This window comes from Acinetobacter sp. BY419 (assembly GCF_019038395.1).
Classification (GTDB): domain Bacteria; phylum Pseudomonadota; class Gammaproteobacteria; order Pseudomonadales; family Moraxellaceae; genus Acinetobacter.
The window spans coordinates 1-57,671 of sequence record NZ_JAGFXZ010000002.1; the positions used below are offsets into that span (position 1 = coordinate 1).

A 57,671-nucleotide genomic window follows, 5' to 3' on the forward strand; every position below is an offset into this window, starting at 1 on the left:
AAACGTTCAAGATCCTTGCTGAGCGTTATCGAAATAGAGGCAAAAGACTCGGTTTGAGATTCAATTTAATTGCTGGTATCTATAACCTGGAACTGAGTAAAAAATGATTTATGAAAGAAGTCTAATACATTCACAAACTAAAATTTATTTACAGGAAGAAAAATGGTTTGAGAGGCTGATTGAACTCACTAATAAAAAACTAACTCAATCGACAGGCTTATTGGAAAAGCATAAGATTCAGGATGAATTTTTGCCTAAGTTGATTGAAATTAAGGAAGAAGCATATAAAGGTTAGTCTTCTCTCTAATAAAAAAAGCCCCTACATCGTAGAGGCTTTTTCTTATCTCAGATTTTATATCTTAAGACACTTTATCACCCGGTTTAGCACCCGATTCAGGTGAAATCACCCAAACACCATCGCCATTACTCGCAGCGAGTACCATACCGTTTGAGATCCCAAAACGCATCTTTCGTGGTGCAAGGTTAGCCACCATCACCACCAATTTTCCTTTTAAGTCTTCAGGTTGGTAGAACTCACGAATACCGCTAAACACATTACGCGGTTCAGCTTCACCGACATTTAAAGTGAGTTGTAAAAGCTTGTCAGAACCTTCAACATGAGCGGCTTCTAAAACTTCAGCCACACGTAAGTCAACTTTCATAAAGTCTTCGATGCCGATAATTTCAGCTTCGCCAACTTTAGGTTCAGCTTTCTTCTCTTTGGCTTTTTCTTTTTTCTTTTCAACTTTTACAGGTTCAGCCGCAGCAGCTAAAGAATCTTTAGATGCATCCACCATTGCCGCAACAGCTTTCGGATCTACACGTTGCATCAACGGTTGGAACAATGCAATTTCATGACTGACAAGAATCGTTTCACGAGAAGCGAAGTCGAAAGAAGCCAATTGCAAGAAATCTTGAACTTGCCCAGCCAATGTTGGCAATACAGGTGCTAAATACACTGCCAATTGACGGAACAAGTTGATGCCCAGAGAACAAACGTCATGTACCTGCTGTTCCTGACCTTCCTGCTTCGCCAGTGCCCAAGGTTTTTTCTCGTCGATGTACTGGTTGGCTTTATCTGCAAGCGCCATGATTTCACGAATAGCAGCAGAGAATTCACGTGCTTCATACGCTTGTGCTATGGATGAACCAGCATCAATAAAGCTTTGCACCAGTTCAGGCTCGGCACAAGTTGCACTTAGCTTGTTATCGAATTTGGTGTTGATGAATTTTGCACAGCGGCTGGCAATATTCACGACTTTACCGACGAGGTCTGAGTTTACTTTCTGAACGAAATCATCAAGGTTTAAGTCAGAATCTTCAACTTTGTCAGAAAGTTTAGATGCAAAATAATAACGCAGATATTCAGGGTTTAAATGCTCTAAATAGGTTTCGGCTTTAATGAAGGTGCCGCGAGATTTTGACATCTTTTGACCATTCACTGTCAAGAAACCATTTACGAATAAACCTGATGGCGTACGGTAGTTTGCACCTTCAAGCATTGCCGGCCAGAACAAGGCATGGAAATAGACAATGTCTTTACCAATGAAGTGATAGACCTCATTTTCAGAGTCTTTTTTCCAGTAGTCGTCAAAATTTAATTCAGGACGTTTGGTTTTGATGTAGTTTTCAAAACTCGACATATAACCAATCGGTGCATCAACCCAAACATAGAAATATTTGTTTGGTGCATCCGGAATTCCAAAACCGAAATATGGTGCATCACGTGAGATGTCCCAGTCGTTCAGGCCATTTTCAAACCATTCATCCAGTTTGTTGGCAATCGATACTGGCAGACGACCTTCATCACGGGTCCATTTTTGCAGGTATTCACCAAAATTCGGCAATTTAAAGAAGTAATGATCAGATGATTTTTCAACTGGTGTGGCGCCACTTAAAGTTGAATGTGGATTCAACAGCTCTGTTGCATTATAGGTTGCACCGCAGACTTCACATGAATCGCCGTACTGATCTTCTGCCTTGCATTTAGGGCAGGTGCCTTTAATGAAACGGTCTGACAGGAACATGCCTTTTTCAGGATCAAAAAGCTGGGTCACCGGACGCACTGCAATATTGCCAGCGTCACGGTTTTTTACATAGATTTCAGAGGCACGGGCACGGTTGGTATCACTATGCGTAGAATCATAATGGTCGAAATGCACCCCAAAACCGTCAAAATCACGAATATGCTCTTTTTGCACATTGGCAATTTGCGCTTCAGGAGAAATGCCATTCGCTTCGGCACGCAGCATGATTGCGGTTCCGTGAGCATCATCCGCACAGACATAAGTCACCTCATGACCCATCGCGCGCATCGCACGTACCCAAATATCTGCTTGGATATAGCCAAGTAAGTGACCCATATGAATCGGGCCATTGGCGTAGGGAAGGGCGTTAGTGACTAAGATATTACGCACGGATCTGACTCTCTCATTCGTATATTATGCAAGGTGCATGATTTTACCTGAGATAAGAAAAAGTTGCATAAGGCTTTTGGTGAATTCTTCAAAAATGCTCAAAGTTTCATCGTTCATGCTTTTGAATTTGATAAGCTGTTTATATATCAATGAAAAATAACAACGATTAAATAATGCTAAAATTTTTAAAAATGATGCTGAAAGTATTTACTTATATTGTCATCATACCCTGTGCGGTCGTCATTTTTTGCTTAATAATTTCATTAAAGATACAAGATGATAGGTTATATCAAGCAAGATGGGATGAGTCATTTAGGGCTGATCGTGAACAGTTCCCAAACTTGGAGCAACCTATTTTTTATTTCAGCCGCCGTCATGGTGGTGATTGGGGAGTTTGGGTGGTCGTCTATCCACTGAATGCAAAAACCAAACAAGAGTTTTTAAATCAATGGCAGAAGAGTGAAGCGAAAACTGTTGAGCATATTGAATGTATTCAACCGACGGTAAAGAAACGTTGGAAAACATGGCATTCCAATATTCATTATGTTGTTTCGGATCCATGGTTTAAGTTGCCTAGACAAGAAAGAGTTCGAGATTCATTCATTGTTTTTGGTTCAGAAAAACAGATTAAAACTGTTGAACAGGCATGTCAGGAACCCATGTTTAAAAAGATTGAGAAAGCCAAACCTTACTATAATAATTATTGGGCAATCGCTGAAAAACAAAAGTTATTGTTGAGCGTAAATGGTTTTTATTAAAACCAGGAATGATTGAGTTTAGTTAAATCGTTAAAACATCCGACTTAGCACTACGAGCCTAGCAAGAATCGTGGATAATAGTGCGCTATTGCATTTATTAAAAGAGTAAGCCGTCCATGATTGATTATGACGACTATGAAGATGACCAGCCTGTCACGCGCATTAAGCAAAATGTGGCAAGCCAAAAAAAATTAGGTAGTCAGATTTTAAGAGATGCAGAAGCTTATCTTGAAGGCATCTCGGCAGATGAACATACACTTTTAATCAAAACCTTATCGAGTTTAGTCGCGCAAGATGCTTACTTTCAAGTGCTTGCAGATCAGCTGGATCAACCGATTGGCGCGAAGTTTGCCAATGATGCTTTAAACCTTATACATTTTTGGCCGGCCATTCACCAACTTGAAGATGTTGAGCCATGCAATTTGCTCGATATGATCAACAGTGAATATTTCCAAACGGAAATGCTCAAAGCCTTTGATGCCTTAGAGATTGATGAAAATATCAAAGCAAAGCGCCGTTTGGTGTTGCTTGAAAGCTTGAAAATGTACAAGCTTGGCTTCTATAGCGGTTGTATTCCAAATGTCTACGCGCAGCTTGAAGGTATTTTGACTGATATTCTGATTAAAACAGGCTACTTAAAACAAAATGGAACCAAGTTTGTCGATGTCTATAAAATTGTTCCGGGTTTAAAAGGCAATGAAATTAAAAGCCTGTGGCATAAGTCCAAAATTGCCATTGAACTGAATCCGTATTTTGCTGAACTTGCCGCCTATAAAATGGATTCAAGCTCGAATGTGACCATGACCCGTCATAACATGCTACATGGCACAGATGTAGACAATTTCAATCAAGCACGCAGCTTCATTCTGTTTATATGGTTGTTCTCTGCGGTCAGTTTTATGAGTACTTTGCGTGCTTAATCTGAAGTAATGTCTCTTGATACATTTGTATCCGATAAATATCTGATGTGGATTGGTAACAAGCCACTCTTTAGCTTTGAAAATTACGCTATGACAGCATGAATTAGCAAGCTTAAGAAAATGTGATGACAGGATTACAAAGGAATGCTTTGCCTGAAACTCATCGAATAAATTTAGCTGAATGTGCAAAAGACAACCCGGCCACCTCAGTCCATTATTTTCCATCTGAAATATTGCATTGACGGGCGTCATGCTACATATTGCAAACAATAGCAACAACATGTACAGGCTTTGTTGCAGTTTGCTTACTATGCTCAAATCGCGCGATGCTTTGTGCTAAAAAATGTTTGATTGTTTATATGATATGCCTAAGGAGGGTACCTCATGACTCAGCAGAACCAAAGCAATGCATCAAAGCAAAATCAAGATAAAGAACAACATGCACGCGAATTGAATGATCAGGTCGCAAAAGAGCAAAAGCAAAACGAAATCGATAAAAAGCACAATCAGGAACATAAGAGCGGGCAAACCGCCAAGACCAATTCCGATGAGAAGTCTGATACTCAGCATAACGTCAAAGATGCCAATGCTGAGCAAAAAGACGGTTCTAAAGAGAGTGATTCAGATCACAAAACTGAAAGCTTCAAGATAGATGACCTGAAAGCGAAGGCAATTGCGATTGGTGAAGAGCTGTTGCAAAAAGGTGAAAAGCTTCTGAATGAGCTCAAACATGGTAAATCTGACGGCCAGCAAAACGATGAGCAAGGTTCAGATCAGGCGAAAAAGGCCAAAGCGGATCAGACATCTGAACATAAATCATCTAACAAGTCAGACCAACATAATACTAAAGACGGTCAGACTGATCAGCAGGCGGGTATGGCAAACTTAAAAGATGAAGCCATGCACAAGTTTGAAGATACCAGACAGAAAATCACGGAATTAGTGAGTGAAGCCTCTGCTAAATTCGCTGATCTGAAACAGATGGCGACTGATACCATGAATAAAATGAAGGATAATCAATCTAAGGAGAGTGATTCTGATCAGCAGCAGGATGCTAAAGATAAAGATTCAGAGAGCAATTCCCAGTCCAAAAAGGATGAATCTAAACCAGATCAGGATAAAAATACAAAGGATCAACAGGACAAGTCTGGAAACAATAAAAATCAGAAATAATCTGTGATCAGAGCCACTTTAATCACAGAGGGTTAAAGTGGCTTGCTACACCTAAAATCAATAAAAAATTATTCTCGCCTCAAAAACAATCTGTTCTGTTTTCTCACTTATTCATTTTTCATTATTTCTATCACTAGGATTTCATAAAATATTTCATAAAACCAAGTAAAATGGTTGGAAATTGAAGATATCTCTTTCATCTTCTCCAACACAGTGCTTAACCTTAGCCCAAAACCCCGTTAAACTAAGCTATTCAGATGTTGATCTACATTTTTGGAGTAACCTATGTCGTGGCTTTCTTCGCTTAAATCGGTTTTTTCGCCTTCCAAGGAGGTGAACGAAGAAGCTGTGCAGAACGTACTGCAAAACTATATCTTGCCAAATTCCAGCAATGCCTTGAAAGATCGCATTACTCAGGTCAATGTACAGGGTGAGATTCTGCAAATCACCCTGAATACCTATCCTGAAGAAAAACAACAGCTGCAACAGATCCATGACGAATTGGCAGAAGCTTTGCAAAAATGTGGGATTCAAGAGCTGAACATGCATGTAATTCAGCAAAAAACTGGGCCTAAAAGTAATAAATCGGGTGGCTGTGGGCATAACCATGCCGAAGGTGAAAGCTATTCAAGCCAGCCTAAAGCAGAAGCGAAACCAGATCTTCCTCCTGTAGTGGATGCATCGGCTCAACCGATAAAAGCAGAAGAAGCTGATCCGAATAATCCACCGATTCAAAAAGCTGCACCACAACAGCGGGATGTTCCGAAACATCCGCGTATTCAATATGTGATTCTGGTGTCATCTGGCAAAGGGGGGGTGGGTAAATCGACTACTACCGTGAATTTGGCCTTGGCGCTAAAGAAATTGGGCTTGCGAGTAGGCGTTCTGGATGCCGATATTTACGGTCCAAGTATTCCGACCATGCTCGGTAATGCCGGCAAAACGCCAATGATCGAAGCAGAGCAGTTTGTGCCCATCGAAGCCTATGGAATGGCGGTGTTATCGATTGGACATTTAACTGGAGATCACAATACCCCGGTCGCTTGGCGCGGTCCCAAAGCCACCGGTGCATTAATGCAGTTGTTCAATCAGACCCTATGGCCAGATCTTGATGTTCTGATGATTGATATGCCGCCTGGCACGGGTGATATCCAGTTAACTCTGGCGCAGCGTATTCCGGTAACGGGCGCAGTAATTGTGACAACCCCACAAAACGTGGCCTTGCTGGATGCGACCAAAGGCATCGAATTGTTTAACCGCGTGCAGATTCCGATCATGGGCGTGATTGAAAACATGTCGACTCATATCTGCTCAAATTGCGGTTTTGAGGAACAGATTTTTGGTACAGGCGGGGGAGATAAGCTGTCTGAGCAATATCAAATTCCGTTATTGGGCCGCTTACCTTTGGACGCTAAAATTCGTGAAAATGCGGATGCCGGTAAACCATCGGTGATTGCCGGAGATGCTGCGGCAGAAAGCTATATGCTGATTGCAGAGAAAATCGCCGCACAGTTACCGAAAGCAGAAAAAGATCATAGCCGAATTTTTTGATTTAATAGACAATTCAAACATTTTAGCCTTAGTTAAATACTAAGGCTTTTTTGATTTCTCAGTTTAAATCCCACTCGATTTAATTTGTTGAAATTGACTGAAATGACTGTCGCGTATTTATTCTGGTTTTTTTACTAAATTATTGAATTTATTTGGATAAAATAGATTTAAATTGAGGTTATATGTTCTCTTACAATTATTTTTTTGCAGCATTGACCGAACTATTCTATGCTACGCGGATTAGAGCGAGGTCAAACTATGATTTCATGGTTTTTTATTGGTTTAGTGGCAACCATTCTTTTAACACCAGGCCCAACCAATACCTTATTGGCATCTTCCGGCATACAGGTCGGACTTAAAAAAACATTTCGTTTAATTCCTGCTGAAGCTTTTGGTTATCTGATTGCTATTAGTTTCTGGGGTATTCTGATCGGAAAAATTTCTGTTCATCTTCCGCTGTTACCTACCATTCTCAAGCTGTTTAGTGCTGGCTATATTCTATTTCTTGCCGTGAAATTATGGCGAACAGCAGAACTCAGTGAAAACTTTGAAAAGGTATCGATTCGCGCGCGCGAGTTATTTTTGGCCACCTTGCTTAATCCCAAAGCCCTTTTATTTGCCTCTGCCATTTTTCCTGTGATTGTGTGGAAAAGCAGTCAGCATTATGTGGCTCATATGCTTGTTTTCTTGCTTTTGCTGATTCCGATTGCATTCTTCTGGACTTTTCTAGGCTCAATCCTGGCCAGAAAAAACAGCCGCTGGCTCAATCAGAAAAACCTGCAAAAAACCGCATCACTGGTGTTAATGAGTTTTTCTATTCCTTTAAGTTATTCTGCACTTTTAAGTTTGTAAGCCGATCTCGATCAGTAATTTTTTGACAACTTTAGCTCAAAGCCCTTCACTTATTTTCATTAGTGTCAATTTCAGTTAAAGTACGTCGCAATAACTTGTTTTTAAGATTTTTGGATTATATCAATGGCAATTAAGTCTGATCGTTGGATTCGCGAAATGAGCGAAAAACACGGCATGATTGAACCGTATGCAGAAAACCAGGTACGTTTGGATGAAAATGGTCAAAAGCTGATTTCGTACGGCGTATCGAGCTACGGTTATGACGTGCGTTGTGCACGCGAATTTAAAGTATTCACCAATGTCCATTCTGCAATTGTCGATCCGAAGAACTTTGATGAACGCAGCTTTATTGATATTGAGTCGGATGTTTGTATTATTCCACCCAACTCTTTTGCTTTAGCGCGTACAGTCGAGTATTTCCGTATTCCGCGGAATGTGTTGACAGTTTGTCTGGGTAAATCCACTTATGCACGTTGCGGCATTATCGTAAACGTGACTCCGCTTGAGCCAGAGTGGGAAGGTCATGTGACTTTGGAATTTTCAAATACTACTACGCTTCCTGCGCGTATTTATGCAGGTGAAGGTGTGGCGCAAATGCTATTTTTTGAATCCGATGAAGTCTGTGAAACCTCGTATAAAGATCGTGGTGGAAAATATCAAGGTCAGCAAGGTGTGACCTTACCGAAGACCTAATTGCTTTAAGATATTGAATGACGGGACTTTATGTCCCGTTTATTTTTTTTGAGATTTTCATTCATCGGAAACTCTTGTTTTTCGCCCCATTGACTTTGGCATCTGTATTAAAAGTCAGCATAATAGATTCCGCATAACCACAAAAAAGATGTAATGCATCATAAAAAATTAAAGCTTGATGGCTGGGAAGCTGAAGCATAAAGATGCGGAGCATCAGATAAAAAGGAAAGAGCGAGATGACTCAGATCAAAGATATATTAAAATTTCGCAAAAGTTATTTGGCGATGACAATCGGTTTAAGCCTGTTGCCTTCTGCGCATGCGATGCAGGAATTATCAGATTCTTCTCTTTCTGACACCACGGGTGAAGGTGTTGCGCTTGTTTTAGACGATTTTAAAATGGTGTTTCAGGGTCCCAAGGACCTTTCTGCTGGTTCCAGTTATGCAAGAGGGATTGAAAATCCGGGACAAGCTGATACCGGTTTTATCCGGATTATTCCAACCGGGGAGAATTATGCTCAGTTGGGTGAGAGAGCTTATAATAAAGTCTATGATTTAGCATATACCAATGCGTATTTAGGCGCTCAAGCATCAACAGGTTACGCTACACTTTATAAAACCACCTATGATTCTATTTTTAACCCCAAATACAATGAGTTAGAAACCAGGTATACAAAGGATATTAAGGCGACAGAGGAAGCGAAACAACCTGAACTCCGTTCTCAACTTGCTCAAGCATATTATGATTCGCCACTGATGCAACAGTATTATGATCAGCGTTATACTGATTATTATAATGGAACTGGTGTACTCACTGGAAATGATAAGTTGGAAAGAGATGGTACTACAGTGTACTCAGTGACGGCTGGAGATATTCTTAAAGCTCGTAGTTCTGCGGAAAAAAATAGGACAGAAATGGTCGAGTTGCTCTACGGTAATCGGGGTGGCGAAACTATTCCTAATTCTAAATTCCTTAAAACAACGCAATTTGGTACGAGTGGAAGAACGAATGTTATCGACCCAACGGTGACTGCATATATACAGTCACAGATCACTCAGAAAACAGATGCAGGTAAATTGCAGGCGAAAGTTGAAGCAGATGCACTTGCAGCACCTGAGGCAGAAAAGAAAAGATTAGAGCTATATCAGTTACTTGTTAAAGAAGCGACCAAAATTGCCGAGGAAGAAGCGGCTAAAGCAAGCGTAGTAAAATTAAGAACCAAAGCAGATGTGTTTATTTATGGTCTGGCATTATCAAAAAGCGATGGTTCCTTAAGTACCCGATATAGTAATGAGGGTTTTAACTGGGGATCCGCCGATAATCCATGGTTATTTCGCGCAGGAACTGAAAATGTTAAACAGTTTAAGGATGTTGCCAAAGAAGTCGGCTATATCGCTCTAGAAGCTCCTCTTGCCAAGATTGCTCCAGATGAAAGTGATAATAATATTAAACTGGGGTTTTGGAGTGATATTTTTTCTCGTGAACTAAATTCATCGAATGTTGTCAATCCTATCACTGGAGCTCCAGTTTCTGGGTTAGATATAGATTATCGACTTAGGAATCAACTTGTTGCGAATGGCCTAAGTTTAAATGGCTCGCAAGTTCGTTTATTCCAAACCCTAGAATCTAATAATAAGGACTACAATCAAACTTTAGGTATGGCAAGTATTGTCCGCTTAAATACTAATGATAATCCTGAAAACTTAAGTAAAACAGATACTAATCTGGATTACAAAGGTATTCGTTTAAGTACTGCAGCGAAAACGAATGCACTTGATGGTGATGGGCCGACACCGGCCTTAAACGGGAGTGCTGCACCCGTATTTCATGATTCTGAAGGGTTATATTTATACAGCCCAAATATTAACTTGGTGCTCGGTAATATGTATCAACCTTTCGTTGTGGGCTCAGAGGGTAATAATATTATTTTAGAAGTGACGCGTATTCCCAATATTCCATCTATTTATAATGAAATCTATCAAAACTATGGCGCCGGGCTAGGAGGAGCTGAATTAAAAGGCTCTACCTGTAATGTCTATAGTTGTGGTACACCGATTAAAAATAATGCTACAGATACTACCGCCCTTTATCAAGGGCGTAATGCGACCCACAGCAGCATCTCTATAGGGACTACAGAGCGTATCTCAGGAACAAATTTGCTGCGCGCCAAGGATGGTGTCAATTCAACCGGAGTCGTATTTAAAAGTGTTGATGGCTCAAGTAAGAATTTTGGATCTGCTGTCATCGATGGCGTACTGATCCAGCATTTAAAAATTAAAACCACAGGTCTGTAAGGGAGTATGCAAATGTCTAAATTAGTGACCCTCTGTACATTGTTATGTGCTTCTATATTTAGTCATGCTGGGTTAGATGCGCTTAATCAGCAAGAGTTAACCGATACAGTCGGGCAGAGCGGGGCAGACCTGAGCTGGACGTTATCCTTAAACCATGTTTATGCCACAGATCTCACTAAAGATGCAATTTCTCGGCTTGATGGGAATGGTAATCCACTAGAAGTGTTTTATGTTTTAGATCCGGCAACTTGTGGGGCAACAAAACAATTTTGCCGCTTAGCAATAGCACCGAATAACCATGTCGATGCCAATGGAAATAAAAAGTGGTTAGTGTTTAAAGGCATGCAAGGCACAATTCAGATCGATAAATTTTCAATTGATGGTACAACCATTATTAATCATCGTAATGAACCTCAAACAGCGATGAAAATTAGATTTTATGATGATAAGCCTTTAAAGATCAGAAATCTGGGTTTCAACACAGTTTCGATTGAAACGGGTACAGGTGTGGGCGCCTTAGAAGGTTATGCCAATACAGGTGTTTATAGTACTTATACTGGGCGTACCTATAATGCTGACGGAACTTATACACCCTCGCCACAAGATGTCCCTTTGTTTGATAAAGGGACTGAAAAAGGCTTTATGGGCTTGAATGTTCATGGAAATTTGCATATGTCAGGCAATTTGAAAATATTTGGTTATAACTGTACAGGTGGGGCACAAAGTCGTTGCTAGTCATAACGTTAAGTACGGCATAAGGATATAAAAATGAAAAAAACAATAACGAGATTGACGCTGCTGTCTGTATGTATGTGCCTCATCCAACAAGGTTATGCACTTGAAGCCATTGATGAACACGACTTAAGTGAGGTCATGGGCCAAGATGGTATTGTTATTACGCATGAAATGTCTCGTACAACGATTCAGCAAGCCAATTGGTATGACCCAAATCCAGATCAGAATACTAAGATGGGTCTCGGCCTCCATAATATGAAAATTGATGGTATCGATGGGAAGTCGATTATTAGTAAGCTGGAACTTGATGTCGGTGCGACCGCCCAAGGGGCCGGGCTTCGGATTGCTGCCAGTGTCGATCCATTTAAATCTACTGCAGACTTAAACTTGGTTAAAAAAGAATGTGTTGGCACTACGTGTGTAGAAGCGAATCAAAGTTTGGGTTCCCTAGGTATTAGCACCTCCACCCCACTTAGCGTTTTATTGCAAACCAGTGCCGGCTTATTTAATAAGGATGCAGTTGCGAGTATCGACTTTCAGCTAAAAAATGCCACCATTAGCCATAAGTTGGGCGAAAACAGCCTGATTTTAAATGATTTTAACTTTAATTTTGCCGGTCAGGGCTATCTGTATATTGACCCGGATGAAGGCGTGGTGCTCACTACAAGAAATGGCAATCAAGATCATTATGTAGATTTAAAGCGTACTGAAGATACAACAGATATCGCAGCTGGCCGGGTTAATCCGACCAATCCTGGTGTCAATATTGACTTGCGCTATAACACACCGAATAACGAACGTAAAAATATTATGCGTTTAGGTGCTTCAGGTGCAGTTACCAATGCAAAAATTTCTATGAATGCTGATCAAACCCAGATTGGTAAATTTGATGTCAGTAATAAAGTAAATGGTGTAGTAGAACGTCAGGACAAAACTGCGGCAGGATATGAAAACTTGGTGGGAGAGGGTGGTTTGCATCTGGGACTATCTGCAGACTTTACCGCCGCTGATGATGCCGCTCGCCTCCCAAGTATGGCACCTACTACGCTTGAAATTGGTCATACTGGAAAAGGGAGTCATGCCGTCCAATTTTCAAATATTAGACCATTGACTACACGTAATGTCGATGACGCCTTGCATGGTAAGAATGCCTATATTGACTTCGGTGATATTTATATCAATACCATTACTGCTAAAAGTCTTGATTTTATCATTAATGAAAATATGCGAAAGACCTTAGGTGGGAGTGATGTGCTTAAACAGACGCTCAGTACTTCAGCGGCTGGGGATGACTTTGCACTTATTGCTATACGAGGCATGGACTTTCAGGCCATTGCTGCGAAGGCACGGTTTATTTCAGATAATTCGCTCAACGAGCTGGGTGGGGATGGGGGCTCATGGGGGATTGGTATTCCTATCTATAATTTAAATGCCAATGTTGCGTTATCTGGGACGACCTATGGACTAGACAATAAACAGGCAATTGCCTATAACATTATGGCATCGACTGAAGGTTATGGGGTTGATGAAAAAACCGGTTTGCCAAGTACAACTTCCATTATCTTGATTGATGGTCAGAAGGGGGTACATGACGAGGCAGTAAATTATTACGCCGGCTTTAGAAATATCGATGCTTTGATCAAGTCGGAAGGGATTATTGGCTATGAAGATGACGGTATTTATGTTCGTGCCGATAAGTTGCTGGTTGCTGCAAAAGCAGAACTTGCAATTGGTCAGTTGCCCGGATCTAAATATAACTGTACCAGTGCATCGGTCACTAAATGCGGGGCCTATGTGCCTCACGATAATTTTTCCAAACGTGACGATGTTCTGACTAATATCGCTTTTAAACTTGATGGAAATGGTGAGCTGCTGATTATTCCTGGGGTAGATCCAACCGCCAGTTCTCCAGATACCAACTTCTTGTCACTTGATGCAAACTTTAAATTTAGGCCACTCACATCAGAAGAAAGTGCAGATAAAGATAATTTAGGTAGCTATTTCAGTATTGCCAATGAAGATATTGATTCAACCGGGGCATTAAAGGTTTCTTCGATTAACTTTAACCGGATGGAAGGTCATTTGGGCGTTAAAGGAAAAGTTCGTGTCAGTGCCGATACAGTGACTTTGGATAATCAAGTCAAACTCAATTACGAAAATAATATTGCGACACCATTTAAAACCAATTTTGCCATGGCGACCAATGGCAATATGCAAAATATGGCAAGTATTGCACTGACTGGTGGAACTATTCGTAGCACGATGGGTATTACGCCACGCTAATAAGAATATAAGGACATTAAAATGAAAAAAATACTTTTGAATAGTCTGGTTGTGGCAATGTCTGCGATTACACAACAAAGTTTTGCAATGACCATCTTAAATGATGAGGAATTGTCTACTGTGGATGGTCAGGCACTTCTTTCGATGGAAGTACAGAAAGGTTATAACCAGGCAGATAATCTTGGTACTAACTATGATCAGTCTAATATTTCATTTTATAAATTAGGTTTAGAAGCCGAGATGGAGATCAATACCAATATTAAAAAGCTACAACTCGGTTGTGGAGGCATTAATGGTGCGACAGGCTGTGATATTGATATTGATCATATTGCCCTAAGTGGGCTGCCTGCGAATTCGAACTATACATCCGATGATCGTGCAGGCAGTTCGGCATTCATCACCAATCCATTTCTTCAATTTGCAATTAAAAATCCAAATCAGGCCTCTACGCGAGAAGTCTTGGGCTTTCGTCTAAGTGCTGAAAAAATTCAGGGTCTTATGACTTTAGGTACTGAAAATAGCAATACACCCAATGGTATTAACAGTTTTAGTGGTTATATGAAGACTAAGGCATCCTCAGGGGTTGCAAACACAGCTTCTCGTATTATGGATTATGCAGCTACAGGTCAAATGATTGAGGGGACGGTGCGAGGAAAAATAGGTACTTTAACACTACCTCTAGATTTACATTATAAATCAGATGATTATTCCTTTACTTTGCAGGAATCAAATGCACCATTCACTATTCCTGCCACCATTGTTTCAGGAACACGTATGAAGGAGGTGGTGTTAAAAGGAACGGGTACAGTAGATCGGATCGATTTTAATGGGCCATTAGAAGCACAGCTTTTAGGTGGTTTATTAAACTTGAACAAAGATGTTACCGGTTATTTGACGGGGCTGAAAACTGATATTACGGTAAATCAAAACCTTGGTCTAATTCACGCCTTGTATTTGAATAACCCTGCATCATTATCATTGCAATCACAAAAGATTTTATGGCCAGGTGCAGCTGTGGGAGCTAACCAAGGGTGGTGGCTGGCAATGGAGGATGAGGTGGATTTAGGCAGTATTTCTCCAACGGATAAAGTGCAAATTACCGATGCTGTATTAAAACAAACCATCGCCGGGATTAATTATGACTTAACAAATAACATCCGTAGTTGTGGTGGTATTATCAGTGGGTGTATTGCAGGCGGTTCTCTGGACGTAAGTGAAATTAAAAACCCCACCTTGATTGATTTTCCATTGAATAATTTAAAACTGGCAGGCCAGAACTTTAAACCTAACTGCTTCGGCGGACATAAATTCTGTTAAGTTAAAAGAATAAAAAATCCCGCATCTGGCGGGATCTTTTATTCTTAAACAGAATTATTTTGCAATTTTAGCCAATAACTCTTCTTTAGACAGATTTACTGATTCTGCATCACGGCGGCCTTTATATTCAAAGGTACCTGCATCCAGACCTTTTTCACCAATCACGATACGGTGAGGAATACCTGTAAGTTCAAGGTCAGAGAATTTAACACCTGGACGTTCGTTACGGTCATCAAGTAACACGTCAAAACCTGCAGCTTGTAATTCAGCATAAAGAGCTTCAGCAGCTTCTAATGTGCGTGGTGATTTATGGGCATTCATCGGCACAATGGCAACTTCAAACGGTGCAATCGCTACTGGCCAAATAATACCTTTTTCATCGAAGTTTTGCTCGATTGCAGAGGCAACCACACGCGTCACCCCAATACCATAACAACCCATCGTTACAGTAAACGGTTTACCATCTTCACCCAAGACTTTACAGCCCAAAGCTTCAGAGTATTTCTGACCTAATTGGAAGATATGACCGACTTCGATACCACGTTTGATTTGAAGGGTACCTTTACCATCTGGAGACGGATCACCTTCAACTACATTACGTAGGTCATACACTTCAGAATACTTCGCATCACGCTCCCAGTTTACACCTGTCGCGTGCTTGTCAGCTTCATTAGCACCCGCCACAAAGTCAGAAAGAACAGAAGCTGCACGGTCAACAATAACAGTTACGCCTTTTTCCATGAGACCTTGAGGACCGACAAAACCAGCAGTTAAGCCCAGAGCTTGCAGCTGTTCTTCAGTAGCAAATGTTAAAGGTGCAGCAATGAGAGGATGTTTTTCAGCTTTAATTTCATTCAGCTCATGATCACCGCGCAGGAATAAAGCAACGACAGGTGCCGCTTGATCTTCTTCCGTTACCACACCTTGCACCAATAATGCTTTTACTGAATGGGCAGGATCAGTTCCTAAGAAAGCAGATACATCAGCAATGGTTTTTTGGTTTGGTGTTTCTACCAGTTTAAGTTCTTGGGTTGGTGCCGCACGTTCACCGACAAGTACTGCTTCTGCCATTTCAATATTGGCTGCATAGTCAGATTCAGTCGAGAACGCGATATCATCTTCACCGCTTGAAGCCAGTACGTGGAATTCATGTGAACCTGAACCACCAATTGAACCGGTGTCTGCCTGTACTGGGCGGAAATCCAAACCAAGACGAGTAAAGATTTTGCAGTAGGCTGCATACATATCGTCGTAGGTTTGTTGCAGTGATTCCTGGTTAGCATGGAAAGAGTATGCATCTTTCATAATGAATTCACGTGAACGCATCACACCAAAACGTGGACGGATTTCGTCACGGAATTTAGTTTGTACCTGATAGAAGTTGGCAGGCAATTGTTTGTAGCTTTTTAATTCGTTACGTGCAAGATCAGTAATGACTTCTTCATGCGTTGGGCCCAAAACAAATGGGTTGCCATGGCGGTCATTGAAGCGTAAAAGTTCAGGACCATATTGTACATAACGACCTGATTCTTCCCACAAAGATGCTGGTTGAGTCACCGGCATATAGACTTGTAGCGAACCTACTTTATCCATTTCTTCGCGAACGATCGCTTCAACTTTATTTAATACGCGAACGCCCATCGGCAACCAGGTGTATAGTCCTGAAGCCAACTTACGAATCATACCGGCACGAAGCATGAGCTGATGGGAAATAACCTCAGCATCGTTCGGGGTTTCTCTTAACGTTGCAAATAAAAAGCGACTCGCGCGCATGGAAACTGTCCTAAAAAATTAAGCGTTAAAGCAGGGATTATACAATAAAAAATGAGGTGAGCATTTGGGAATGTCACCTCATTGTCTTGCATTAAATTATGCCATGATTTTACGTGCCTGACGCAGCATAAAATTCTTAAAGTCATCCAGGTAGGTAAAGATGACTGGCACGACCACCAAGGTCAGCAGGGTAGAGGTAATCACGCCACCAATCACCGCATGCGCCATCGGTGCACTTTGTTCGCCACCTTCCCCCAGCCCTAAGGACAAGGGCACCATGCCCATGACCATAGCGCTGGTGGTCATCAGAATGGGACGCAAACGGGTTTTGCCTGCTGCAATAATTGCATCATAACGTTCTTCCCCACGATCCATGGCTTTCTTGATAAAGTCGATGAGCAGAATGGCATTCTTGGTCACCAGTCCCATCAGCATGATAATCCCGATAATCGAGAACAGGTTCATGGTCGAGTTAAACAGGAACAAGGCCAGAAACACGCCAATCAGTGACAAGGGTAATGAAGCCATAATGGCCGCAGGATGAATAAAGCTGTTGAACTGCGAACCGAGCACAATATAGATAAATACAATCGACAAGGTAATGGCGGTCAAGGCATAACCTGCGGATTCTGCCATATCGGCATTCGCACCTTGAGTATCAAAGCTATAGCCTGGTGGCATATCAAATTCAGCTTGTAGTCGGCTGATATCAGCACCGATGTCACCTGCAGGCCGTCCTGAAGTATTCGCCTCGACCAGAACCTCGCGCGCCAGATCACGTCGGTTAATTTGCGAAGCGCCGAGTTTTTCTTCAAATTTGGCAACGCTTGAAAGCGGAACCAGAATCGGCTGGTTATTGGCACCGGTTTTATTCGAGGTGATATACATATTCTGCAAATCGCTTGGCAAGCTGCGCTGGTCTTCTGTCAAGCGCAGATTTACGTCATAGGTTTCACCTTTTTCATCCTGCCAGGTGGTGACATCATCGCCGGCAATCAGCGGGCGAACCACATTGGCAATTTGGTTGACCGACAAGCCTAAATCACTGGCCAGGACTCGATTAATCTGTACGCCGAGTGTCGGCTTGGGTTCTTTTAATGAAGTTTCAAGATCGACAATGCCATTAATCTTCGCCATCTCCGTCATAAAACGATCAGAAATTTTTTGCAGTTCATCCAGATCTGGTCCTTTAATTGAAATCATAATCGGCTTCTGACCACCTGAAACGGTTTCATCGGCGGAGGCAACCGAAGTGATGCTGATTCCGGCCACCGACTGCAGACGCTGGCGGAATTCATTATTCAGGTCATCCAGAGTCTTTTCACGTTCGGTACGTGGGGTCACGGTCACCCTTAAACTGACATGGTTTTTACCGCGGTCAGTTGCACCATTAATCACCCCATAGGTTGCTTTGACATCCGGATGCTGACGAATAATCTGATCAACCTGCTGTAGTTTGGCCTGTGAATATTCAAGGGATGAATCGACTGGTGTTTCAAACTTGATCCGGACTTCGCCTTTATCGGGAACTGGTACAAATTCGGTGCCAATCAGTTTGGACAAAGCCAAAGCGCCAAATAATGAAGCCACCGCAATCATTAAGGTAATAAATCTGAATCGCAATGCCAGTTTTAGTAATTTTTCATAGACATGGCTCAAGTTATCCAGTTTGCCGGAGATCCAGCTAAAGAAACGTTTAACCCGGCCTGGTTTTTTGTTTGGATCTTTTTTCTTTTCTGCCCAGTGTGCAGAGAGCATCGGGTCCAAAGTAAAGCTGACAAACATCGAGATCAGAACGGCTATACTCACCGTGACCCCAAACTGGTAGAAGAAACGGCCAATAATTCCGCCCATAAAAGCCACAGGCAGGAATACGGCGACAATGGTCAGCGTGGTGGCCAGTACGGCTAATCCAATTTCTTTGGTGCCATCGAGCGCTGCAGTCACATGATCTTTGCCCATATCGGCATGCCGGACAATATTCTCACGAACGACAATCGCATCATCGATCAACAAGCCAATACTCAAGGACAGCGCCAGCAAGGTCATCATATTGATGCTAAAGCCAAAAGCCCAGATAAAGGTCAAAGTCCCCAAAAGTGCGATCGGCAGGGTTAAACCGGTAATTACGGTTGAGCGGAAAGAACCCAGGAATAACAAAACAATCAGCACTGCAAGTACCGCACCTTCAATAATGGTACGGGCTACATCGCCAATGGTACCGCGGATACTTTTGGAGGAGTCTACGACCACTTGCAAAGTGGTGCCTGGAGGGAGCTGTGCCTCAATCGTTTCTAAAGCTTTGTAAGTCTTGTCGACCACTTCAATCACATTAGAATCCGAACTGCGCAGGATATCAATCGCCACTGCGGTTTTTCCATTCAGAAAAGCGGCAGATTCCAGCTCCGCCTGACTGTCTTGAATATCAGCCACTTGTCTGAGAAAAATCGGTACACCATTTTTATTGGCAATCACCAGATCGCCAAAGGCGAGGGGATGCAACACTTTGGAATTGATTTCAATCACCAGTTCCGAATTGCCGGATTTTAATGTACCCCCCGGGACTTCAATATTTTCAGCCTTTAAGGTGTTAATCACACTATCTACGCCGATACCCAAAGCTTGCAGTTTTTGTGGTTGCACCTGAATCCGGATCTGGCGCTGCGCATCGCCTAGCAAATTGACCGTTCCTACCCCGGGGACAGTGCGAAGTTGTGGCACAATCCGCTGATCCAGATAGGAACTAAGCGTTTTCACGTCCATATTGTCAGATTCAAAGACGATCGACATCACCGCATTCGCCGTCGGGTCATAACGTTCGACAATTGGCTCCTGAATTTCGTCACGAAATTTAGCAGTCACAGGAGCGATTTTATCCCGTACATCCTGAGCTGCCGTGGTCGAGCTAACATCCAGATTAAATTCAGCGGTGATGATTGACAGACCTTCACTGGACTGGGAAATGACCTGTTTCAAACCGGAAATGGTATTGATCTGATCTTCAAGTTTTTTGGTAATTTCCGATTCTACCGTTTCCGGAGAAGCGCCCGGATAATTGGTATAGATCACTACAAAAGGGAAATCGACATCAGGGAATTCTTCAACGCCCATCCGCTGCCAAGAAGCCAGCCCCAGCACCATCAAACAGAACATCATCATGATGGTGAAAACCGGATACTTCACACTAATTCGGGTAAACCACATATCAATATCCTGTGTGAATGGCTTTAGTTGTTGCGAAGGGTGACAGTTTTTTGCAGATCAGCTTCGCTAAACTTGACCCGGCTGATCTGATCGGTGCTCTCCAATCCTTGAACTACGGCAATGTTGTCGTTATAACGCTGCTCCAGTACCTGAACATTGACCTTGATAATTTTATTCTGGCGAATCACCCATACATAGGGTTTGTTCTGAATGTCCTGAATGGTATCTAGTGGAATCAGCTGTCCAGAAATCGATTGTGAACTCAGAATGTTGCCTTCAACAAAGGAGCCGATACTGAGAGAGGGAATCGTTTCATTGGGCGTGGCAAAGAATTCGATCTGGCGGCTGGCCTGATCCGCAATCGGAGAAATCCGGCTAATCACCGCGGTGAGTCGATTTGGATTGCCTTGAATGCTGTATTCGACTTGACTGCCTAGCCTTAAGCTTGACTGCAGGTCACTGGGAACCCGTGCCTGAATTTCTAGCCGTCTTGGATCCACGATTTCAAACAGGGTTTGTCCAATTGCCACGGTTTGGCCAGGTTCAACCTGGCGCTGGGTAATCACGCCACTGATCGGACTGGTCATGGTGCCATCACGATCTGCTTTTTCGGCAATATCGACATTGGCTTGCTGGGCGCGGACATTTTCCAGTTGTGCCTGATAATCGACCTGACTTTGTTCATATTCTACTTTTGAGATAAAGCCCTGATCAAGCAGGCGCTTTTTACGCTGCATCATGTTTCGAGCCTGATTGGCTTGAGCTTGGGCAGAAGCCAGATTGGCACGCGCCTGTGCCAGACGGGCTGCATTGTCCTGATTATTCAGGCGGACCAGCACTTGTCCCTTGGACACCGTTTGGCCTACCTGTGCATTTACGCTGGTGGCAGTAGCAGAGACCTGTGCCTGTATACTGCTTTGATTGACCGCACGAATGGTGCCGGTAAATACGGTTTTTTGAACTGAATTGCCAGATTTAACAACAACTAAATCTTGAGGAATAACTTCAATGGATTTGAGTATTTCGGCTTGCTGTACGGGTTCATTTTTATCACAAGCCACTAAAAACATATTTAAGCAAAGTACACTTATGATCAGTACAGAGCGCGAAGAAGGCATATTAAAATCATGAGAATGCAGTGCAGTTTGCATAAGAGTCCTTTTAGCGTGCTGTGGAGCAAAACCACGACCAGCTACTTGTATTTATTCAAGTGCTTTTAAACGGGCGATAATTTTGTCGTATTCTGCTTCCAGATTTCGATAGCGACTTTGTAAAGAATGAATATTTTCTTTTTGGGAAATGAGATTTTTCTGATTATTGTCGAGTGTGGTTTTCAGATATGCCGGTGGCGTTTTACCTTTACGTAAATATTCACGTTCCTGACGCACAAACATGACCCGATCTTTTTGCAGTTGTTTCATCTGTTCTTGCTGGAAATCGATCTGTTTTTTTAACTGGCTCAGGCTGTCGTTCTTTTTCTGTAAAGCAGTCTGGCTATTATTATAAGCACGCTTGAGTTTATGGTCTTCGGCAATCCGCTGTGCCTGTTGGGCACGTTGAGGGGCTTGTCTGATATCGGCTTCGGCGTTATAAGGGCGCGCACGCTTAATAACCTGCATATTTTGGTCAAGTGCCTCATAACCATAACGGATATGATTTGGCGTGACGTTGGTACTGATATTGGCCACACCCTTACTGTCATAATAGCGATACCAGGTGGCTTTTTGCGGGAGTTGATTGCCACTCGCACACGTTAAGCTCACCTGTAAGAGTAGCAGCACAGCAATAATGAATTGACCAGTCATTTTATTTTTATCAATGACAGCAAGTTTTTTTGAAAACTGACCCATCATTGGCTCCCCGAATTTAAAGTTGACTAAATTACTTATTTTAAAGTAATAATCTTGTTATATTAGACTTTTATTTATGAATTAAAAACTACCGTTAGTCAAAAAAAAATCAATAACGATAATAAAATGTGAAGCTGTTATTAAAAATCAGGTAATTTTGTCTACTTGTGTAGAAAATGTTCATTGATAATACAAGTGACTTTATGTTAAAAATGTTTATTGATCGTAATAAAATAATCCTATGAGCCTTATGGCATATAGTTTCTAAAATGGGAAGGGTTAAAACACAAATGGACGATAAATTCCAAAATCTAAAAGTTATGGTGATTGATGACTCAAAGACTATTCGTCGTACTGCGGAAACTCTTCTTCAACGCGAAGGTTATGAAGTCATTACTGCAGTAGACGGTTTTGAAGCTTTGTCAAAAATTGCCGAAGCAAATCCAGATATCGTTTTTGTAGATATTATGATGCCACGCCTAGATGGTTATCAAACCTGCGCATTAATTAAAAACTCTCAGAATTACCAGAATATTCCTGTAATTATGCTATCAAGTAAAGATGGCTTGTTTGATCAGGCCAAAGGTCGTGTCGTGGGTTCAGATGAATACCTGACCAAACCTTTTAGTAAAGATGAATTGCTGAACGCAATCCGTAACCATATTAGTGCTTAATATTTGATTTTTTTGGGGAATTGGCATGGCACGTATCCTAATTGTGGATGACTCACCGACAGAAACTTTTCGCTTTAGAGAGATTCTTTCTAAACACGGCTTTGAGGTGATTGAAGCAGCCAATGGGGCCGATGGCGTCACCATGGCACAGGCAGAATTGCCGGACCTGGTCCTGATGGATGTGGTTATGCCGGGCGTGAATGGATTTCAGGCTACCCGTCAGATTGCGCGTGGTGCGACCACCAAACACATTCCAATCGTGATTGTCAGTACCAAGGATCAGGCCACTGACCGTGTTTGGGGCAAGCGTCAAGGCGCAGCCGACTATCTAACAAAACCAGTCGATGAAAAACAATTAATAGATGTAATTAAGCAGCACCTCAATGCAGGATAAGCTCTATGGCAGCAAATGGATTTATCGAATTGCTTCGCATTGCGAAACGGGGGAATAAAAACTACGTTTCCGATGGCAATGAAGTTAACCGATGGTCGGGCATTGCTTTTGAGATGATGGGGCAGTATTTCGTTGCTCCGCTGGGGGAGGTGTCAGAAGTGATTTATCCCCCAAAATATACGCCGGTACCCAAAACGCAAGCATGGATATTGGGTCTGGCGAATATCCGGGGAAGACTGTTGTCGCTTTCTGATCTGACACAATACGTATCAGGGCAGAGCAGTCAATTTTCACCGACTCAAAAAGTATTATGCATCAACCATAATGACCAGTATGTGGGTTTGGTCGTAGATCAAGTTTTGGGTATACAACATTTCAATAAGAAAAGTTTCTTTTCGAAGAAATCTGAATTGGATAAAAACTTACAAGAATATTGTCAGGGATTTTTCCATCAGCACAACCAGCAGTGGCATGTGTTTTTATTCAGTCGTCTGTTGCAAAATCCAAAATTTATGAACGCATCTATAAAATTTATAAATTAAATGTCGCGCTCGAAAGTAATCAAGGCGTCAACCGGGGAGAGGCTGCATGGGCTTTAAACTTAAAAAGAAAAATACAGGTGAAAGCACTAGCCGCAAAGGCGGTAATGCTTTTTTAGCTAAGATTCAAACGCAAATAGATCAGTTATCACGTGCCTTTGGTGATAGTGAAAAGTCAAAACCGCTGATTTATTGGGCAGCAGGCTGTCTTTTGGCCGCACTGATCACTTTATTGGTTCTTTTTTATAGTGTGCCTCGTGCCAACGAACTCACTCAAAGTCTGGGTGATTTACGTCTCCTCTCGCAAACGATTTCGCGCCAGGCGACTGAAGCGACAGCTTCAGGGACTCCTGAGGCCATGAAGAATCTGTCTAACTCGCAAAAAGCTTTTGCCGAGAACCTTGAGACAGTTAAAAGTATTCACTCGAATAATAATGCATTACAAGCTGTTGATAAACAGTGGACAGAAGTATCGAGCAGCATTGATCTGATTACCTCGCAACAAAAGATCATTAACCAGTTATACGACACCAACATCGCGATTGGTGAAGCGATTCCGGGAATTCAGGCAGAATATAACTTGATGGTCGACCAGATGGCACGTCAAGAAATGCCAGCGAACCAGGTCGTTATTGCCAAAAACCAGGTGTTCATTGCAGAACGTATTTTACGTTCGATCAGCTTGGTGCTGACTGGTAGTGATGGCTCACGTGAATCTGCAGATGACTTCAGTGCAGATACCGAAACCTTCGGTTCTTATCTGAATGCACAGTTAAACGGGTCTGCGGAACTGGGCGTACAGCGTATTACTGATCCGACTCTGCGTGAATCACTTGAGGGAATTAAAGCTGAATATGATGATGTACTCGAATCAGCATCTGCGATTATTCTTAAGAACTCTACCCAGATCGTAAAGGTTCGTCAGGCCGCTGCATCTATTTTTTCCCAGTCTGATGTGCTCTTAGACAACCTGAATAAATTATCGGGTAACTCAGGTCTTAAAACGGTTGTTCCTGCAGCCTTGTTGATCGCATTCTTACTTGGTTTCTTATTTTTCGTATTTAAGTTGCTCTCTCTGCGTGGCGTATCGGATAAACAGCGTGTAGGCCGTTTACAAGAAGAATATGACCGTAACCAGAATGCAATTTTGCGTTTACTCGATGAGATTGCTGATCTTGCTGATGGTGACTTACGTTCATATGCAACCGTATCTGAAGACTTTACTGGTGCGATTGCCGACTCGATTAACTTTGCAATCGACCAGTTACGTGACCTGGTATCGCGTATTACTGAAACTTCGCAAGAGGTTGCACAATATACCGCGACCACACAAAGCATTACCAACCAGTTGGCCGAAGCATCTGAACATCAGGCACAAGAAATTGCTGGTGCTTCTGCAGCGATTAACGAAATGGCCCTATCGATTGACCAGGTATCTGCCAACGCCGATGAATCTGCTGTGGTAGCAGACCGTTCAGTACAGATTGCTGCAAACGGCGCAGATGTTGTACAACGCTCGATTGAAGGTATGGACACGATTCGTGAACAGATTCAGGAAACCTCAAAACGTATTAAACGTCTGGGTGAGTCTTCTCAGGAAATTGGTAACATCGTTGCCCTGATTAACGATATTGCCGACCAGACCAACATCCTGGCATTGAACGCAGCAATTCAGGCATCGATGGCCGGTGAAGCAGGGCGTGGTTTCGCGGTTGTAGCCGATGAAGTACAGCGTCTTGCGGAACGTTCTGCATCAGCAACCAAGCAGATCGAAGGCCTGGTAAAAACCATTCAGACGGATACTAACGAAGCCGTTATTTCGATGGAACAAACCACATCGGAAGTTGTACGTGGTGCGAACTTGTCTAAAGATGCCGGTGTGGCACTGGATGAGATTCAAAACGTATCGACCAATCTGGCGAAACTGATTGCGAACATTTCTGATGCTGCAAAACTGCAGTCTGCATCTGCGGGTCATATTGCGACCACGATGACTGTTGTACAGGAAATTACCTCGCAAACCACCAGTGCAACCTTCGATACAGCACGTTCGGTATCTGAACTGGCTAACATGGCTGATGCATTACGTGAGTCTGTATCTGACTTTAAACTACCAGAATAAAGTTAGACATGATGGGGAAATGTGTCTTGACTGCGGTTGAGACACATTCAAAAAATACAGATAAAGCCTCGACAAGATGTACTTAACCTTCATACGTTAGGTATCGCGTGACAGTCACAATTAAGTTTGAGCGCCCTTCTTGGCGGCATAACGTAAGAAGCATGAGCTATGAAAGAAATATTAAAAAATTTAGTTGAAACGACAACGCTTCCTGAAGATAGTTATCTTGACCAAGATGCAGAAATTCTTGAAATTTTTGTTGAGGAAATCGAAGAGATCTTCGTTGAATTAAATGCTTTATTTCCAGAATGGTTGACTAATCCAGATCATCAAGAAAATCTGAAGACCATTCGCCGCCATTTTCATACCCTAAAAGGTTCAGGCCGCATGGTCGGTGCTAAATCGGCAGGGGAAATGGCCTGGGCGGTTGAAGATACGCTCAACCGGGTCTTGTCCGGTTCGATTCAGCTGACGCCAACGGTACAAAAGTTTGTGCAGGCAGCACTCAATGTCTATCAATACACCTTATATCCGAAATTCAAACAGATCCTGGAATTGGATGTAGATCTACGTCCAATGGTACTCTTGGGACAACAATTACAACAAAACCTTTCACCTGAACCTGCGCTAGAAGAATTATTGGCCTTGGCCGATCATTTGACTGCCGAAGGTCAGAGCACGGGGCTGGAAATTGCAGAAAGTGATGAAAATGCAATTGCTGCAATCACAGCGCCAGTCCAGATCACAGTTCGTAGCGATATCGAAGAGACTGTGGCAATCTTTATTGAAGAAGCCGAAGAGCATCTGGAAACGATAGCGACTTTCCTTCGAACTGAAGATGAAAAATCACAAGATTATAATGCCCTGATTCGTGCCATTCATACCTTGCGTGGCAGTTCATCAATGGCGCAGATTGACCAGATTTTTGAAGCCAGCACTAAAGTAGAGCATCTCTTCAAGACCTTGCTGCAAGATGAAATTGTCTCGACCTCGAAAGAAACCGCCTTACTGATTCAGTATGCCGAGTTCGTCAGTGATTATCTGCATTTGCTACGTCAGGGCAATACCGAAAAACTGGATACGGTCTATGCAACCTTTGAGCGTGTCTGGCATGATTATGGCTTTGCGGTTACTGAAACGAATAGTATTCAGACGCAAGGCCTCGTGTCCAAACTGGTTGAGCTAGATATTGATCTGTTACTTGATGCCGAGTTTGAATTTGATAAACGCGCACGAGTCGATTATCCGGAATATATACAGGCACTCAGCCAGCAGGCTGCGGAATTATTGGCACATACTGAGAGCCGGGCAGCGCAAGGTATTCATGAATTCACTGCCGATCTGAAATTGGCTTATGATGCGCTGCTTGAAAAGCCTGTGCTGTTAAACAGCGATTATGCCTATGAACTGTTCGCACAGGCGCATCAGGAATTCATCCATCTGTTTGATACCCTGGCCGCAGGACAGCGCGTCATTTTAAATGATGAGACTCAAAAAGTACTCAGCGAACTGTCTGCCTTTGTACAGCAGGATTTCGAAATATTTGCTGAAGATTCTGCGGATCAGAATGTTGAGCTAACCTCAGAGGCCGGACAGGCGGCTGAAGGTGTAGCGACAGGCAGTGTCGATTTTGCGGGCTTGAGCCAACGCATCGCTGCTGATCGTCAGCAGCAGCAAAGTGCTGAAACCAACCGTGATTTCGATGAAGAATTGTTAAGTATCTTCCTGGAAGAAGCGGATGAGTTGCTGGCAGGTATTGATGAAGATCTGAATACCTGGAGCAAAAAACAGGATGATACGACTTCACTGAACAACCTGATGCGTCATTTGCATACCTTAAAAGGTGGTGCAAACATGATTGCGGCTTCACATATCGGTTTGATTGCGCATGAACTGGAAAGTATTTATGAGCGGGTGATCCGTCAACAAATTGCCGTAACACCTGCTTTAATCCAGATTATCCGTCTGGTACAGGACAACGTTTCCGATCGTATTCAATCCATTCGGGATGACAGTCTTGATTATCCTGCAACAGAAGCCATTGCGATTCTGCAAAATATTCAGGCACTGAGTTCTGGACAAACTGTAACTCCTGTTGAGCGCGCGAGCGCTGCAATTAAAGTTACTGAAGCCGAAGTGACTTTGATTGCTGAACCGCAACCTGAAGATGCAACGGTGACTGAACAGCTTGTAACTGATCTTACTGCACCTGAAGAATTACTAGACGCTTCAGAGTCTTCTGATGCTGCTGACGATATGCCAGTAGAACGTTCAGAAGAAGATGAACTGAAATCCATTGTTGAAGAATCTTTCCTGGAAGAATCCGAAGAGATTCTGGCCAATGCCGAGAAACTGCTTAACCAATGGTTTGATCAGCGTAGTGACCGTAGTTTATTACTACAGTTACAGCGTGCCGCCCACAGTATCAAGGGTGGCGCACGTATGCTTGTTGTGGAAGAAGTGGCCAGCATTGCCTATGAGCTGGAAACAACTTTCGAACAGTTTGCGGTCTATCAGTTTAACTCGAATGCCTATGATGGCTTGTTGCAGAAAACACTGGTCTGGTTAAGACAGGCGATTTTCCAGCACGATTATAGCGGTTTTGAACAGCTTCACAGTAGTCTGAAAAAGATTGCTTATGTGGACGTCACTGCGCAATTGCCTGAACGTCTGGCGAAAACAGACAACCTGGTGGTCAGCGCCGACTTCGGCTTTGTAGAAGGTGATGGTACTGAGCCGCCACAAATGATGGGTGAGTGGACGAATACCGGAGCCAGCGATAGCAATAACGAGATGATCCGTATTTCTGCTGATCTGGTCGAGAAGATGATTGACCTGTCTGGTGAGAATTCGATTAACCGTTCGCGTATCGAGATGGACCTGGGCCAGCTTGGCAATACCTTGAACGAGATGGAACTGGCCATCAAGCGTCTTGCCGACCAGTTGCGTCGAATGGAAGGCGAGCTGGAATCACAGATTATTGCCAAACACGGTTCAGAGAACTCGCGCTATGCTGACTTTGACCCGCTGGAAATGGATCAGTATTCATCACTGAACCAGCTGTCCAAGTCGCTGGCAGAATCGGCATCGGACCTGGTCGACTTCAAGAGCACCCTGGCTGACAAGATTCGCGAAACCGAAGGGCTGTTATTGCAACAGTCCCGTATTCAGGCCGAGATTCAGGAAAGCCTGATGCGTACCCGTCTGGTCCCGTTTGACCGGATGTTACCGCGTTTACAGCGTATCGTGCGTCAAACCTCGACTACCTTGAACCGTCCTGCAGAACTGATTGTGCAGAATACTGAAGGTGAACTGGACCGTAATATTCTGGAACGTCTGGTTACTCCATTTGAGCATATGCTGCGTAATGCGATTGACCATGGTCTGGAAGATACTGCAGACCGTATCGCACTGAACAAGCCGAAAGTCGGCTCGATTATCTTGAATATCAGCCGTCAGGGGACCGATGTAATCGTGTCCTTTAGTGATGATGGTAAAGGGATCGATGCAGACAAGATTCGTGAAAAAGCCCTGAGTCTGGATCTGATCAAAGCTGATCAGATCATCGATCAGGAAGAGATCCTGCAATTGATTTTCCATCCTGGTTTCAGTACCGCAAAAGCCGTCACCCAGATTTCTGGTCGCGGTGTCGGTCTGGATGTGGTGCAAAGTGAAATCAAGTCGCTGGGTGGTCATGTTTCGGTCAGTTCACAACGGGGTCAAGGTACTATCTTCACGATTCGTGTACCGACTACCGTAGCGGTCAGCGATGCCTTGATGGTGAAAGCGGGCGATCAGCAATATGCGATTTCTCTGGCGCAGATTGACCGAATCGTACGTATTGCTCCGACTACATTAGAAACTTACTTCAACAGTAAAGATGACTATTTCAAGATCGATGGCGAAAACTACAAGCTGCGTTATCTGTCTGAATTTGTCGGCAACCAGCCGATTCCACGTCTGAATAATGTTGGACACTCATTGCCGGTGCTCCTGATCAAAGGTAATAGTGGTCAAACCATTGCCTTGCTGGTCGATCAGCTGGTCGGTTCACGAGCGCAAATTGTAGTGAAATCGATTGGACAGCAGTTTGCCAATATCGGGGTAGTGGCCGGTGCCACAATTCTGGGTGATGGTCAGGTTTGTCTGATTCTCGATGGACAGAATGTTGCCCGTCAGATTCAGGCGACACCGCGTGTCAAACAGCTTCATGATCAGCGTGATGGTTCGCGTTATTCCAGTGCACGTCGTCTGGTGATGATTGTCGATGACTCAGTGACCGTACGTAAGGTGACTTCGCGTCTGCTTGAGCGTCAAGGCTATGATATTGTTACCGCCAAAGATGGTGTGGATGCGATCGAGCAGCTTGAAAATGTCAGACCGGATCTGATGTTGCTCGATATCGAAATGCCGCGTATGGATGGTTTTGAAGTAACGAATCTGGTTCGTCACCATGATATTCACCGTGACCTGCCGATTATCATGATTACCTCACGTACCGGTGAGAAGCATCGTGAACGTGCATTCAGTCTGGGTGTGACCCACTATATGGGTAAACCTTTCCAGGAAGCGGAACTGCTGGCCAATATCCAACAACTGATTGCTGAAAAACAGGGGTAATACATGAGTCAGACCAATTCGAGCATTAAAAAGGCTGATCAGATTAGCCAGCAGGAACTTCAGCATCTGATTGCGGTATCGACCGGATTTATTGATGCCTATATTATTGACTGTCATGGCAAAGATCCGATGTTGTTGCCACAAAACATCGTCCTGTCAGCACTAGATAGCAATACCCAGGTCAAGACAGTGGAATGGCATGAAGCACAGTTGCCGGTCTATGCGGTGAATGATCCTTCACGTCAAAATGGGGTAGCACTGGTGATTGAGGGTGATGAAATCGATCAGCGTTTTGCCTTGATGTGCAATGAAATGCCGAAAACCATCCGGATCCGTATTTCCGAAGTGGTCGATGTCGATCAGCCTGTGAATGATCCTGCCATCTTTCAATATGTGCGCATGGATGAACAGCTGTTCCATATTCCGAATATGGCCCATATTCAGGCTTCAATCGGGCTGTAATCAACACTATAAAATATAAAAAAGGAACTCTTATGAGTTCCTTTTTTATTGTGTTATTCATTCATTTAATTTGCGAGTAAATTCACCAAAATCTGTTCATAAATTTCAGCTAATGGCTCTAAGTCGGCAATGTCGACATGTTCGTTGATCTGATGGATCGTGGCATTCAATACGCCAAGTTCCAGTACTTGTGCACCGGTAGGCGCAATAAAGCGGCCGTCTGAGGTGCCACCAGAGGTAGAAAGCTCGGTTTCAGTTCCTGTTACATTCAGAATGGCAGTTTTGGCTGCATTCACCAGTTCACCGACCGGGGTCAGAAAAGGCAAGCCCGATAAAGTCCAGGAAATATCATAGTCCACCCCGTGACGATCCAGAATTTTTAAAGTGCGTGCTTTGAGTTCTTCGGCGGTCACTTCAGTAGAGTAGCGCCAGTTGCACAGTAGGTTCATGGTACCTGGAACAACGTTGGTTGCACCTGTACCCGAATTGATGTTGGAAATCTGGAAGGTCGTCGCCGGGAAATATTCGTTGCCATGATCCCAGACTGTGTCACATAGCTCGGCAATCGCTTTCGAGGCCGTATGAATCGGGTTCACTGCCAGATGCGGATAAGCCACATGGCCTTGTTTGCCTTTTACTGTGAGATTGGCATTTAAAGAGCCACGACGGCCATTTTTGACAATATCACCCAGTTTATCGGTACTTGAAGGTTCACCGACCAGACACCAGGTAATTTTTTCATTCCGCGCTTCCAGTGTTTCTATCACTTTCACCGTACCATTAATCGACGGACCTTCTTCATCTGAAGTAATCAGATAGGCAATCGAACCTTTATGATTTGGGTATTTTTCTATGAAACGTTCTGTTGCGACCACCATGGCTGCCAAAGCCGTTTTCATGTCGGCACTGCCACGACCATAAAGTTTGCCTTCACGGATTTCAGGTAAAAATGGATCTGAGTTCCAGGCGTCCAGATTCCCTGTTGGCACGACATCGGTGTGGCCAGCAAAACAGAAGACCGGCCCTTTTGTGCCTTTGCGTGCCCAGATATTGTCTACATCTTCAAAGCGCATGGATTCAATATTGAAACCAATCTTCTTTAAACGTTCAGCCATGATGTTCTGGCAGTCATGATCAATAGGTGTGACAGAAGGCTGACATAAGAGTTGCAGACTTAAATCGAGGGTAGCGGAAGAGCTCATGCGGTTTTCAACAGTCCATAATTTTCTCGGCCCTATAATAGGCGAATATGGGTTTAAATGTGAACGACTGATATAAAAAAACCCTATCTGAGATAGGGTTCTATAAGGATTTAAGAAAAAACTAGTTTTGACGGATTTCGTCAGAAGTTTTTCCAGCAGTATTGGTGACCGCATCGCCAGCCTTGGACACATCTTTGCCCATGCCTTTTACAGTGTTACAGCCAGTCAATACAAAAGCCATCATTAATGAAGCAGCAAGAATTTTTTTCATCATCATCTCCGTATAATCAATAATAAATTTATTATGATGTGGGACTTAGAGTAAAAAATATATGCTCTAAAAAATATGTGGTTTTCATAGTGCTTCGGTTAATAAATGTAATGTTTTATAGAGGTTTATGCGATAGATGCTGGATCAGCACCGGTTTGCGATACATGTAAAAGTCATTGCGATCGACTTGTTTATAGAGGCCATCCGTCCACCATGTAGCAGTCAAACTGCTTGGCTGTGCTTGCGGATAAATCCATTCATGCCGTTGCAGGCGATAGAAACCGTACTGTGCAGCAGGAATATGCTGTCCCCATAAACCCAGACGACGTTCGGTATTGATCCATGCAGGAATCGGCTGATCTGCATGATGCGTAGGCAGATATAACTGTCCTTTCAGGACGCAAAAACGTTTTTGAATGGGATGCTGCAAAGCTTCATCAAACTGGAATTGTTTTTGCGTGAAATGTTTCATTTTTCTGATCAGGGTATCGGTGCGGTTCAGGCCATACCAATGCGGCAGACTAAAATCTGCTTCGGCCAGATAATATTTTAATGCCACTTCCCAATGTTCAATCTGTCCTGTATCGGTATTCAATAACAGAAAATCCAGTTCGCCCAGGGTCTTTGCGCCCTCAATTTTTTGTAGACTATACCCAAGCAGCCGATACGGATGATAGGCATCATCAAGTAACCAGAACCAGACCAGCATTTCAAAACGCAATCCTAAACGCGTGCTCTTCAGCTGCTGTACAAATTCGATTAATTCTTCTGGATGCTGATCGAGAAATTCTAAACGTGGATGATAGCGGCCGAGATGTTGCTGCCAAGTCTGGCTATCATGCAACTCAAAGCGATGTATGAGTTCAAGTTCCTCCGGAATACCAGACAGGATATTCGGACTGCCGACAGCAAATGCCAGTTGTCGTACCAGAGGTTGTTGATAACGTTGCCATGCTTCTACAAGATTTTGGTTTAAACTGGAAAAGGGCATAGTACAACCTGTGAAAAGTGCAGAAATACAACGGACAGTATCGGAAAACGCATTATACTACCTGAATTCTGCGGTTAGGGTTGTGGTATGAAAGTGTTGTTTTGGCGGAGTCTGGTGGTGCTGTTTGTGATCCTAGGCTTTATCGGTGCAGTTCTGCCGGGTATGCCAACAACGGTCTTTTTGATTCTGGCTGCCTGGGCGGCATCTAAAGGATGGCCACAAATGGATGACTGGTTATTGAATCATCCCAAATATGGCCCAACCTTAAGAGCTTGGCGGGCACACGGTACTGTGCCGCGTAAGGCCAAATGGTTCGCCAGTATTATGATGCTGATCAGCGGGATTATCATGCTGTTTACTACCGCACCCATGGCCGTGAAAGCCTTTACCAATATCACCATGCTGATCGTTGCAATCTGGTTATGGCGACGCCCTGAACCCAATCTGGTCAATATTCAGCAACCTGTAGTCGACCCAGAAAAAAAAGATATACCGACCGCGCATTCTGCAGATAACCAGTTAAAACATACAGAGTCCAACAAAACAGAGTCCGAGAATAACAAGTCATGAATACCTTGCATCTGGATCAAGCCGATATCCTGATTGATCTTGCCCAACAAAGACTGTATCTGCCCCGTCTAAACAAGCAATATCAGATTTCCAGTGGTAAGAATGGCATTGGCGAAACTGAAAACAGTGGCAAGACCCCTCGTGGCTGGCACAAGATTGCTGAAAAGTTTGGTCAGGATGCTCCATTCAATAGTGTGTTTATCGCACGTCAGGCGACCGGGGAAGTTTATAATGCCGAGTTGGCAGCGGGATTTCCGCAACGTGACTGGATCCTGACCCGTATTTTATGGCTGAGTGGCCTTGAAGCCGGTTTTAACCAAGGCGAGGGCTGTGATACCTATCAGCGTTATATCTATATTCACGGTACGCCAGACACTGAAGCGATGGGAGAGCCACTTTCTCATGGCTGTATCCGCATGCGTAATCTAGAGGTTGCTGAACTATTTGACTTGGTCAGTGAAGATGCGCTGGTTTATATCTCGGAACAGACAGTAGATTTAGAAACGCTGAAGGTTCCGTATATCGAATGACGCTATAAAGGTTCCGTATATCGAATAAAAGGTTCCGTATATCGAATAAGGAAGCGAGCTTTAACATCATGTGAAAATGATTTTGTTTTTTAGTGACTGGTTTAAGCGAATAAATGCAGTTTAAGACATTCATCAATCTGATCAAGATCGTATTTTTACAGTATTTCACCAGTTCGTGGTTGGTTAAAGCACAAGTTCAACGTCATTTCTTGGATAAAAATAAATGACAATTTAAAGATTACATGAACACAACGCCGAGTATTTTAAAGCTTTGTATAATCCTTAATCAGAATTGCAACACATGGCATGGCTCAGACAGAAACTTCGCCGGGAAACACAAAATTCAGCTCCGATTTTCATTTTGAAAATTAAAAAATTTCGGTAGAGACTTAAAAAATAAACAAAAAGTGTTGTTTTTTTTAACAAACAACCTATTTTTTAATCACTCACACCTAAAAAGTGGAAAACAGTCCGAAAAGCGTTTGACAGGCTGTGCAGATTCTCTATAATGCACCCATCAAACGATGATAGACGTTTAGAAAGGGCGCTTAGCTCAGTTGGTAGAGCGTCTGCCTTACAAGCAGAATGTCGGCGGTTCGATCCCGTCAGCGCCCACCAAGCTTCTTTCATTTTGAGATTTTATAGTGCAGCGGTAGTTCAGTTGGTTAGAATATCGGCCTGTCACGCCGAGGGTCGCGGGTTCGAGTCCCGTCCGCTGCGCCACTTTAAAATCTTAATCTTCGTTTGCCACAATAGCGACATTGTGTAAATGCAGCGGTAGTTCAGTTGGTTAGAATATCGGCCTGTCACGCCGAGGGTCGCGGGTTCGAGTCCCGTCCGCTGCGCCATTTATACGATAGATCTTTTGAGGGCGCTTAGCTCAGTTGGTAGAGCGTCTGCCTTACAAGCAGAATGTCGGCGGTTCGATCCCGTCAGCGCCCACCAGATTTTTTATGATGCAGCGGTAGTTCAGTTGGTTAGAATATCGGCCTGTCACGCCGAGGGTCGCGGGTTCGAGTCCCGTCCGCTGCGCCATCTTAAAATCAAACAGTTTGACCCTTAAAGGGCGCTTAGCTCAGTTGGTAGAGCGTCTGCCTTACAAGCAGAATGTCGGCGGTTCGATCCCGTCAGCGCCCACCATATCTTCGGATATATTACTTAGTCATAAGTAAGCCATGCAGCGGTAGTTCAGTTGGTTAGAATATCGGCCTGTCACGCCGAGGGTCGCGGGTTCGAGTCCCGTCCGCTGCGCCATTTTTCATAACCTGAAGTGAAAAATTGGTTTTAAATAGCATAGACTACGCACTGCGTCTGTCTTGCATCAAAAATTCAAATCTTGAGTTTTTTCTTCAGGGCGCTTAGCTCAGTTGGTAGAGCGTCTGCCTTACAAGCAGAATGTCGGCGGTTCGATCCCGTCAGCGCCCACCATATCTTTCTTGCCTAAACACTGAATATTTCATAGAATTTGAAGTCTATAATAATTTGAAGATTTCACGACTATGAGAAATCCATATCAGCGCAAGGCAGCGACCAAATCTCAAACTACATACGATCCCCAACAGCTATATAAACAGTATATTCAAGCAATTGTCGCGAATGCCGGCATTTTTGCGCTTTATCAAGATGGCTGGGCTTTGTGTGCTACGCCTACCGGACAGCGTGCATTTGCCTGCTGGCACAGTAAAGGTTTGGCTCGTCTGCTCATTAAAGACAACTGGGTGAATTACGATATTCAGGAAATTAGTCTCAAGGATTTTGTAGAAAAAGTCATTCCATTTTTACGCCAGGAAAGTACCATTGTCTCGCTTGATCTGACCCCAGAAGGGCAGAACATTCTGGTGGCACCGGAAAAATTATTACTTGATATCAAAAATTATCTGTATCAGATCTATGTACAAAAGCCGGACCTGTTTAAAAATCCGGATATTCCTTTACCAAGGCACATCCGTTTAAATTAATTTGCTTGTTTTTAAATAGCTTGTTTATTGGAACAATGAATATTCATTCAGCAGCCAGCCACTAATCAAAGCAAAATATTCACGTAGCCATGAATTGTAGCGAACATTCTGAGGAGTGCTGGCACTTAGACTGATCACTTGCTGATAGCCCTGATAGCTGGCAATTGCACGGGCACGAGGGCTATGAAAATCGCTGGTGACAATTGCAATGGGCTCATTTTGACCAATATTCTGCTGTTTCAAGATGGCCTGAGCATATTGTAGGTTCTGTTGGGTACTTCTACTTTGATCTTCCAGGCTCATGGGGTTTTTAAGCTGTGGATAGTTCGTATGAATATAATTCTGCATAACTTCAGCTTCGCTCTGTTTTTCCCGGAAATTTCGTCCCCCGGTCATAATCATTAACGTATTGGGATATTGTTCTGCATACTTTGCTGCGGTATCCAGACGATTTTTTAAGATGGGTGAGGGCTGACCCTGGTTAATACCACTGCCCAATACCAAAATTGCTGCAGCAGGTCGTGCAGGAATGTTCGAGTTGATCGACATCTGGATATAAGCGAAAAAGATCGCGACACTGATCATCCAGAATAAAAATCCGCTCCAGAGACTGTTCCAGAACAAGGTTCTGAATCGAGAATTCTGTTGCCAGCGCTGAATGGATGAAAAAAGCAGGGCATACAGGATCAGCGCCACAGCAATGATGATAGACAGAGCGATACCAAAATGCCTTTGACCTTGACTCAGTAACCAGATGCTATTTATACATAGGATCAAGCCAAAGATCAGGCTAAGACTTCGTTTCAGTTGATTGAGCATCCAAGTTTCCTTTTTTCTTATTCACATTCTTATTATTAGTTCTGCATCTTCAATAAAAACCGGGCCATTGCGCCCGGTTTTTAGCATATCAGCTTATCTTAATATACATCACGACGATAACGGCCATCCAGACGTAATTGATCGAGCACCGTTTCACCGAGTATATCAGTCAGGGCCTGATCCACATCGCTGGCCATCCCATTGATACTACCGCAGACATAAATCACCGCACCCTGAGCAATCCAGACTTTTAGTTCTTCGGCCTGTTCACGCAATTTGTGGTGGACATAGACTTTTTCCGGCTGATCACGAGAGAAGGCCAGATCGAGACGTTTCAGGGTTCCCATTTGCAGCCAGGCCTGAATGGTTTCTTCAAAGAAGAAGTCATGTTCACGCTGACGTTCACCAAAGATCAGCCAGTTCTGGGTATAGTCCTGACGGTTACGCGCACTGAGCAGACTCAATAACCCTGCAATGCCGGTACCATTACCAATACAGATAATCGGACGATTATCATCAATCAGGTGGAAAGAGTCATTGCTACGAATACGCAGTGCAATTGGCGCATTGAGCGCTGCATGCCGGGTAAGCCAGCCTGACCCCAGTCCCAGATTGCTATCGGCATCAGTCTGCTGACGCACCACCAGACGTAAAACCTGCTGGCTTGGAATACTGGCAATTGAGTATTCACGCGTTGCCAAAGTCGGTAATTGCTTGAGCAGCTGATCCAGAGAATCAAAAGGTTCGGCCTGCGTCAGATCACGATCCCAAAGTGCCTGTTCAATGCTTTGTTGCATAGACGGTACCTGTGTACCGGCAGCAATCTGGCACTTTTGCATAAAGGCATAAATACGTTCCGGGCTGTTCCCCGGTTGAATTTCGGCAATATCACCTGCTTGCCATACTGCTTCATGCTCAGGAATCAGTTCGATATTAAAAGCAGGGGCACCCAAACTACCCGGATTGAGCAATTCACGTTTACTCAGAATCCAGTGATCAAAGGTTTTATCAATACCCATTGTCTGCAGTTCAAGTCGAGTCACCCGTGCAAGTGCAGTATTCCACTGCTGGATATGATCGTTATTAGCATTATCCACTTCAATCGTTTGGAATAGCTGCTTGGCCCCATTTTGCTTCAACCACTGGTCAATACGATGGCCAAAACTGCAATAAGTATCCGAATATTCCTGTGAACCCAAGGCCAATACCGCATAGCTTAAATGACTAAGATTAGCTTTGGCAGACAGGATTTTTTTCTCGAAAGAAGACGCCAGATCCGGCGCTTCGCCCGTACCATAAGTACTGGCAACAAATAATACCTGTTCGGTTTGCTGTAAGTCGGCCAGTGTCAGTTGCTGTACCGGCTTGACTGTTACAGGTTGACGCGCTTCTTGCAGGGCAGTCGCCGTACGCCAAGCCAGTTGCTCAGAAACTCCTGTTTGTGAGGCATACGCGATGAGCCACGGTTTGGCATTTTCATCTGGGGTGACTGCAATGGCACTCTGACGTGCTGCCAGTGTTAAGCGTTTCTGTTTACGACGTTTCAGATAGAGCATCCAGCCTGTCACAAAGAACAAGGGCATCAACAAGGCTGCGACCATAGCAAAGAACTGGTAAATCGGGCCGAAGAAGCTGCCACGATGTACCGGCAACATGCTGCTCATAATTTTTTCATTGAGTTTTTTATCTTCATACAGCTCGACTTTGCTAAATTCAGCTGTCTGGTAATTATAAGTGGCGCTGTTGCGTGCACGTTCATGCTGAGCGACCGGATCGACAAAGCTGAGCTGCAGGCTGCCATCCGGTTTTTTTGGAAGATTAAACGTGACGGTAGAGTATTTACCTGAAAATTCAGTATTAAAGCCGACCCAGCTCTGGTCTAGCGCACGCACAATACCTTCAGGGCTGAGACTTTCGCGTCCTTCACCCCGAGAACCGCGTTCACCACCGTGATGTCCTTCACCACGGTTATTGCCGGCATTGGCCTGCATTTCCGGTTGTGGACGTTCCACCCCGAGAACCTTGAACATACCGCTGCGCCACCAGTCATAGGACCAGTACAGGCCGGTACAGGCCAGAACCAGGTAGAAAATCACCACCCAGGTCCCCACGACAGCATGCAGATCCCAGATAAAATTACGTCCTTTCAGCTGCGGTTTTATAAAGAACCATTGCTTGATTGAATGACGTTTTGGCCAGCGCAGGTATAGACCAGACAAGACAAAAAAGATCAGCATCAGGGCACAGGCGCCAGTAATCTGTTTGCCGACCGGACCAACTGTCAAATTACGATGCAGTTGCTGAATAAACTGGAAAAATTCCCGACCCTTAATATCTGGCAAGACTTCTGCGGTATACGGATTGATCATGATGTTTTGACCACGCCGCGCTCCCTCTTTGACAATATTCACAGTACTCGAAGCACTTGGATCGTGTGCCACGGTAATACTGTTGATCTTCATGTCAGGGGCGGTACTGTTAAAGTGCTGATACAGCTGTGCAGGCGTGAGTTTGTCACGTTGCTGAACCTGAACCGTATAACTGTCGCTATTTATCCATTTTAATATTTGTTGTTCGTAGGAATAAATTGCGCCAGTGACTCCCATTATCGAGAGGATTAAACCTGCTGTAATCCCCAGAAACCAGTGGATTTGGAAAAAAGTCTTTTTAAACATGGTCGTCAGATTAAGGGTCAGATTTATAAAAGTGGCCAAATTATAACTGAAGTTTAAAGCAGAATTATAGGTGTTGAGGATAATATTTATTCTCATTATCATTTAAGCTTTCGAGATTAAAAAAACCTCCATGCCGGGACAGGAGGTTTTTCACTGAAGAGTGAACCAGTTAGATTTGCTTTGCTGGACCTACTTCTGCTTCCAGATGCTTGCGAATCGTGGCAAAAGGGAAGTTTTTGCTGTCCAGACGTTTAGGCAGGATATACGCACCTTGCTGGCCTTTTACCTTGAAATTCACCAGCATAAATTCTGGTGTATTGTACCATTCGTAAATGTCTTTCCAGCTGATTGCACCGACACCTTCCTGCATGCCCATTTTCTGGCGCATGATGATGCCATGCGGTTGCACGCCCAGACGAACGCCTTTGATTTCCTGTACCGGAAATTCATTCATTTTGCGTTTAACATACCATTCCAGACCAAAGGTACGGATCAGGTAATACAACACAACACAGACAATCGCGACCCAACAGAACACCGTTGAATAGTTCTTGAGAAGAAGAAGGCCCAGAATAGATAAGGCAACAACAGCACCCATGATCAGCCATGCTTTCATGCCAATTTTATTGGTACTACGCCAGATCACCAGCTGAGCATGACGCTGCTCGGCTTCTGAAATTTCATAGTTCACAGGCTGTAGGGTATAAGCGTATAAATTTTTCGCGGTCATAGTGAAACTAGCAGATTTTAAACTGTAAAAAGTTTAGCATTAATTGTACACGTTCAGTGAGTATATTGTTCCAAAATCAGCCAAATTATAATGAGCCCAGTGCTGTGGCCTGTTGATCATGCTCATGACTTAAGCTTTGTTTTAATTGGCTCAGCTGATTTAAAATACTGAACATTAAAGAGAGTTGCTGCAAAATGATCAAAGCTTTGTGATCTTCCTGCTGTTCATGCGACAGACGTTGCCGAATATTCAGAATCATGTTTTGTGTACTCAAGTTGGATACTTCATCTCGCAGCAATGCACCGCGAATATCTTCAAGTGCTTTGTCCATTAAATTCAGGATGTCCTGATCTTCAATCTTTTCCCGGTGTGCCCCAAGGGCCGCAATATAACTGATAAAGGTATGGTTCAGACACAGGAACTCAAAAGCCAGCGATTTTTCTACCGGATCAATATCCGGTTCAGTGGCCAGGGTCGAGATCAATGACGCCACCTCGGCATCGGTATTGTGGGCAGCACGACGCACAATACGATATTTCAGGCCATTATTACGACCAGATTTATACTGTTCAATCACTTCGCTCAAATAGTCAGATTCTGCCTGCAAGGTTCGTCCAATACTGCGGGGCAAACGTCGGAACTTCCAGTCCGGGAAAATAAAGCTGACCCCGAACCAAGCAATGGCACAACCGATTAGCGTATCCACCATACGTGGAACGGCAGCTGCAAAGCCCATACCGTCCAGATTAAAGTTAATTAACGCTAAAATCGTGATAAAGGCGGTGGCTTGTGCATATTGTTTACTACGCAATTCAAAGAACAGTATTCCACTGATGACCAGAAGCAATAATTGTCCTTCGATGGAAGGCACAAAATACAGAATGGCATAACCGAGAATAATCCCCACCAAGGTACCCACAATACGCAGACGTAAACGTCGTTTGGTGGCATTAAAGTTCGGTTGGCTGACAAAGAGTGCTGTCAATAGAATCCAGTAGCCATACTGAATATTGCTGACTTGCACAAAGATATAGCTGATCAGCAATACAATCGACAGGCGGATCGCATGCCGGAATAGGACTGATTCTGGTGTTAGGTGCTGCCTGATCCGCACCATGATGTCATCCCAGCCTTTCAGATCATCATCTTTCAGCTGGGTTTCAATATGTTTGGAGCGGTCGGAGGTGATACTTTGTTCGGTTTCCAGATTTCGTAACTGCGCATCAATCGATTTCAGGTTCTGAAATAGCGAAAATAAAGCATTAATCCAGGCCTGGTCATAATGCTGATCCTGACGTAATTTCTCCAGAGACAGGCGAAGGTTATCAAATGCATGTTTGAAACGGTTGTTATGCACATAAGGCTTGCGCAGCAGCAGACTTTCACTCAGATCCTTACAGGCTTTGCCCTGGATCGACATAATGCGCTGAAAGCGGAACAGAATATCGCTATGCTGGAAAATCTTGGCCAGTTTTTGATAATCAATATGCGCCGAATCGGCACGTTCGTGAATATCCTGTGCCACAAAATAATATTGCAGACTGCGACGGGTATCTTTTTGCCCACGATCACCTTTCAGGCGGGTCAGAAGGGCCGTTTTCATTTCGTTAAAAATGGTAATCAGTTTGCCATTTTCAAGCGAGAGTTCAATCATGCTCTGCTGATAGCTTTTAGGCGTCATGTCCACATCAAACAGATTGGACTTGGCATATAAAAAGTCACCGAGTGCGGCATAGGAGATGGCAAGCTTGTCTTGCGCCAGCCGGGCAGGGAAGATCAGGAAACTGATAGTCGACAGAATCCCGTACCATATCGCACCAATCACCAGCAGGCCCGCCTGCTTATACCAGTCATCAAACAGTTCGACCCCGAGCATGGCATAGACTGAAACTACCAGACAGCCATAGGAAATCGTGGCATAGCGCCTGCCCAGTGAGCCGAGCAGAATCAGGCCAATACAGGACACAATTAATGCCAGGGCAAATAGCAGCGGATAAGGGTAGAGCAGGTATACGCCTACTGCGGTAATAAAGAAGCCAATATAGGTGTAGAGCAGATTTAAAATACGCACAGAAAAGCGGTCATCAATATCGCTTAAACCGGCTGCGACCACGCCTAAAGTCAGTGGAATTGTCAATAATTGTTGTCCCATGAAATAGGGAACAAAGGCGGTACCTGCGAATGCCATCATCATGCGCAGGTTATACATCAAGGTCGTATTATAGGTGGTTTGCTTGAGGCGAGTGAGCCAAGATTTCAAAGGTCGTCCTTTATACTGCAGTCTTATAGCTGAATCTGAATGTGCTAATGAAAATAGTAGATTTATAAATCTTCATTTCAGGCTAAATCATACTATGCACTGTGTTAATTTGTCTGCATGTTAGCGCTTTAAATCTTCATGCTTATGACATCGAATAAAATAGTACAACAACCTTATGCCATGTCCTGGATTGTTTTGCTGGCAACACTGAGTGCACTCGGGCCTTTATCTATTGATATGTATCTTTCGGCCTTGCCGGCCATGGCAGCAGATTTTGGTGTCAGTACCCAGATGGTTTCCAATAGCCTGCCGGCCTACTTCTTCGGTCTGGCGGTCGGACAACTGATTTATGGCCCGATCAGTGACCGGATTGGGCGTAAACCACCGCTGTATTTTGGGCTGTGGTTATACATTGTGGCGAGTTTGCTGTGTGTTTTTGCCCAGAATGAATGGAGCCTGATTGCTGCACGGATTCTGCAAGCCCTCGGAGGTTGTGTCGGGGTAGTCATGGCGCGCGCTGCCATTCGGGATCGTCTGGATATGCATTCAGCAGCTCAGGCTTTTGCCAGCATGATGATTGTTACCGCAATTGCACCAATCATCGCCCCAAGTCTGGGGGCCTGGGTATTGATGTTTTATGAGTGGAACGCAATCTTTTTGGTATTAATGGGCTGCGGTCTGCTGAGCCTGGCCTGTGTACATTTTTTCTTTCAAGAAACCTTGGAGCCGGAACGCCGTCTCAAGCTGAACTTTCGACAGGTATTGAGTTTATACCGTAGCATTTTTCAGGATCAAAGCTTTAGGCGCCCGCTCTATGCCGGCTGTTTTTCCGGGGCGGTGATGTTCTGTTATATCAGTGCTTCTTCGGCCATTCTGATGGACCGTTATCAACTTACCGAGCAACAGTTTGCGTATGCCTTTGGTGCCAATGCCTTTGGAATCATGCTGTTTTCGACGTTGAACAAACATCTGGCTGGGCGTTTCTCGATATTGCAGCGCCTGAAAATCGGCACTTGTCTGCAGTTTGCTGGTGTTTCAGCTTTAATCCTGCTGGGCAGCCTGGAGGTAGATTCTGTACTATGGGTGTTGTTGGGCATGTTTATCGTGGTGGCATCCATCGGGTTTACTGGCCCGAATGCCATGGCTCTGGCAATGGCTGAACAGGGCGAACGGGCAGGAACCGCCAGTGCCATTATGGGCAGTATGCAATTTGTCTGTGGCTTGTTGGGCGGTGTACTACTGAATTTTCTGATCTGGCAGGCTTTATTGAATATGGCTCTGATCATGCTGGTTTTTGTCTGTATTTCCGCTTGGGCGATTTTTAAAATAAAGATGCCCAGCTTGAAAAATGCATAGATGCTGGCTTTCTCTATATTTATTAAAAATGCTGGACTGAACAGAGAGCTAAGTAAATTTACTTCGCTCTCATTGCATCACTCATCGATAAATACGGAAAATTCTTCTACGGGAACACGCGGGGTAATAAAGCTGTTAATGATCTGCTCCGGATCAGCATAGCCTAATGCCATACCACAGACCAGCTCTTCATCGACAGATGCACCGACCAGATCAAGCACGATCGGGTGGAAATGGTTCCAGGCTGCCTGAGGGCAGGTGTCCAGACCGCGAGCTTTTGCTGCCAGCATGACATTCTGGATCATCATTGAAACATCCATTTTGGAACCAATGGCCAAAGAACGGTGTACGGTAAAGAACAGACCAACAGGTGCATCAAATAATTCAAAGTTACGCAGCTGCTGACGCGCCATTTTCTCTTTTTCGCCTTTTTGGATATTTAGCAAGCCATATAAACCCCAGCCATTTTCACGACGACGTTCAATAAATGGCGAGATCCATTGTTCAGGATAGTAGGCAAAGGTTTCTTTATATTGCTCGGCAAGTCCCGGATTTTCATAGAGCTGTATTTGTGCCTGGCAGACACGTTGCACGATTTCATCGCGCTTTCTGCCTGTCACCACATAAACTTTCCAGGGTTGGGTATTGGTTCCTGAAGGTGCGCGGCTGGCAACTGTCAATATCTCTTTTAAGGTGTCTGTACTCACCGGTGTCTTTAAGAAAGCACGAACCGAATGGCGAGAGGTGATGGTGTGATCTACAGCGTGAACAAGGTTTTGATCCATTATGAGGTCCAGTCGAATATCCTTATTGAGTTTGCAATGACTATAAACTAAACAAACAGAAGGCGGAGAGGAAAATTTCACTCTCAGCCAGCTGAGAAAAAGTGATTCACCAGCAAAATGAATTAGGCGATTAAATTTGGCATTCTTGTCGCTGAGTGTAAAACGCCTAACTAAGCGAGATAGGATCTGATCCTAAAAACTCTCTGAATTAAAAAATGGCTTAAAACCCAAGTGGTTGGGCCCTTTCACAATAACAATTCCACACAGAGAACGCATTTATTTTGACTGAAATTCAAGTTAATTTAATTTCAAGATTCCTGTTCCCTGCTGCTTTGAATAAAAGACTAATATTTTTTTTGAATTAAAATATAGATTAATTTTCATGTAAAAAGAATAATTTATAATTATTTTTTATAGGTGGATTAACTATTGCTAATAAAAAACAATAAAACTTTATACAAAGAAACAGCATAATGTACGACTTTTCATCTTAATTCATGCATTGCATAATCAAGATCTGTTTGAAATAACGCTATTCCAGATGGCTTGAATGAAGCCTTTAGGTTGAAAGCACTCATCAAGCAGTGAATGTTTTTTGAGCCTAAAACACAGTTTTTTACCAGCATGGATGTCTATTTGAAGATTGCCTGCAATTTTCCAAAAAGACTGAGTATCGGAATAGAAACGGTGTTGCTTTTATAAATCTCTCATTTGTTGAATATGATCGTGATGATGATATTCATAAGTTTGAAAGAGATGATCAATCATTTTGTTTTTCTGAAGGTCATAGATTAAATCCGGATATTTCCAGATGAACATCTCATGAGTGAGCTAGAGATATAGATCCCTCCATGACGTTTAGAAAAATAAAAAATTCCAAATCATCTTGGGCAAAAAATTATGGATTTTACTTTTAACGCATTTTATACCCTGATTGCCGCAGTTATTGTTTTGTTACTCGGTCGATTCCTGGTTAATAAAATCGATTTTTTAAAGCGCTACAATATTCCTGAGCCGGTTGCAGGCGGTTTAGTCGCCGCGATCATCTCGTTGCTGGTGCATTCACTGTGGGGATATAGCATTACCACCAGTGCAGAATTACAAACCAGTTTTATGCTGATTTTCTTTGCCTCGATTGGTCTGAGTGCCAACTTTTCCAAGTTGCGTGAAGGCGGTATCGGCCTGATAATTTTCCTGTTTGCCGTATCCATGTTCATTCTGCTACAAAACGCCGTAGGTATGAGCCTTGCGACGTTATTGGGTATTGACCCACTAATTGGCCTGATTGCCGGTTCTATTACCTTGACGGGTGGACATGGTACTGCGGGTGCATGGGGGGAAATTTTTGAAGTTGAATATGGTATTCAAGGTGCTTTGGTACTGGGTATGGCCAGTGCGACTTTTGGTCTGATTATCGGCGGGATCATTGGCGGACCTTTGGCCAAATTGCTGATCAACCGTCATAATCTGGCTACTGCACGTACCGATCAGCAGATCGAAAATCGTGACAATACCCCAATGGATAGCACTTCAGATGAATACGTACAATTCGAATATCCGCATCGTGTCCGTTTGATCACTGCAGATAATGCGATTACTACTTTGGGTCTATTTGCAGGCTGTTTGGCCTTTGCAGAGTTTATGACCGGTTTCAGTAAAGGTACTGCTTTTGAACTGCCAACATTCGTGTGGGCATTGGCGGGCGGTGTACTCTTGCGAAATGTACTGGAAGGTATTTTCAAAGTTCAGATTTTCGATCGCGCGATTGATGTCTTCGGTAATGCTTCATTGTCACTGTACCTGGCGATGGCATTGTTGTCATTAAAATTATGGCAATTGGCTGACCTTGCAGGACCACTCATGGTGATTCTGGGTGCACAGACCATTACCATGGCTTTATACGCAGCTTTCGTAACTTTCCGCCTAATGGGTAAAAACTACGATGCTGCGGTACTTGCAGCGGGTCATTGTGGTTTTGGTATGGGTGCTACGCCAACCGCGGTTGCCAATATGCAGGCGATTACCAATATGTACGGTGCATCGCATAAGGCCTTCCTGATCGTTCCATTATGTGGCGCGTTCTTTGTGGACTTGATCAATGCGACAGTCATTCAGATGATTTTGAAGTTTTTTGCATAATTTTTTATGCCTGATACGGTGAGTCATAAGCTCATAAGGGTGAGACATGAATGATCATTTAAATGAAACTTTACTTGGCTGGATTCATGCCCTGAATGGCCCTTTGTGGGATTTTCTGGTGGTATTTCTGGTCGCAGTCGGTATTTTCTATACGGTAGCGACAGGTGCAGTTCAAATTCGCTTGTTCTGGCATAGTATGAAAGTGATGAAGGGCAGCCGTGGCAAGGTCAGAGATGCGCATGGTATTACGCCATTCCAGGCCTTTGTTACTGGCCTGGCCAGCCGGGTCGGGGTAGGTAATGTCGCAGGTGTTGCAATTGCAATTGCGATTGGCGGACCCGGTGCCGTGTTCTGGATGTGGTTTACTGCCTTTCTGGGCATGAGTTCTGCTTTAGTTGAATCCTCTCTGGCACAGCTGTTTAAAGTCCGGGATAGTAAGACCCAGCAATTCCGTGGTGGGCCTGCCTATTATATTACCCAAGGTTTGAAGCAGAAATGGTTAGGGATTGTCTTTGCGATTGCATTGATCACAACTTATGGCTTTGTATTCAATGCCGTTCAGGCCAATGCGATTACTGGTGCAACCTCTCATGCTTGGGGCTGGAATCAGGCCAATGTCATTTTGCCCTTAGGCGGATTTAATTTTGAAGTTTCCTGGATTGGGCTGGCCCTGGTCTTGATGACTGCGGTGATTATTTTTGGCGGGATTAAACGGATTGCTAAAGTCGCTGAAAGCTTCGTGCCATTTATGGCTGTGCTTTATCTGGCGGTTGCCTTGTATATTGCAGTGATCAACTACGATATCTTGCCATCGATTTTCCAGCTTATTTTCACTAAAGCCTTTGAGTTTGAAGCTGCTGCTGGCGGTTTCTTTGGTGCCATGGTGTCTATGGCGATGATGATGGGCATTAAGCGCGGTCTGTTCTCTAACGAAGCCGGTATGGGTTCAGCACCGAATGCTGCTGCGGCATCTGATGCCAAGCATCCAGTGAATCAGGGTCTGATCCAAATGCTGGGTGTATTTGTTGATACCTTTGTGGTCTGCACATGTACCGCCATTATTATTCTGGTTTCAGGTCTATATGAAAATGCAGGGTTTGAAGGGGTGACTTTGACTCAGATGGCACTTGAAAGCCAGATTGGTGCCTGGGGTGATGATTTCCTGGCGCTGATTCTGTTCCTGTTTGCCTATTCTTCGATTATTGGTAACTATGCCTATGCCGAAGGCAACGTTCAGTTCATCAATAACAACAGTTGGGTCATGTTGATTTTCCGCTTATTTGTATTGGTGATGGTGTATTTCGGTTCGATCGCGAGTGTGCCATTGATCTGGAATATGGCAGATCTGTTTATGGGGGTTATGGCCAGTATTAACCTGATTGCGATTTTGTTGCTGATGCCATTCTTAATGATGCTACTGAAAGACTATACCGGTCAGTTGAAGCGTGGCGTGAAAGAGCCTGAATTTAAGCTGGATAGCCATCCTAAGTTTAAAGACAAGATCAAATCTGATATCTGGTAACACCAAAAAGCAAAAAGCCCTGATCATTCAGGGTTTTTTTATGGCTGGAAAATATTTTTTAAAAGAAATTTAAATAACTTTGATAAAGCACAAAACCCAGAATCAGGCTAAACCAGACCGGTAGTTTTGAACGTAGCAAAGCAATCATTACCGCGACAAACAGCAGGTCTGAGCCATAACTAAAATAACGTTGTGAAAGATCCAGTAATAAATACAGTAACAAACCCACCACTCCAGCATTGATACCCATTACCGCCTGATGGATATAGCGCTGTTGCATCAACCATGACCAGTAGGGCAAGGTTGCAAAGATCAGAAAAAATGAAGGTAAAAAGATTGCACAGGTCGCTAAAATTGCATTTAGCCAGAGATAAGGTGTCCAAGGCAGCAAAGCACCAATATAACTGGCAAAACTGAATAAAGGCCCGGGCATCAGCTGGGCAAACGCATAACCGAGATCAAAAGGTTGTGCACTCACCAAACCGGTGGTGACAAAGTCCTGATACAGCAAAGGCAGAATCACATGACCACCGCCAAACACCAGCGAGCCAGTCTGATAGAAATTGGCAAAAAAATGCAGGTTGGATCCGTCCCATAATTTGCCTACTAAGGGCAGCAGTAAAAATGGCAACATAAATGTCAGCAACCAATAGGGTGCGGCTGCAGATCGAATATAAGGCGAGCTGAGGGGAGTATCACTGACTTCTTTAGGTTTTTCTAAACCTGATCGAGAAAAATGTCCAGCCACGAGTCCACAGACCGCGCCCAGCATAATCACCAGAATTTGATTAAAACTCCCTGAAACTAGCATCAATAATATGACAGAGAGTATTAAGACTGCGTATTGCCAAGCAGTTTTACAGAAGCTTCTCAGCATCTGCCAGAAAGCCCATGCGATTACAGAAAATACAATTAACTGGATGGTATGAAAGCTGTTTGAGCTTAAAATATGAAAATAGCTTTGACCCAATACTGCCACCAAGGTCATCAGAATGACCGAGGGCAGGGTAAAACCCAGCCATGCCATCATTGCTCCGGTATAACCCCGTTGCAAATAACCGATCGACAGTCCCACCTGACTGCTGCTCGGGCCGGGTAAAAGTTGAGCCAAAGCGACCAGCTGACTGTATTGGGTGTCATTTAGCCACTGCAGTTGTGTCACAAATTTTTGGTGAAAAAACACCAAATGTGCCGCCGGACCGCCAAATGAAATACAGCCCAGTTGCAGGAAAATCAGGAAAATTCGGTACAGTGAGGTTGAAGCCATACGGTTATGGGGGGGGGGAATGAAGATAAAGTACCTGGACTGTATGACAGTTTTACGAAATTCTACAGACTATTTATTCAGGTGTTTATACACTATGCTGCTTTAGATTAATGAGGACATTCTCTGCATGCAGACATATGTGTTGAGTATGGTGATACTAGGTGTATTCGGCCTAAGTGGTTGCCAAACAGCCCCAATGACAGCCCAAGCGGCTATCAGTCATCTGCAACCTGCTGCACAACGCGGAGAAGCCCAGGCACGTCCCAATCAGATTGATTTTCAAAAGATCAAGCAAACCCAACAGCGTCCGGTGATTGCTTTAGTTCTGGGCAGTGGTGGTGCACGTGGCTACGCGCATATTGGTGCGCTGGAAGTATTGGAGCAGGCAGGTATTCGTCCAGATTTTATCGTTGGTACCAGTGCGGGCAGCATCGTAGGATCCATTTATGCCAGTGGCAAACCGGCCATTGAACTGCGCAATATTGCACTCAGTATGCGAGCGACGGATGTCCGTGATATCAAACTGGCCAGAAAAGGCTTTTTTGATGGCAAGAAAGTTGAAGATTATGTCAATTTACAAGTAGATCAGACACCGCTTGAAGCCATGAAAATCCCGATGTTTGTGGTGGCCACAGCACTGAAAGAAGGCAAGAAAGTGGTCTTTAACTATGGCAATACCGGACAGGCAGTGCGTGCTTCAGTCTCAATTCCGAGTATGTTCATTCCGACCATTATTGAAAATAAAGAGTATGTAGATGGTGGCTTGGTCAGCCCGGTTCCGGTCAATGTCGCACGTGAACTGGGGGCAGATATTGTGATTGCGGTGGATATTCTGGCCCAGCCGATTCATACTGAAACAACAAATGTCTGGGGCCTGTTTAACCAGAATATCAATATTATGCAGCAACGTTTGGCCCATGAAGAATTAAAGTATGCAGATGTGGTAATTCAGCCGGATTTACGTGAAAAAGGTCATATTTTTGATGTGCGTGGCAGAGAGTTGACTATGCAGGCGGGTATTGATGCTGCTCAGTTAAAATTGATGGAAATTTCACAAGTTTATCAAAAACATGATTATGCTCAGGGGCATCGCATTCCACAGTTTGTGGTACAGAAGCATCAAGTACAATAAATCTGTGATTAGAATTTTCTGAATATTCCCTTATTATAAAACTTTGATACAGGGATATTCAGTAAACAAGATCAAGGATCATCAGCTTTAATAGTTAACTAATTGTTATAAAAGATCAGATAATTTCTTATACCTATAAGTGGTTTGAAATTACCACCCAAGATAAAATTAATTTGAAATATAAGCTATTGAATTATAAATTTATTATTTTAAGAAATAAGCCTTATTCGCCCTAAATTGTAATTTTAACATTATTATTCGTATACTTAAGTTGATCAAATATTCAAAAACATCCATGTTCATGCCAGAATACAGCTACAAAAATCAAGAAACAGATGTAAATATTATGACGGATATTAAAATTGGACATCAAGTCAAACTGGCACAATTTGAACACTATATTTTTACAGTGACAGCTGTCCATCAGGATGGTTCTTTTACCGTTGAAACCATCTTGGATGGTGAACAAATTTTAAGTTATCAGAATGTTGTACAGGAAATGCTCAGACCGGTGAAGCTTTAAATCCCAGAGAATTTTCTGCTTTCCTGAATTGTTTTTATTCAGATATTAAAACAGTGAAAAATTCTCAGTTGCTGTGCTCCCGGTCCCAGACAAATAACTGTTGCTTTATTTGTAGTTAGCTTCTTCTCGGGAGTTTAAGCCCTTAAATATATTTTTTTATGTATGGATGCATTTTCTATATCAATAATTGTGATGCTTCATTTGCCGAAATGAACATTTTATTCATACTAAAAAAGCTATAATAATAAACGATAACCTTGTCATTCAAAGAGTTCAAAAAAAACGATGGCCCCTTTAGATCAAATTGCAGCAGTGTCGGATGACCAGTCAGAGTTAACGATGTCAGTTCTCATGACGCCAGATATGGCAAATTTTTCAGGAAATGTTCATGGTGGAACCATTCTGAAATTATTGGATCAGGTGGCCTATGCATGTGCCAGTCGCTATTCGGGCAGTTATGTCGTGACCTTATCTGTAGACAAGGTGAATTTTAAAGAGCCGATTCATGTCGGTGAGCTGGTTACATTTCTAGCCAGCGTCAACCATGTTGGCCGTACCTCGATGGAAATTGGTATTCGTGTAGAAGCCCAGAATATTCAAAAGAGAACCGTGCGTCATACCAATAGCTGTTATTTCACGATGGTGGCAGTAGATGAACATGGTAAACCCAAACAGATTCCAGCTTTAAACTTGAACAATGACTGGAAACGTTGCCGTTTTGAAGCAGCAGAACAGCGTAAAGTGGCGCGTTTGCAAGAAAACCATCATCCTTCATGCAGTATTTATAAAAAAAATGCACAGAGTTAAATCCTGATTGAGAAAGGACCTTCATCTAGAAGGTCTTTTTTTTTGCATCATTTTTAGTTGATGACTGGAGCTTTGTAGTTTTTTATCTTAATATAAAACGATACGTATCGTATCGTTTTTAGAATTTTAAAGCTTAAGTTGAAAAATATGCATAGTGACGAGAAAACTTCCAGACGGCAGCAATGTATTTTACAGGCGGTCGCAGATGCGCTGGCAGAATGTGAATATCATCAGCTGACCATTGAAGATGTGGCAGCACGTGCCGGGGTGGGCAAGTCCACAATTTATCGCTGGTGGAAGCACAAATCGGAACTGGTACTGGACACTTTCAAACAACATACGGCTTCAGTATTTGAACTGGATGCGTCTAAAAGCCTGAAAAGCAATCTTATTCAACAACTCGGTTTTTTATCTCAGGCGCTGAATCATCCGGTAGGGCGGGCTTTGCTGGTGGTCATTGCCAATCATCGGGAACTGGCAGGTGAGTTTTTTCAGCAATATCTCTTGCCACGTCGGCAACAGACCCATCAACTGATTCAGCAGGCGATTGAACGGGGGGAGATCCGTGCGGATTACCCTTTTGATTTGATGCTGGATACTTTATATGGTCCGATTCATTACCAGATTATTTTTTTCAACCGGATTCCAGATCAACACTATATCCAGAATCTGGTTGAGTTGGCCTTGCATCCTGTTGCTGTTCAAGCTTGAGTCTGGTCTATTTCCTTAAAAGTTGGTGATTATGTCAGTTAGTTCAGAGCGTTTATGGAATCGCTCATTTATCCTGTGCTTATTCAATAATTTTTTCCTGTTCGTCTATTACTTTGCCTTACTGACTATCTTGCCGATTTATATCATGAAAGATCTGGGTGGTTCGGTAAAAGAGGCCGGTCTGGCACTGACGCTATTTTTGGCTTCTTCGATTGCTATTCGGCCATTTTCGGGCATGATCATCGAAAAGTTTGGCAAGAAAATCTCGATGCGTGGCGCAGGCGTGTTTTTTGCTCTATTTGCCTTTAGCTATTTGCTGGTAGATAGCATGTGGTCGCTGTTGCTGGTGCGTTTTTTACATGGTATCTGGTTCAGTATTCTGACCACGGTGACCGTGCCCGTCGCCAATGAGTTTATTCCTGAACATCAGAAAGGCGAGGGCATGGGTTATTTTGTCATGTCGACCAATCTGGGGGTAGTTTTTGGTCCATTGCTGGCATTGACCGTGATTCAGTTCACCAGCTTCAAGGTTCTATTTGGCATTCTGGCAGTGATGATTTCTCTGGGCTTGATTTTCTGCTGGATGTTAAAGATTACAGAGCTGCCAAAGCAGAATACGATCAGCACAGAAAAAATTCAGTTTAGCTTGAAAGATATATTGGAAGTGAAAGTCTTGGCGGTGAGTTTTGTGGCATTGCTGACGGCTTTTGCTTATTCCGGCATCATGAGTTTTATTACGGCATTTAGTGAAACCAAGCAGCTTTTGGCTTATACCAGTGTTTTTTTTATTGTCTTTGCAGCGTCCATGCTGCTGGTCAGACCTTGGGTGGGGAAGATTTATGACCGTAAGGGGCCAAGTGCTGTCATTTATCCTTCTTTTGTTTTCTTTGCCATTGGTTTGTTAATCATCAGCCTGATTTCCAATCAGTGGATATTATGGTTATCGGCGGTATTTATTGGCATCGGTTATGGTTCACTGTTCCCTTGTTTACAGACGCTGGCGATTCAGTCGGTTGACAAGCAGCGTATGGGACATGCGATTTCAACCTTCTTTACCCTGTTTGATCTGGGTTTAGCGATTGGTTCCGTGGTTATGGGAATATTGATTGCCTATTGGGGCTTTGAAACCACCTATGTTTTGAGCGCTGCACTCGTCATTTTGACGATATGGGTTTATCGTCAGTATGTTGCCAAAAAGCAAAGTAAGTGCCCGGCAAATTTGGAGTTATAGAATGGAATTAAGACATTTACGTTATTTCGTTACCGTGGCGCAGGAACTGAACTTTACCCGTGCTGCAGAAAAATTAAATACGGTACAGCCTTCACTGAGCCAGCAAATCAAGGATCTGGAACGTGAGGTGGGTGCACAGCTGCTGGAGCGGAATAATCGTAAGGTCGGGCTGACTGAGGCTGGTCAGGCATTTTTAAAAGAGGCTTTGCTGAGTCTTGAACATGCAGAGCGTGCCATACAGGCCGCCAGACAGATCGCCAATGCACAGCAGGATCAGCTGAATATCGGTTTTGTCCCGGTCGCGGAAATGAAAGTCTTTCCTTATATCATGCCGAATATTCGCGCGCATTTTCCTGAACTGAAAGCGCAGTTTCATAGTCTGACCGATGCAGAGCAGTTTAATGCCTTAAGAAATGGACAGATTGATATTGCCTTTACCCGTTATCCGGGGCAGTTGAGTGAGTTTGATTCGATCCGCATTTTTGACGAGCCTTTAACCCTGATCATACCGAAAGACTCTCCGGCTGCCGCTTTGCCTTATGTCAGTATCAAAAGTTTTGAAAATCAGGACTTCGTGATCAGTGATGAGCAGTCTTCACCGCAATTGCATAAGCTGATTCAGGAGTTTTTTAAACAGTCTAAATTGAAGGTGAACGTGGTGCAGTATTCCACCAATATCCTGCTCAATGTCAATCTGGTGGGAATGGGCGTGGGCTGGAGTCTGGTGCCGGCCTATGTGATTCCATTACTTGGCGATAATATTGTGGTGAAAAAGACCCTGGAACCTTTGCCAATGATCGGACTGTATGCCAATTATCGCAAGAATCAAAAACATGTAGTGATTGATCTGATTTTAAAAGTTTTAAAAGAAAAATTTTGTGTGGATCTTTTTTAATATTTGCATATTTGATCTGCCCTTAGGAAAAGCTGTGCAACAGAAATGATCTGTAGCAGATCCTTTTAAATCAGGCTTGCAAATCGCTTTATACTGAACATCTAACAATAAAAAACCGGTTGAAGCAGGATGATGAAGCTCTATAACAACCCGCAATCACGTGGTCTGACCCTGTTACCCTTGCTGAAAGAATTGCAGATTGAAGACCAGATTGAGCAGGTAGAAGTTACCTATGAGCATATGCATCAGCAAGCGTATCTCCAGATTAACCCGATGGGAAAAGTTCCCTGTCTGGTAGACCAGGAAATTATCATTTCAGAAATGGCTGCCATTTTTATCTATCTGGCAGATAAATATCCTGACAAAGGATTGGCACCTGCTTTGGATGATCCCAAGCGTGGGGCATATTTAAAATGGATGTTTTTCTGTCATGGGCCGTTTACCGAATATATCGATATAAAAAATTTGCAGGTCTCGTCAGAAAATATTGAAAAAAACCGAAGAAGTTTAAGTTTCGGTAATGAAGCAGCAGTATTTGCTTTTCTGAAGCAGAGTATAAGCCAAGCCAATCCCTATCTGCTGGGTGAACAAGTCTCGGCAGCGGATCTCTATGTGGCCTATTGTCTAATCTTCGCCATCTCTGCGAAAATCTTACCGGAATTTGACGAGTTCAGACCCTTTCTACAGCAGATGGCCCGTCGAGATTCGCTGAAAGACATCCCCTGGTTTCAAGCGTACCGAATTTAGTTCATCGTTCTGTATATCTTGATATCTCATAACAAAAAAACCACGCCGAAGCGTGGTAAAAGGTGACCTTAAAATTATTTCAGGTAGAGCTTTTTAAACAATAGCTGGCTGGTGCTTTCCATCGCTTGAGGAATAGTCAGAGCAGCTACGAAACGGTCAGGACGCAAGATCACCACTGAATCGGAAGTGTTGCCAAACCAGGAGCGGATATCTGTGCCAATATCACCAATCGTAATAACGTCTTCATACTGTTTGCGCTGGTTATTTTGTAATTGCACCGCAGGAATCACCTGGATAAATTTTACGCCAAGCTTTTTCCACTGTTGCAATGTCTCCGGGCTTAGACCCCATTTCGGATCGACACCCCAGGCAATAATCGCGAAATCATTGCCGATGACTTCATCCAGTAACACGGTTTCACCCGAAGCAAGTTGAACTTGAGGCTGGATAAACATCTTGCCGACTGGAGAGTTTTTGGCTCCGTTGCTCAAAAGTGCGCCGTCATGATATTTCGGCATCGGTTTAAAGCGCATTTCCAGCAGGTATTGTTTAATCGGCTTGATATAGTTGAGAGCATAGGCAATACCGTCACGCACAAAACCCTGCCATTTTTTCGGTGGCGCTAACACATGACCTGCCATCACGGAAAGATCAATCATTGCCTGGGCATGGTCTTTACGTTCAATCTGGTACGAATCCAGAAGTTCTGGGCCAGCTTTGCCTTGAACAACCAGTGCCATTTTCCAAGCCAGGTTAAAGGCATCACGCATACCGCTGTTATAACCCTGACCTTGCCACACTGGCATGATATGCGCGGCATCACCGGCCAGTAAAATACGATCTACCCGGAATTTATCTGCAATACGGGCATTATGCGTATAAACACGCTGACGGATTACTTCGATACCTTCAGTGCTTGGTAGAACCTTAGACAGCAGCTTGGCAATATTTTCCGGTTTGCTCAGTTCTTCCTGTGTTTCCCCTGGCATGACCATAAATTCAAAACGGCGAATACCATGTGGCAATGCTGCAGATACATAAGGACGAACCGGGTCACAACATAAATAGATATGCGGCGTAGCCAGTGGGTCGTTTTCAAGATCGATCACGATCCATTGATTCGGTGCAGTTTTACCTTCAAAGGCAATCCCAAGGTTGCGGCGCACATAGGAATTGCCGCCGTCACAGGCAATCAGGTATTGAGCGCGAACTATTTCTGCATCGCCATCTTTATTTTGCAGGTTGAGTGTTACGCCTTTGGCGTGCTGACTAAAATGAGTCAATTGACGTGAAAACAGCACCTGCGTATTTTTATATTGTTTTAAGCCCTGAAGCAGGACATTATCGACTTGGGGTTGAATAAAAGCATTACGGCGCGAGAAACCGAACTCACGCGTTAAAGGCTGAATGTCTGCAAAACAGCGGCCTTTCGGTGTCAGGAACCGCATTGCATGATTCGGTGTAGTATGCGGTAAGACTTGATCAACTAAACCTAAAGATTGAATGGTACGCAAGGATTCATCATCGATCCCAATGGCACGTGGATAATCAATCAAACTATCCAGTTGCTCGATAATTGTGACAGCTATGCCTTGCTTGCTCAGATAGTTAGCAATGGTTAAGCCTACAGGGCCGGCGCCCAGGATTGCCACTTCAGAAGTGTAATTAGTATTGCTCATAGCGAATGTCCATTCAATCGACTTGCATTTGATGCTATTAAGGGACAGTCACGCCTCAGAAACAAGTTAGGCGATAGTAGTTGAAGGATATGATTAATATTGGACTGTAAAGAATATTTTTTAATTAAATTATTGAATTTAAATATTAAATTAATAAAAAATTAATAGCTGCTATTAATTCTGTGATTAGTTTTGACTATAGTGATAAATGGGTTTTGTACAATAAAAATGCTGAACCAG

Annotated in this window: 45 protein-coding genes, 8 tRNA genes and 1 pseudogene; 39 read left to right on the top strand and 15 right to left on the bottom strand. The window is 43.5% G+C overall.

Annotated elements, in window-relative coordinates; all coding sequences use genetic code 11:
* Both KUG37_RS00825 and KUG37_RS00830 read left to right on the top strand, forming a co-directional pair.
* Nucleotides 1-107 (top strand): annotated as a pseudogene (locus KUG37_RS00825) (IS5/IS1182 family transposase); the annotation flags it as partial.
* Entirely contained in the window at nt 104-295 is a 192-nt protein-coding gene (locus tag KUG37_RS00830) for a hypothetical protein (RefSeq protein WP_216940090.1), read from the top strand. The pseudogene KUG37_RS00825 and the gene KUG37_RS00830, both read left to right, overlap by 4 nt.
* A 64-nt stretch (nt 296-359) precedes the next feature.
* On the opposite strand, the gene metG is transcribed toward KUG37_RS00830, so the two are convergent.
* A complete protein-coding gene (metG, locus tag KUG37_RS00835; RefSeq protein ID WP_216934740.1) occupies nt 360-2,417 on the bottom strand; it encodes a methionine--tRNA ligase in 2,058 nt (685 codons plus the stop codon).
* A gap of 173 nt (nt 2,418-2,590) precedes the next feature.
* On the opposite strand from metG, the gene KUG37_RS00840 reads away from it, so the two are divergent.
* The 10 genes from KUG37_RS00840 to KUG37_RS00885 all read left to right on the top strand — a co-directional run bounded on the left by KUG37_RS00840 (nt 2,591) and on the right by KUG37_RS00885 (nt 14,993).
* Complete coding sequence (locus KUG37_RS00840) at nt 2,591-3,175, top strand: hypothetical protein (RefSeq protein WP_216934742.1); 585 nt, start codon at nt 2,591-2,593, stop codon at nt 3,173-3,175.
* Nucleotides 3,176-3,291: 116 nt separating this feature from the next.
* On the top strand, nt 3,292-4,095 hold the full coding sequence (locus tag KUG37_RS00845; RefSeq protein WP_216934744.1) for a hypothetical protein: 804 nt from the start codon (nt 3,292-3,294) through the stop codon (nt 4,093-4,095).
* 384 nt (nt 4,096-4,479) lie between these two features.
* Nucleotides 4,480-5,268, top strand: a complete 789-nt coding sequence (locus KUG37_RS00850; protein ID WP_216940091.1) for a hypothetical protein — start codon at nt 4,480-4,482, stop codon at nt 5,266-5,268.
* Nucleotides 5,269-5,553: 285 nt separating this feature from the next.
* Nucleotides 5,554-6,819 carry an iron-sulfur cluster carrier protein ApbC gene (apbC, locus tag KUG37_RS00855; RefSeq protein ID WP_216940092.1) on the top strand — a complete coding sequence of 422 codons (1,266 nt, stop codon included), beginning with the start codon at nt 5,554-5,556 and terminating at the stop codon, nt 6,817-6,819.
* A 258-nt stretch (nt 6,820-7,077) separates the two neighbouring features.
* Nucleotides 7,078-7,671: a LysE family translocator gene (locus KUG37_RS00860; RefSeq protein WP_216934750.1), complete on the top strand. Its 594-nt coding sequence runs from the start codon at nt 7,078-7,080 to the stop codon at nt 7,669-7,671.
* A 123-nt stretch (nt 7,672-7,794) separates the two neighbouring features.
* Nucleotides 7,795-8,364, top strand: coding sequence for a dCTP deaminase (gene dcd / locus KUG37_RS00865; protein ID WP_216934751.1), 570 nt, complete (start codon nt 7,795-7,797; stop codon nt 8,362-8,364).
* A gap of 236 nt (nt 8,365-8,600) precedes the next feature.
* Nucleotides 8,601-10,658 carry a hypothetical protein gene (locus tag KUG37_RS00870; protein WP_216934752.1) on the top strand — a complete coding sequence of 686 codons (2,058 nt, stop codon included), beginning with the start codon at nt 8,601-8,603 and terminating at the stop codon, nt 10,656-10,658.
* 12 nt (nt 10,659-10,670) lie between these two features.
* Nucleotides 10,671-11,393, top strand: a complete 723-nt coding sequence (locus KUG37_RS00875; protein ID WP_216934753.1) for a hypothetical protein — start codon at nt 10,671-10,673, stop codon at nt 11,391-11,393.
* Nucleotides 11,394-11,426: 33 nt separating this feature from the next.
* Complete coding sequence (locus KUG37_RS00880; protein WP_216934754.1) at nt 11,427-13,676, top strand: DUF6160 family protein; 2,250 nt, start codon at nt 11,427-11,429, stop codon at nt 13,674-13,676.
* A gap of 21 nt (nt 13,677-13,697) precedes the next feature.
* On the top strand, nt 13,698-14,993 hold the full coding sequence (locus tag KUG37_RS00885; protein ID WP_216934755.1) for a hypothetical protein: 1,296 nt from the start codon (nt 13,698-13,700) through the stop codon (nt 14,991-14,993).
* Nucleotides 14,994-15,047: 54 nt separating this feature from the next.
* Here KUG37_RS00885 and KUG37_RS00890 read toward each other — a convergent pair whose 3' ends face one another.
* From KUG37_RS00890 to KUG37_RS00905, 4 genes are all read right to left on the bottom strand, one after another.
* Complete coding sequence (locus tag KUG37_RS00890; RefSeq protein WP_216934756.1) at nt 15,048-16,766, bottom strand: proline--tRNA ligase; 1,719 nt, start codon at nt 16,764-16,766, stop codon at nt 15,048-15,050.
* A gap of 96 nt (nt 16,767-16,862) precedes the next feature.
* The gene (locus KUG37_RS00895; RefSeq protein WP_216934758.1) at nt 16,863-19,970 is read right to left on the bottom strand and encodes an efflux RND transporter permease subunit; all 3,108 of its coding nucleotides are present in this window, start codon (nt 19,968-19,970) and stop codon (nt 16,863-16,865) included.
* Nucleotides 19,971-19,993: 23 nt separating this feature from the next.
* Nucleotides 19,994-21,121 (bottom strand): efflux RND transporter periplasmic adaptor subunit, encoded by a 1,128-nt coding sequence (locus tag KUG37_RS00900; protein WP_216934760.1) that lies wholly within the window; start codon nt 21,119-21,121, stop codon nt 19,994-19,996.
* A gap of 51 nt (nt 21,122-21,172) precedes the next feature.
* Nucleotides 21,173-21,820, bottom strand: coding sequence for a hypothetical protein (locus KUG37_RS00905; RefSeq protein WP_216934762.1), 648 nt, complete (start codon nt 21,818-21,820; stop codon nt 21,173-21,175).
* Between the two features lie 290 nt (nt 21,821-22,110).
* On the opposite strand from KUG37_RS00905, the gene pilG reads away from it, so the two are divergent.
* The 6 genes from pilG (at nt 22,111) to KUG37_RS00935 (ending at nt 30,631) form a co-directional block, all read left to right on the top strand.
* Nucleotides 22,111-22,494 (top strand): twitching motility response regulator PilG, encoded by a 384-nt coding sequence (pilG, locus tag KUG37_RS00910; protein WP_005097851.1) that lies wholly within the window; start codon nt 22,111-22,113, stop codon nt 22,492-22,494.
* Between the two features lie 25 nt (nt 22,495-22,519).
* On the top strand, nt 22,520-22,888 hold the full coding sequence (locus KUG37_RS00915; RefSeq protein WP_004280710.1) for a response regulator: 369 nt from the start codon (nt 22,520-22,522) through the stop codon (nt 22,886-22,888).
* A 5-nt stretch (nt 22,889-22,893) separates the two neighbouring features.
* A complete protein-coding gene (locus tag KUG37_RS00920; RefSeq protein WP_216940093.1) occupies nt 22,894-23,430 on the top strand; it encodes a chemotaxis protein CheW in 537 nt (178 codons plus the stop codon).
* A 46-nt stretch (nt 23,431-23,476) separates the two neighbouring features.
* Nucleotides 23,477-25,549, top strand: coding sequence for a methyl-accepting chemotaxis protein (locus tag KUG37_RS00925; protein WP_216934766.1), 2,073 nt, complete (start codon nt 23,477-23,479; stop codon nt 25,547-25,549).
* Nucleotides 25,550-25,717: 168 nt separating this feature from the next.
* On the top strand, nt 25,718-30,169 hold the full coding sequence (locus KUG37_RS00930; protein ID WP_216940094.1) for an Hpt domain-containing protein: 4,452 nt from the start codon (nt 25,718-25,720) through the stop codon (nt 30,167-30,169).
* A gap of 3 nt (nt 30,170-30,172) precedes the next feature.
* Nucleotides 30,173-30,631, top strand: coding sequence for a hypothetical protein (locus tag KUG37_RS00935; RefSeq protein ID WP_216933732.1), 459 nt, complete (start codon nt 30,173-30,175; stop codon nt 30,629-30,631).
* Nucleotides 30,632-30,696: 65 nt separating this feature from the next.
* Here KUG37_RS00935 and dapE read toward each other — a convergent pair whose 3' ends face one another.
* The 3 genes from dapE to KUG37_RS00950 all read right to left on the bottom strand — a co-directional run bounded on the left by dapE (nt 30,697) and on the right by KUG37_RS00950 (nt 33,095).
* On the bottom strand, nt 30,697-31,833 hold the full coding sequence (gene dapE, locus KUG37_RS00940; protein WP_216933734.1) for a succinyl-diaminopimelate desuccinylase: 1,137 nt from the start codon (nt 31,831-31,833) through the stop codon (nt 30,697-30,699).
* Between the two features lie 121 nt (nt 31,834-31,954).
* On the bottom strand, nt 31,955-32,104 hold the full coding sequence (locus KUG37_RS00945; protein ID WP_216933736.1) for an entericidin A/B family lipoprotein: 150 nt from the start codon (nt 32,102-32,104) through the stop codon (nt 31,955-31,957).
* Nucleotides 32,105-32,219: 115 nt separating this feature from the next.
* The gene (locus KUG37_RS00950; protein WP_216940097.1) at nt 32,220-33,095 is read right to left on the bottom strand and encodes a DUF1853 family protein; all 876 of its coding nucleotides are present in this window, start codon (nt 33,093-33,095) and stop codon (nt 32,220-32,222) included.
* A gap of 87 nt (nt 33,096-33,182) precedes the next feature.
* On the opposite strand from KUG37_RS00950, the gene KUG37_RS00955 reads away from it, so the two are divergent.
* From KUG37_RS00955 to KUG37_RS01005, 11 genes are all read left to right on the top strand, one after another.
* Nucleotides 33,183-33,665, top strand: coding sequence for a YbaN family protein (locus tag KUG37_RS00955; RefSeq protein ID WP_216933740.1), 483 nt, complete (start codon nt 33,183-33,185; stop codon nt 33,663-33,665).
* Nucleotides 33,662-34,195, top strand: a complete 534-nt coding sequence (elsL, locus tag KUG37_RS00960; RefSeq protein ID WP_216933742.1) for a cell wall-recycling L,D-carboxypeptidase ElsL — start codon at nt 33,662-33,664, stop codon at nt 34,193-34,195. Before KUG37_RS00955 ends, elsL begins: the two co-directional genes overlap by 4 nt.
* 542 nt (nt 34,196-34,737) lie before the next feature.
* A tRNA-Val gene (locus KUG37_RS00965) sits at nt 34,738-34,813 on the top strand.
* Between the two features lie 28 nt (nt 34,814-34,841).
* Nucleotides 34,842-34,918, top strand: a tRNA-Asp gene (locus KUG37_RS00970).
* A 48-nt stretch (nt 34,919-34,966) separates the two neighbouring features.
* Nucleotides 34,967-35,043, top strand: a tRNA-Asp gene (locus KUG37_RS00975).
* A gap of 21 nt (nt 35,044-35,064) precedes the next feature.
* Nucleotides 35,065-35,140 (top strand) — tRNA-Val (locus KUG37_RS00980).
* A 13-nt stretch (nt 35,141-35,153) separates the two neighbouring features.
* Nucleotides 35,154-35,230, top strand: a tRNA-Asp gene (locus tag KUG37_RS00985).
* Between the two features lie 29 nt (nt 35,231-35,259).
* Nucleotides 35,260-35,335: transfer RNA gene (locus tag KUG37_RS00990), tRNA-Val, on the top strand.
* Nucleotides 35,336-35,372: 37 nt separating this feature from the next.
* Nucleotides 35,373-35,449, top strand: a tRNA-Asp gene (locus tag KUG37_RS00995).
* Nucleotides 35,450-35,547: 98 nt separating this feature from the next.
* Nucleotides 35,548-35,623: transfer RNA gene (locus KUG37_RS01000), tRNA-Val, on the top strand.
* 71 nt (nt 35,624-35,694) lie between these two features.
* The gene (locus KUG37_RS01005) at nt 35,695-36,153 is read left to right on the top strand and encodes a DUF2750 domain-containing protein (protein WP_216933744.1); all 459 of its coding nucleotides are present in this window, start codon (nt 35,695-35,697) and stop codon (nt 36,151-36,153) included.
* A gap of 24 nt (nt 36,154-36,177) precedes the next feature.
* On the opposite strand, the gene KUG37_RS01010 is transcribed toward KUG37_RS01005, so the two are convergent.
* The 4 genes from KUG37_RS01010 to yccS all read right to left on the bottom strand — a co-directional run bounded on the left by KUG37_RS01010 (nt 36,178) and on the right by yccS (nt 42,637).
* Nucleotides 36,178-36,972: a YdcF family protein gene (locus tag KUG37_RS01010; protein ID WP_216933746.1), complete on the bottom strand. Its 795-nt coding sequence runs from the start codon at nt 36,970-36,972 to the stop codon at nt 36,178-36,180.
* A 98-nt stretch (nt 36,973-37,070) separates the two neighbouring features.
* The gene (locus tag KUG37_RS01015; protein WP_216933748.1) at nt 37,071-39,647 is read right to left on the bottom strand and encodes a sulfite reductase flavoprotein subunit alpha; all 2,577 of its coding nucleotides are present in this window, start codon (nt 39,645-39,647) and stop codon (nt 37,071-37,073) included.
* Nucleotides 39,648-39,816: 169 nt separating this feature from the next.
* On the bottom strand, nt 39,817-40,377 hold the full coding sequence (locus KUG37_RS01020) for a YcxB family protein (RefSeq protein WP_216933750.1): 561 nt from the start codon (nt 40,375-40,377) through the stop codon (nt 39,817-39,819).
* Between the two features lie 85 nt (nt 40,378-40,462).
* Entirely contained in the window at nt 40,463-42,637 is a 2,175-nt protein-coding gene (gene yccS, locus KUG37_RS01025) for a YccS family putative transporter (RefSeq protein ID WP_216933752.1), read from the bottom strand.
* A 138-nt stretch (nt 42,638-42,775) separates the two neighbouring features.
* Here yccS and KUG37_RS01030 point away from each other — a divergent pair, with 138 nt between their 5' ends.
* Nucleotides 42,776-43,993, top strand: a complete 1,218-nt coding sequence (locus tag KUG37_RS01030; protein ID WP_216933754.1) for a multidrug effflux MFS transporter — start codon at nt 42,776-42,778, stop codon at nt 43,991-43,993.
* Between the two features lie 77 nt (nt 43,994-44,070).
* Here KUG37_RS01030 and KUG37_RS01035 read toward each other — a convergent pair whose 3' ends face one another.
* A complete protein-coding gene (locus KUG37_RS01035; protein ID WP_216933756.1) occupies nt 44,071-44,778 on the bottom strand; it encodes a nitroreductase in 708 nt (235 codons plus the stop codon).
* Between the two features lie 900 nt (nt 44,779-45,678).
* Between KUG37_RS01035 and gltS the strand changes: the two genes are divergently transcribed.
* Nucleotides 45,679-46,917 (top strand): sodium/glutamate symporter, encoded by a 1,239-nt coding sequence (gene gltS / locus KUG37_RS01040; protein WP_216933758.1) that lies wholly within the window; start codon nt 45,679-45,681, stop codon nt 46,915-46,917.
* 46 nt (nt 46,918-46,963) lie between these two features.
* Nucleotides 46,964-48,439: a sodium:alanine symporter family protein gene (locus tag KUG37_RS01045; RefSeq protein WP_216933759.1), complete on the top strand. Its 1,476-nt coding sequence runs from the start codon at nt 46,964-46,966 to the stop codon at nt 48,437-48,439.
* A gap of 58 nt (nt 48,440-48,497) precedes the next feature.
* Here the strand turns inward: KUG37_RS01045 and chrA are convergent, their stop codons facing one another.
* Nucleotides 48,498-49,706: a chromate efflux transporter gene (gene chrA / locus KUG37_RS01050; protein ID WP_216940098.1), complete on the bottom strand. Its 1,209-nt coding sequence runs from the start codon at nt 49,704-49,706 to the stop codon at nt 48,498-48,500.
* Nucleotides 49,707-49,833: 127 nt separating this feature from the next.
* Here chrA and KUG37_RS01055 point away from each other — a divergent pair, with 127 nt between their 5' ends.
* The 7 genes from KUG37_RS01055 to KUG37_RS01085 all read left to right on the top strand — a co-directional run bounded on the left by KUG37_RS01055 (nt 49,834) and on the right by KUG37_RS01085 (nt 55,752).
* Entirely contained in the window at nt 49,834-50,838 is a 1,005-nt protein-coding gene (locus tag KUG37_RS01055) for a patatin-like phospholipase family protein (protein ID WP_216933763.1), read from the top strand.
* Nucleotides 50,839-51,184: 346 nt separating this feature from the next.
* On the top strand, nt 51,185-51,361 hold the full coding sequence (locus KUG37_RS01060) for a hypothetical protein (protein WP_216933766.1): 177 nt from the start codon (nt 51,185-51,187) through the stop codon (nt 51,359-51,361).
* 285 nt (nt 51,362-51,646) lie between these two features.
* Nucleotides 51,647-52,168 (top strand): acyl-CoA thioesterase, encoded by a 522-nt coding sequence (locus tag KUG37_RS01065; RefSeq protein WP_216933768.1) that lies wholly within the window; start codon nt 51,647-51,649, stop codon nt 52,166-52,168.
* 147 nt (nt 52,169-52,315) lie between these two features.
* A complete protein-coding gene (locus tag KUG37_RS01070) occupies nt 52,316-52,879 on the top strand; it encodes a TetR/AcrR family transcriptional regulator (RefSeq protein WP_216933770.1) in 564 nt (187 codons plus the stop codon).
* Nucleotides 52,880-52,910: 31 nt separating this feature from the next.
* A complete protein-coding gene (locus tag KUG37_RS01075) occupies nt 52,911-54,110 on the top strand; it encodes an MFS transporter (RefSeq protein ID WP_216933772.1) in 1,200 nt (399 codons plus the stop codon).
* A gap of 1 nt (nt 54,111) precedes the next feature.
* Entirely contained in the window at nt 54,112-55,005 is an 894-nt protein-coding gene (locus tag KUG37_RS01080) for a LysR substrate-binding domain-containing protein (protein WP_216933774.1), read from the top strand.
* A gap of 132 nt (nt 55,006-55,137) precedes the next feature.
* Complete coding sequence (locus tag KUG37_RS01085) at nt 55,138-55,752, top strand: glutathione S-transferase family protein (RefSeq protein ID WP_216933982.1); 615 nt, start codon at nt 55,138-55,140, stop codon at nt 55,750-55,752.
* Between the two features lie 74 nt (nt 55,753-55,826).
* Here the strand turns inward: KUG37_RS01085 and KUG37_RS01090 are convergent, their stop codons facing one another.
* On the bottom strand, nt 55,827-57,431 hold the full coding sequence (locus tag KUG37_RS01090; RefSeq protein WP_216933776.1) for a bifunctional 3-(3-hydroxy-phenyl)propionate/3-hydroxycinnamic acid hydroxylase: 1,605 nt from the start codon (nt 57,429-57,431) through the stop codon (nt 55,827-55,829).
* Between the last annotated feature and the right edge of the window lie 240 nt (nt 57,432-57,671).

Bases quoted from the DNA above. Each gene is read 5' to 3' on its own strand.
- KUG37_RS01020 (WP_216933750.1), bottom strand. From the start codon at position 40,377: ATGACCGCGAAAAATTTATACGCTTATACCCTACAGCCTGTGAACTAT.
- KUG37_RS00830 (WP_216940090.1), top strand. From the start codon at position 104: ATGATTTATGAAAGAAGTCTAATACATTCACAAACTAAAATTTATTTA.
- KUG37_RS00840 (WP_216934742.1), top strand. From the start codon at position 2,591: ATGCTAAAATTTTTAAAAATGATGCTGAAAGTATTTACTTATATTGTC.
- KUG37_RS00920 (WP_216940093.1), top strand. From the start codon at position 22,894: ATGGCAGCAAATGGATTTATCGAATTGCTTCGCATTGCGAAACGGGGG.
- KUG37_RS01005 (WP_216933744.1), top strand. From the start codon at position 35,695: ATGAGAAATCCATATCAGCGCAAGGCAGCGACCAAATCTCAAACTACA.
- KUG37_RS00930 (WP_216940094.1), top strand. From the start codon at position 25,718: ATGAAAGAAATATTAAAAAATTTAGTTGAAACGACAACGCTTCCTGAA.
- KUG37_RS00890 (WP_216934756.1), bottom strand. From the start codon at position 16,766: ATGCGCGCGAGTCGCTTTTTATTTGCAACGTTAAGAGAAACCCCGAAC.
- dapE (WP_216933734.1), bottom strand. From the start codon at position 31,833: ATGAGCTCTTCCGCTACCCTCGATTTAAGTCTGCAACTCTTATGTCAG.
- KUG37_RS00905 (WP_216934762.1), bottom strand. From the start codon at position 21,820: ATGGGTCAGTTTTCAAAAAAACTTGCTGTCATTGATAAAAATAAAATG.
- chrA (WP_216940098.1), bottom strand. From the start codon at position 49,706: ATGGCTTCAACCTCACTGTACCGAATTTTCCTGATTTTCCTGCAACTG.
- dcd (WP_216934751.1), top strand. From the start codon at position 7,795: ATGGCAATTAAGTCTGATCGTTGGATTCGCGAAATGAGCGAAAAACAC.
- KUG37_RS01030 (WP_216933754.1), top strand. From the start codon at position 42,776: ATGCTTATGACATCGAATAAAATAGTACAACAACCTTATGCCATGTCC.
- KUG37_RS01035 (WP_216933756.1), bottom strand. From the start codon at position 44,778: ATGGATCAAAACCTTGTTCACGCTGTAGATCACACCATCACCTCTCGC.
- KUG37_RS00885 (WP_216934755.1), top strand. From the start codon at position 13,698: ATGAAAAAAATACTTTTGAATAGTCTGGTTGTGGCAATGTCTGCGATT.
- KUG37_RS01065 (WP_216933768.1), top strand. From the start codon at position 51,647: ATGGCCCCTTTAGATCAAATTGCAGCAGTGTCGGATGACCAGTCAGAG.
- apbC (WP_216940092.1), top strand. From the start codon at position 5,554: ATGTCGTGGCTTTCTTCGCTTAAATCGGTTTTTTCGCCTTCCAAGGAG.
- KUG37_RS00955 (WP_216933740.1), top strand. From the start codon at position 33,183: ATGAAAGTGTTGTTTTGGCGGAGTCTGGTGGTGCTGTTTGTGATCCTA.
- KUG37_RS01060 (WP_216933766.1), top strand. From the start codon at position 51,185: ATGACGGATATTAAAATTGGACATCAAGTCAAACTGGCACAATTTGAA.
- KUG37_RS01070 (WP_216933770.1), top strand. From the start codon at position 52,316: ATGCATAGTGACGAGAAAACTTCCAGACGGCAGCAATGTATTTTACAG.
- KUG37_RS01055 (WP_216933763.1), top strand. From the start codon at position 49,834: ATGCAGACATATGTGTTGAGTATGGTGATACTAGGTGTATTCGGCCTA.
- KUG37_RS01085 (WP_216933982.1), top strand. From the start codon at position 55,138: ATGAAGCTCTATAACAACCCGCAATCACGTGGTCTGACCCTGTTACCC.
- KUG37_RS01045 (WP_216933759.1), top strand. From the start codon at position 46,964: ATGAATGATCATTTAAATGAAACTTTACTTGGCTGGATTCATGCCCTG.
- KUG37_RS00935 (WP_216933732.1), top strand. From the start codon at position 30,173: ATGAGTCAGACCAATTCGAGCATTAAAAAGGCTGATCAGATTAGCCAG.
- KUG37_RS00850 (WP_216940091.1), top strand. From the start codon at position 4,480: ATGACTCAGCAGAACCAAAGCAATGCATCAAAGCAAAATCAAGATAAA.
- KUG37_RS01010 (WP_216933746.1), bottom strand. From the start codon at position 36,972: ATGCTCAATCAACTGAAACGAAGTCTTAGCCTGATCTTTGGCTTGATC.
- KUG37_RS00860 (WP_216934750.1), top strand. From the start codon at position 7,078: ATGATTTCATGGTTTTTTATTGGTTTAGTGGCAACCATTCTTTTAACA.
- elsL (WP_216933742.1), top strand. From the start codon at position 33,662: ATGAATACCTTGCATCTGGATCAAGCCGATATCCTGATTGATCTTGCC.
- KUG37_RS01090 (WP_216933776.1), bottom strand. From the start codon at position 57,431: ATGAGCAATACTAATTACACTTCTGAAGTGGCAATCCTGGGCGCCGGC.
- KUG37_RS01080 (WP_216933774.1), top strand. From the start codon at position 54,112: ATGGAATTAAGACATTTACGTTATTTCGTTACCGTGGCGCAGGAACTG.
- KUG37_RS00880 (WP_216934754.1), top strand. From the start codon at position 11,427: ATGAAAAAAACAATAACGAGATTGACGCTGCTGTCTGTATGTATGTGC.
- KUG37_RS00900 (WP_216934760.1), bottom strand. From the start codon at position 21,121: ATGCAAACTGCACTGCATTCTCATGATTTTAATATGCCTTCTTCGCGC.
- KUG37_RS00870 (WP_216934752.1), top strand. From the start codon at position 8,601: ATGACTCAGATCAAAGATATATTAAAATTTCGCAAAAGTTATTTGGCG.
- KUG37_RS00915 (WP_004280710.1), top strand. From the start codon at position 22,520: ATGGCACGTATCCTAATTGTGGATGACTCACCGACAGAAACTTTTCGC.
- KUG37_RS00845 (WP_216934744.1), top strand. From the start codon at position 3,292: ATGATTGATTATGACGACTATGAAGATGACCAGCCTGTCACGCGCATT.
- KUG37_RS00875 (WP_216934753.1), top strand. From the start codon at position 10,671: ATGTCTAAATTAGTGACCCTCTGTACATTGTTATGTGCTTCTATATTT.
- KUG37_RS00925 (WP_216934766.1), top strand. From the start codon at position 23,477: ATGGGCTTTAAACTTAAAAAGAAAAATACAGGTGAAAGCACTAGCCGC.
- KUG37_RS00945 (WP_216933736.1), bottom strand. From the start codon at position 32,104: ATGAAAAAAATTCTTGCTGCTTCATTAATGATGGCTTTTGTATTGACT.
- KUG37_RS00895 (WP_216934758.1), bottom strand. From the start codon at position 19,970: ATGTGGTTTACCCGAATTAGTGTGAAGTATCCGGTTTTCACCATCATG.
- KUG37_RS00950 (WP_216940097.1), bottom strand. From the start codon at position 33,095: ATGCCCTTTTCCAGTTTAAACCAAAATCTTGTAGAAGCATGGCAACGT.
- pilG (WP_005097851.1), top strand. From the start codon at position 22,111: ATGGACGATAAATTCCAAAATCTAAAAGTTATGGTGATTGATGACTCA.
- KUG37_RS01015 (WP_216933748.1), bottom strand. From the start codon at position 39,647: ATGTTTAAAAAGACTTTTTTCCAAATCCACTGGTTTCTGGGGATTACA.
- gltS (WP_216933758.1), top strand. From the start codon at position 45,679: ATGGATTTTACTTTTAACGCATTTTATACCCTGATTGCCGCAGTTATT.
- KUG37_RS01075 (WP_216933772.1), top strand. From the start codon at position 52,911: ATGTCAGTTAGTTCAGAGCGTTTATGGAATCGCTCATTTATCCTGTGC.